The organism is Pseudomonas sp. FSL R10-2189 (assembly GCF_009600325.1).
Classification (GTDB): Bacteria; Pseudomonadota; Gammaproteobacteria; order Pseudomonadales; family Pseudomonadaceae; genus Aquipseudomonas; species Aquipseudomonas helleri.
Genome location: NZ_WIVZ01000001.1, coordinates 57672 through 115342, shown reverse-complemented (window position 1 = coordinate 115342; position 57671 = coordinate 57672). Strand labels below are relative to the sequence as shown.

Annotated in this window: 50 protein-coding genes and 4 tRNA genes (2 of these 54 cut by a window edge); 20 read left to right on the top strand and 34 right to left on the bottom strand. The window is 59.3% G+C overall.

The window, feature by feature from the left end:
• The 4 genes from GHO32_RS00520 to GHO32_RS00505 form a co-directional block, all read right to left on the bottom strand.
• Positions 1–292, bottom strand: partial view of a LysR substrate-binding domain-containing protein gene (locus GHO32_RS00520; RefSeq protein ID WP_178113821.1) — the start only. The gene continues 626 nt to the left of window position 1, outside the view; only the first 292 of its 918 coding nucleotides appear in the window; it begins with the start codon at positions 290–292; its stop codon lies off the left edge, out of view.
• 38 nt (positions 293–330) lie between these two features.
• Positions 331–1206, bottom strand: a complete 876-nt coding sequence (locus GHO32_RS00515) for an alpha/beta fold hydrolase (protein ID WP_153335279.1) — start codon at positions 1204–1206, stop codon at positions 331–333.
• A gap of 110 nt (positions 1207–1316) precedes the next feature.
• Entirely contained in the window at positions 1317–2690 is a 1374-nt protein-coding gene (locus GHO32_RS00510) for an ATP-binding protein (protein WP_153335305.1), read from the bottom strand.
• A gap of 19 nt (positions 2691–2709) precedes the next feature.
• A complete protein-coding gene (locus tag GHO32_RS00505; RefSeq protein WP_153335278.1) occupies positions 2710–3468 on the bottom strand; it encodes a response regulator in 759 nt (252 codons plus the stop codon).
• A 184-nt stretch (positions 3469–3652) separates the two neighbouring features.
• Between GHO32_RS00505 and GHO32_RS00500 the strand changes: the two genes are divergently transcribed.
• Positions 3653–5887, top strand: coding sequence for a TonB-dependent siderophore receptor (locus GHO32_RS00500; protein ID WP_153335304.1), 2235 nt, complete (start codon positions 3653–3655; stop codon positions 5885–5887).
• A 397-nt stretch (positions 5888–6284) separates the two neighbouring features.
• Complete coding sequence (locus GHO32_RS00495) at positions 6285–7448, top strand: type III PLP-dependent enzyme (RefSeq protein WP_153335277.1); 1164 nt, start codon at positions 6285–6287, stop codon at positions 7446–7448.
• 73 nt (positions 7449–7521) lie between these two features.
• Here GHO32_RS00495 and GHO32_RS00490 read toward each other — a convergent pair whose 3' ends face one another.
• Both GHO32_RS00490 and GHO32_RS00485 read right to left on the bottom strand, forming a co-directional pair.
• Positions 7522–8280: a tetratricopeptide repeat protein gene (locus tag GHO32_RS00490; RefSeq protein WP_153335276.1), complete on the bottom strand. Its 759-nt coding sequence runs from the start codon at positions 8278–8280 to the stop codon at positions 7522–7524.
• A gap of 3 nt (positions 8281–8283) precedes the next feature.
• Positions 8284–8964: a Fe2+-dependent dioxygenase gene (locus tag GHO32_RS00485; protein WP_153335275.1), complete on the bottom strand. Its 681-nt coding sequence runs from the start codon at positions 8962–8964 to the stop codon at positions 8284–8286.
• A gap of 217 nt (positions 8965–9181) precedes the next feature.
• Between GHO32_RS00485 and GHO32_RS00480 the strand changes: the two genes are divergently transcribed.
• The 4 genes from GHO32_RS00480 (at position 9182) to GHO32_RS00465 (ending at position 15870) form a co-directional block, all read left to right on the top strand.
• Positions 9182–11482 carry a TonB-dependent siderophore receptor gene (locus tag GHO32_RS00480; protein WP_153335274.1) on the top strand — a complete coding sequence of 767 codons (2301 nt, stop codon included), beginning with the start codon at positions 9182–9184 and terminating at the stop codon, positions 11480–11482.
• 139 nt (positions 11483–11621) lie between these two features.
• Positions 11622–14159 (top strand): PepSY domain-containing protein, encoded by a 2538-nt coding sequence (locus tag GHO32_RS00475; protein ID WP_368668313.1) that lies wholly within the window; start codon positions 11622–11624, stop codon positions 14157–14159.
• Positions 14160–14771: 612 nt separating this feature from the next.
• A complete protein-coding gene (locus GHO32_RS00470) occupies positions 14772–15167 on the top strand; it encodes an endonuclease domain-containing protein (RefSeq protein ID WP_153336932.1) in 396 nt (131 codons plus the stop codon).
• A gap of 433 nt (positions 15168–15600) precedes the next feature.
• The gene (locus GHO32_RS00465; RefSeq protein ID WP_123751314.1) at positions 15601–15870 is read left to right on the top strand and encodes a short-chain dehydrogenase; all 270 of its coding nucleotides are present in this window, start codon (positions 15601–15603) and stop codon (positions 15868–15870) included.
• A gap of 161 nt (positions 15871–16031) precedes the next feature.
• Here the strand turns inward: GHO32_RS00465 and GHO32_RS00460 are convergent, their stop codons facing one another.
• Genes GHO32_RS00460 through ptsP form a run of 3 tightly spaced genes read right to left on the bottom strand, consistent with a single transcriptional unit; the run spans position 16032 to position 21588 of the window.
• On the bottom strand, positions 16032–17768 hold the full coding sequence (locus tag GHO32_RS00460) for a PTS fructose-like transporter subunit IIB (RefSeq protein ID WP_153336931.1): 1737 nt from the start codon (positions 17766–17768) through the stop codon (positions 16032–16034).
• 11 nt (positions 17769–17779) lie between these two features.
• Complete coding sequence (pfkB, locus tag GHO32_RS00455) at positions 17780–18724, bottom strand: 1-phosphofructokinase (protein WP_153336930.1); 945 nt, start codon at positions 18722–18724, stop codon at positions 17780–17782.
• A complete protein-coding gene (gene ptsP, locus GHO32_RS00450; RefSeq protein ID WP_153337865.1) occupies positions 18724–21588 on the bottom strand; it encodes a phosphoenolpyruvate--protein phosphotransferase in 2865 nt (954 codons plus the stop codon). Before ptsP ends, pfkB begins: the two co-directional genes overlap by 1 nt.
• 341 nt (positions 21589–21929) lie before the next feature.
• On the opposite strand from ptsP, the gene cra reads away from it, so the two are divergent.
• Together cra and GHO32_RS00440 are read left to right on the top strand one after the other, a co-directional pair.
• The gene (gene cra / locus GHO32_RS00445; RefSeq protein ID WP_278942152.1) at positions 21930–22919 is read left to right on the top strand and encodes a catabolite repressor/activator; all 990 of its coding nucleotides are present in this window, start codon (positions 21930–21932) and stop codon (positions 22917–22919) included.
• 9 nt (positions 22920–22928) lie between these two features.
• A complete protein-coding gene (locus GHO32_RS00440) occupies positions 22929–23711 on the top strand; it encodes a TatD family hydrolase (protein WP_153334962.1) in 783 nt (260 codons plus the stop codon).
• 167 nt (positions 23712–23878) lie between these two features.
• Here GHO32_RS00440 and ampE read toward each other — a convergent pair whose 3' ends face one another.
• From ampE to GHO32_RS00425, 3 genes are all read right to left on the bottom strand, one after another.
• Positions 23879–24715 (bottom strand): regulatory signaling modulator protein AmpE, encoded by an 837-nt coding sequence (gene ampE / locus GHO32_RS00435; RefSeq protein WP_153334961.1) that lies wholly within the window; start codon positions 24713–24715, stop codon positions 23879–23881.
• Positions 24712–25275: a 1,6-anhydro-N-acetylmuramyl-L-alanine amidase AmpD gene (ampD, locus tag GHO32_RS00430; RefSeq protein ID WP_153334960.1), complete on the bottom strand. Its 564-nt coding sequence runs from the start codon at positions 25273–25275 to the stop codon at positions 24712–24714. Before ampD ends, ampE begins: the two co-directional genes overlap by 4 nt.
• An 81-nt stretch (positions 25276–25356) precedes the next feature.
• Positions 25357–26793 carry a DUF1631 family protein gene (locus GHO32_RS00425; RefSeq protein ID WP_371924580.1) on the bottom strand — a complete coding sequence of 479 codons (1437 nt, stop codon included), beginning with the start codon at positions 26791–26793 and terminating at the stop codon, positions 25357–25359.
• A 403-nt stretch (positions 26794–27196) separates the two neighbouring features.
• Between GHO32_RS00425 and nadC the strand changes: the two genes are divergently transcribed.
• Positions 27197–28045, top strand: a complete 849-nt coding sequence (nadC, locus tag GHO32_RS00420) for a carboxylating nicotinate-nucleotide diphosphorylase (RefSeq protein WP_048367315.1) — start codon at positions 27197–27199, stop codon at positions 28043–28045.
• A gap of 83 nt (positions 28046–28128) precedes the next feature.
• Here nadC and GHO32_RS00415 read toward each other — a convergent pair whose 3' ends face one another.
• The 3 genes from GHO32_RS00415 to GHO32_RS00405 form a co-directional block, all read right to left on the bottom strand.
• Positions 28129–28626 (bottom strand): methylated-DNA--[protein]-cysteine S-methyltransferase, encoded by a 498-nt coding sequence (locus tag GHO32_RS00415; RefSeq protein WP_153334958.1) that lies wholly within the window; start codon positions 28624–28626, stop codon positions 28129–28131.
• Positions 28623–30119: a DNA-3-methyladenine glycosylase 2 gene (locus tag GHO32_RS00410; RefSeq protein ID WP_153334957.1), complete on the bottom strand. Its 1497-nt coding sequence runs from the start codon at positions 30117–30119 to the stop codon at positions 28623–28625. The genes GHO32_RS00415 and GHO32_RS00410 overlap by 4 nt, the downstream gene beginning before the upstream one ends.
• Positions 30120–30203: 84 nt before the next feature.
• On the bottom strand, positions 30204–30614 hold the full coding sequence (locus GHO32_RS00405; protein WP_241486629.1) for a prepilin-type N-terminal cleavage/methylation domain-containing protein: 411 nt from the start codon (positions 30612–30614) through the stop codon (positions 30204–30206).
• A gap of 220 nt (positions 30615–30834) precedes the next feature.
• On the opposite strand from GHO32_RS00405, the gene GHO32_RS00400 reads away from it, so the two are divergent.
• From GHO32_RS00400 to GHO32_RS00375, 6 genes are all read left to right on the top strand, one after another.
• Positions 30835–32052 (top strand): type II secretion system F family protein, encoded by a 1218-nt coding sequence (locus tag GHO32_RS00400; RefSeq protein ID WP_153334955.1) that lies wholly within the window; start codon positions 30835–30837, stop codon positions 32050–32052.
• Positions 32049–32915: an A24 family peptidase gene (locus tag GHO32_RS00395; protein WP_153334954.1), complete on the top strand. Its 867-nt coding sequence runs from the start codon at positions 32049–32051 to the stop codon at positions 32913–32915. Before GHO32_RS00400 ends, GHO32_RS00395 begins: the two co-directional genes overlap by 4 nt.
• Before the next feature lies 1 nt (position 32916).
• Entirely contained in the window at positions 32917–33540 is a 624-nt protein-coding gene (gene coaE, locus GHO32_RS00390; protein ID WP_153334953.1) for a dephospho-CoA kinase, read from the top strand.
• The gene (yacG, locus tag GHO32_RS00385; RefSeq protein ID WP_048367331.1) at positions 33537–33743 is read left to right on the top strand and encodes a DNA gyrase inhibitor YacG; all 207 of its coding nucleotides are present in this window, start codon (positions 33537–33539) and stop codon (positions 33741–33743) included. Before coaE ends, yacG begins: the two co-directional genes overlap by 4 nt.
• An 80-nt stretch (positions 33744–33823) precedes the next feature.
• Complete coding sequence (locus tag GHO32_RS00380; RefSeq protein WP_048367338.1) at positions 33824–34453, top strand: DUF1780 domain-containing protein; 630 nt, start codon at positions 33824–33826, stop codon at positions 34451–34453.
• 283 nt (positions 34454–34736) lie between these two features.
• Positions 34737–36038 (top strand): NAD(P)/FAD-dependent oxidoreductase, encoded by a 1302-nt coding sequence (locus tag GHO32_RS00375; RefSeq protein ID WP_153334952.1) that lies wholly within the window; start codon positions 34737–34739, stop codon positions 36036–36038.
• Positions 36039–36096: 58 nt separating this feature from the next.
• Here the strand turns inward: GHO32_RS00375 and GHO32_RS00370 are convergent, their stop codons facing one another.
• Positions 36097–37494: a glutamate decarboxylase gene (locus GHO32_RS00370; RefSeq protein WP_153334951.1), complete on the bottom strand. Its 1398-nt coding sequence runs from the start codon at positions 37492–37494 to the stop codon at positions 36097–36099.
• Positions 37495–37667: 173 nt separating this feature from the next.
• Between GHO32_RS00370 and glsA the strand changes: the two genes are divergently transcribed.
• Together glsA and GHO32_RS00360 are read left to right on the top strand one after the other, a co-directional pair.
• Positions 37668–38612 (top strand): glutaminase A, encoded by a 945-nt coding sequence (gene glsA / locus GHO32_RS00365; protein ID WP_153334950.1) that lies wholly within the window; start codon positions 37668–37670, stop codon positions 38610–38612.
• A 24-nt stretch (positions 38613–38636) separates the two neighbouring features.
• Positions 38637–40166, top strand: coding sequence for an amino acid permease (locus tag GHO32_RS00360; protein ID WP_153334949.1), 1530 nt, complete (start codon positions 38637–38639; stop codon positions 40164–40166).
• Positions 40167–40385: 219 nt separating this feature from the next.
• Here GHO32_RS00360 and GHO32_RS00355 read toward each other — a convergent pair.
• The 7 genes from GHO32_RS00355 to rluD all read right to left on the bottom strand — a co-directional run bounded on the left by GHO32_RS00355 (position 40386) and on the right by rluD (position 45487).
• Positions 40386–40462 (bottom strand) — tRNA-Pro (locus GHO32_RS00355).
• A 93-nt stretch (positions 40463–40555) separates the two neighbouring features.
• Positions 40556–40631, bottom strand: a tRNA-Lys gene (locus GHO32_RS00350).
• A gap of 5 nt (positions 40632–40636) precedes the next feature.
• Positions 40637–40713, bottom strand: a tRNA-Pro gene (locus GHO32_RS00345).
• Positions 40714–40722: 9 nt separating this feature from the next.
• Positions 40723–40798 (bottom strand) — tRNA-Asn (locus GHO32_RS00340).
• Positions 40799–41105: 307 nt separating this feature from the next.
• Positions 41106–43673 carry an ATP-dependent chaperone ClpB gene (clpB, locus tag GHO32_RS00335; protein ID WP_123751296.1) on the bottom strand — a complete coding sequence of 856 codons (2568 nt, stop codon included), beginning with the start codon at positions 43671–43673 and terminating at the stop codon, positions 41106–41108.
• A gap of 120 nt (positions 43674–43793) precedes the next feature.
• The gene (gene pgeF, locus GHO32_RS00330) at positions 43794–44528 is read right to left on the bottom strand and encodes a peptidoglycan editing factor PgeF (RefSeq protein WP_153334948.1); all 735 of its coding nucleotides are present in this window, start codon (positions 44526–44528) and stop codon (positions 43794–43796) included.
• Positions 44525–45487 (bottom strand): 23S rRNA pseudouridine(1911/1915/1917) synthase RluD, encoded by a 963-nt coding sequence (gene rluD, locus GHO32_RS00325; RefSeq protein ID WP_048367800.1) that lies wholly within the window; start codon positions 45485–45487, stop codon positions 44525–44527. Before rluD ends, pgeF begins: the two co-directional genes overlap by 4 nt.
• Positions 45488–45635: 148 nt before the next feature.
• Between rluD and GHO32_RS00320 the strand changes: the two genes are divergently transcribed.
• The gene (locus GHO32_RS00320) at positions 45636–46649 is read left to right on the top strand and encodes an outer membrane protein assembly factor BamD (protein ID WP_153326862.1); all 1014 of its coding nucleotides are present in this window, start codon (positions 45636–45638) and stop codon (positions 46647–46649) included.
• 117 nt (positions 46650–46766) lie between these two features.
• Entirely contained in the window at positions 46767–46997 is a 231-nt protein-coding gene (locus GHO32_RS00315; protein WP_048367351.1) for a PP0621 family protein, read from the top strand.
• Between the two features lie 146 nt (positions 46998–47143).
• On the opposite strand, the gene thiO is transcribed toward GHO32_RS00315, so the two are convergent.
• From thiO to pilV, 5 genes are read right to left on the bottom strand one after another with little or no spacing between them, the layout of a single operon-like run.
• Complete coding sequence (gene thiO / locus GHO32_RS00310) at positions 47144–48244, bottom strand: glycine oxidase ThiO (protein ID WP_153334947.1); 1101 nt, start codon at positions 48242–48244, stop codon at positions 47144–47146.
• Positions 48245–48278: 34 nt separating this feature from the next.
• Complete coding sequence (locus tag GHO32_RS00305; RefSeq protein ID WP_153334946.1) at positions 48279–48680, bottom strand: type IV pilin protein; 402 nt, start codon at positions 48678–48680, stop codon at positions 48279–48281.
• A gap of 10 nt (positions 48681–48690) precedes the next feature.
• On the bottom strand, positions 48691–49203 hold the full coding sequence (locus GHO32_RS00300; RefSeq protein WP_256665413.1) for a PilX N-terminal domain-containing pilus assembly protein: 513 nt from the start codon (positions 49201–49203) through the stop codon (positions 48691–48693).
• Positions 49204–49240: 37 nt separating this feature from the next.
• Positions 49241–49936, bottom strand: a complete 696-nt coding sequence (locus tag GHO32_RS00295; RefSeq protein ID WP_153334944.1) for a PilW family protein — start codon at positions 49934–49936, stop codon at positions 49241–49243.
• Positions 49933–50373, bottom strand: a complete 441-nt coding sequence (gene pilV, locus GHO32_RS00290) for a type IV pilus modification protein PilV (protein ID WP_178113820.1) — start codon at positions 50371–50373, stop codon at positions 49933–49935. Before pilV ends, GHO32_RS00295 begins: the two co-directional genes overlap by 4 nt.
• Before the next feature lie 232 nt (positions 50374–50605).
• On the opposite strand from pilV, the gene GHO32_RS00285 reads away from it, so the two are divergent.
• On the top strand, positions 50606–51145 hold the full coding sequence (locus GHO32_RS00285) for a GspH/FimT family protein (protein WP_153334942.1): 540 nt from the start codon (positions 50606–50608) through the stop codon (positions 51143–51145).
• Here GHO32_RS00285 and ispH read toward each other — a convergent pair.
• From ispH to murJ, 6 genes are all read right to left on the bottom strand, one after another.
• Positions 51142–52089 carry a 4-hydroxy-3-methylbut-2-enyl diphosphate reductase gene (ispH, locus tag GHO32_RS00280; protein ID WP_153334941.1) on the bottom strand — a complete coding sequence of 316 codons (948 nt, stop codon included), beginning with the start codon at positions 52087–52089 and terminating at the stop codon, positions 51142–51144. The genes GHO32_RS00285 and ispH overlap by 4 nt on opposite strands.
• 65 nt (positions 52090–52154) lie before the next feature.
• Positions 52155–52592, bottom strand: coding sequence for an FKBP-type peptidyl-prolyl cis-trans isomerase (gene fkpB, locus GHO32_RS00275; protein ID WP_019411874.1), 438 nt, complete (start codon positions 52590–52592; stop codon positions 52155–52157).
• Positions 52585–53103: a signal peptidase II gene (gene lspA, locus GHO32_RS00270; protein ID WP_048367375.1), complete on the bottom strand. Its 519-nt coding sequence runs from the start codon at positions 53101–53103 to the stop codon at positions 52585–52587. Before lspA ends, fkpB begins: the two co-directional genes overlap by 8 nt.
• Positions 53096–55927 (bottom strand): isoleucine--tRNA ligase, encoded by a 2832-nt coding sequence (ileS, locus tag GHO32_RS00265; protein ID WP_153334940.1) that lies wholly within the window; start codon positions 55925–55927, stop codon positions 53096–53098. Before ileS ends, lspA begins: the two co-directional genes overlap by 8 nt.
• Positions 55924–56874, bottom strand: coding sequence for a bifunctional riboflavin kinase/FAD synthetase (gene ribF, locus GHO32_RS00260; protein WP_153334939.1), 951 nt, complete (start codon positions 56872–56874; stop codon positions 55924–55926). The genes ileS and ribF overlap by 4 nt, the downstream gene beginning before the upstream one ends.
• A 118-nt stretch (positions 56875–56992) precedes the next feature.
• A protein-coding gene (murJ, locus tag GHO32_RS00255) for a murein biosynthesis integral membrane protein MurJ (RefSeq protein ID WP_153334938.1) crosses the window boundary here: on the bottom strand, positions 56993–57671 show its final stretch. The gene runs 860 nt beyond the window's last position; 679 of the gene's 1539 nt are visible here — the last part of the coding sequence; its start codon lies beyond the right edge, outside the window — the gene reads right to left on this strand; its stop codon occupies positions 56993–56995.

Sequence of the window (57671 nt, the reverse complement as noted above, 5' to 3'; positions counted from 1 at the left end):
GGGGCTCTGTATGCGCTTCGGACAGTTCGTCCTGCAATTGCTGAACATCATCGAGGATGCGTACCGCCCAGCGCTGCACCCGCTCACCGTCGTCGGTCAGGGCGACACGTCGACTGGTGCGGTGCAGCAAGCGGCTGCCCAGGGTGGTTTCAAGGATCTGGATACGTTTGCTGACATAGGCCGGGGACAACCCCAGCTCTTCTGCCGCCGCGGCAAAGCCGCCTTTGCGCACGACCGTGAGGAACACCCGCAGGTCTTCAGGCAGCGGCGCAGTGTCTTTTTTGGGCGGCATGGTCATGAACGCGTGGCGACAAGAATGCAGAGAATAGCTCAGCGCAAAAAAGGCAGCACGTGCTCAAGCAGCAATTGGGGGACTTCTTCGCCAATGTAGTGCCCACACGGTAACGCCTGACCACGCACATCGGTTGCGACTTTCTGCCATTCGGCCAGCGGGTCGAAACAGCGACCGACCGTCCCTTGCGCGCCCCACAGCACCAGCACCGGCAGGTTCAGGTGCCGACCGGCGTCGATGTCTTCGCGGTCATGCTCAAGGTCAATGCTGGCGCTGGCGCGGTAGTCCTCGCAGATCCCCCGCGCCGTACCCGGCAATTGAATGCAGCGCACGTATTCGGCCAGCGCAGGCGCCGTAAACGGCTGCAAACCGGCGCTGCGACTGCCCATCACGCTCAACAGGTATTGCTCGGGGTCGGCTTCGATCAGACGCTCCGGCAGCGGCGCCGGGCGAATCAAAAAGAACCAGTGCCAGTAAGCCCGGGCAAAGGCTTCGTCGGTCTGCGCGTACATCGCCAGCGTCGGGGCGATGTCGAGCATCACCAAACGGCTGACGGCCTGCGGGTGATCCAGCGCCAGACGATGAGCCACGCGCGCGCCGCGATCATGGGCCAGCACCGAAAACTGCTCAAACCCCAGGCTGCGCATCAACGCCAGCGAATCGCGGGCCATTTCACGTTTGCTGTAGTTGCTGTGATCGGCCACCGCTTCGGGCTTTTCGCTGTCGCCGTAACCGCGCAAGTCGGCCGCGACCACCGTGAAGTGCTCCGCCAACTGCTCGGCGACTTTGTGCCAGATGACGTGCGTTTGCGGGTGGCCATGGATCAGCAACAAACCCGGCCCGCTGCCGCCAATACGGTAGGCAATGTGAACGCCATTGACCTGGCGCTGAGCTGTTTGAAATCCCGCGAACATGAGGCTGCTCCTTCTAATGGTCAGCCCATGCTAGGGCCCTCAAATTTTGCTGCAAGGGCCAAACCGTGGCGGCTCGGTTCATGAAGTGTGATACATCGCATCGCCCCCCCTCATTGAGCGGGCAAGAACACACAGGCGGTCAAACCGCCCCCTTCACGATTGCTCAGCGTCAGGCTGCCCTTGTGGCTGACGGCGATGCGCTTGGCGATACTCAAGCCCAAACCAAAACCGCCGGACTGATCGTTGCGCGAGTGATCGGCGCGCACGAACGGGTCGGTGATCGACTGCAACACCGCTGGCGCAATGCCCGGCCCGCGATCGTTGATGCGCAACGTTACGCCGCTAGACGAGCGCTCGACCTCAAGGGTGATGTCGCAGGCATAGGCTTGTGCGTTTACCAGCAAGTTCTGCAAGCAACGGTGCAACAGCACGCCGTTGGCGTAGATCATCCCGCCCCGACCGCTGACCGGCAACGGCTCGGCGGGGGTCGACAACTCTGCGCACAGGTTGCGCAACACACTGTCGACATCAATAAACTGGCACGTGTGCTGGTTGGCGCTCTGCAAATAGACGAGTACCTGGGTAATCATCTTGTCCATTTGATAGATGTTCTGCTTCAAGCGTTCACGCTGATCGAGATCGCTCAACCGCTCGATGCGCAAGCGCATGCGGGTCAATGGCGTGCGCAGGTCGTGGGACACCGCCGCAAGAAAAAAGCTCTGGTCATTGACCATCGCGACAATCTGTTTTTGCATGGCGTTGAAGGTCTGGGCGGCTTGGCGAACCTCCAGCGGCCCTTCAACCGCCAACGGCTTCTGATCCAGGTTATCGCCCAGCGCATTGGCGGCGTCACTCAGCCGTTTAAGCGGGCGCAGGCACAGCCGCACCGCCAGCCAGCACATGCCGATCACGCCGATAATGCGCACCACATAGACCCGCAGAATGTAGTCGGCAATCAAGGCCCACGCCGACTCACCGCTCCAGCCCTGCAACTCGTGCCCCTCGATGCTCAACCAATGACCGTCGGCCAGCGGCACCGCGAAGTCGATGTGCGCCGTGGCCGTTTGCAGGCCAAACAGGCTGCGCCAGACCAGCGGCTGCCCTTCGGCATCGGTGAGGTCGACCTCGATCATTTCAACCGTGGGCTCGTGCCCCAATTCATATGCCAGCGCCTGTTTCAATAGCAGCGCTGTGCGTCGGGCAGCACGGTCGTTTTCAGGTTGGATGTCGGGTTTCGCGGCCAGACACCTGACCGTGTAATTGGCCGGTGCTGTCTGCGGCTGACCCGGCAAACAACCGGGCTGGTCAATCAGTGGTGCGGTTCGGCTGGCCATTAGCCGGACCGGGGCTTCAAGCACCTGTGCATAACGCACGTCGAACCAGATGCTGCTCGACAACAATTGAATGGCCAGTGTGCCGCTGACAAGAATCAGCGTCAGTTGGCCAAACAGGGTTTTCGGCCACAGGCGCATCAACCCCTTCAGCAGCAGGTCGCGCACCGGGCTAAACCGCCGCTTCAGGGCTGGAGACACTCAACAGATAGCCTTCATTGCGCACGGTCACGATCTGCACGGGCCCGTCCTTGAAATGCTGGCGAAGGCGGCTGATGCACATGTCGATCGAGCGATCGTCGGGCGCGTATTCACGACCCATTGCACTCAGCGTTAATTGATCGCGGGACAGTACCTGCTCACGGGCCTGGAGCAAATCACGCAACACCCTGAAATCGGAGCGCGGCAAGGTAAGGATTTGACCATCCGCGGTGTGCAGCAGGCGCTTTACATCATCGAGGCGATAACCGGCGAACTCGCGATGGGTCGTGGCCGGGCGATCCACAACGGACTCGGCCCGTGTTTGTCGACGCATCACCGCCTTGATTCTGGCCACCAGCTCACGGGGCTCGAAAGGCTTGGTCAGGTAATCATCGGCGCCCACTTCCAGACCAATGATGCGATCCAGCGCTGAGCCTTTGGCCGACAGCATGATCACACTCAGGCCGGGGCGCGACTGCAACTGGCGACACAGGCTGAGGCCGTCTTCGCCCGGCAGCATGACGTCCAGCACCACCAGGTCGACCGCCTGGCGCTCCAGGTGTGCCCACATCTCCAGGCCATCGGCGGCGGCCAGCACCTGATCGCCGTTCTCACTCAGGTAGTCGCACAACAACTCGCGGATTTCATCATCGTCATCCACCACCAGCAGCGTCTTGGCGTCTGGAAGCGGTTTGGCGGCGGGCAAAATGTACCGTTCATTACATTCCATTACACATCCAGACATATCCGTAATAGTGCCTGACGGCGCGATGCCTAAAATGCTACCAAACATTATCTGCAAATACGAAGTATTACCAATGACAACGCAGGGCATGATGACGGACCTCTCAGCACGACCATTGATGTTAAGCACCCCTTCTCGCCTTTCAGCACACCGCAGCCCTGTCGCAATCATGGTCGCCATGGGCCTCAGTGCAATGCTCGGCATGGCCAGCCAACAGGTTGGCGCCGCGTCGCTGGAACTCGACACCCTCAATGTCCAGGGCACCCAGCCCTCCGCCGATGAAAGCACCGGCCAACTGGGTTACACCGTCAAGAGCACCACCAGTTCGACGGGCATGAAACTTACCCCGCGCCAAACTCCGCAGTCGGTCACCACCATCACTCAGGAACAAATGGCCGACCGCCAGATCACCAATATCGAGCAAGCGCTGGACAGCGCACCCGGCATCACCATGAGCAAGTCGGAAGTGGGCGGGCGCACCGAGTACCGGGCACGCGGCTATCCGATTACCAACTGGAAAACCGACGGTCTGCAGTTCCCGGGCGGCTCGGACTTCAGTGGCGCCGGCAACTCGCTGAACATGGACATGTACGAACGTATCGACATCGTTCGCGGTGCCAATGGCCTGTTGGGCGGCACCGGCGACCCGTCGGCCACCGTCAACCTGATGCGCAAACGTCCGGGCTTCGAGTTTGGCGGCCGTGCTTACGCCACCTATGGCAGCTGGGATAAACGGCGCCTGGGCGCTGACCTCAACGTGCCCTTGTCAGAAGATGGCCGCTTGCGCTCGCGCCTGGTCATGACCCAAGAAGACTCCAACTCTTTCCGCGACCATCAATCCGACCGTTCGCGGGCCGCACTGGCCAACTTTGAATTTGACCTGACCGACGCCACAACCCTGGGCGCTGGCTATCAATACGAGTACTACAAAAACGTCGGCGGCGGCTGGGGTGCGAACATCCCGATCTGGTATGGCGATGGCAGTAAAACCCACCTGCCGCGAAGCACCAACGTGGTGCCGAGCTGGAGTTTTGGCGAATACACAACCCGTACGGCGTTTGGCTCGCTGGAGCATCGTTTTGACAATGACTGGACGCTCAACGTCAAAGCCTCGCAAAGCACCACTGAAGCCTTGAATCACCGTGGGCTGGCCAAGGTCAACTCCAAAGGCGGCGGCGCATTCGGCGGCTACTGGAATCAGGATGGCACCGGCGCCGTACTCAACGGCCTGCACAGCTCCACCGACACCACCCAGCAATCGGCGCAAGTCGACGTGACCGGCCCTTTCAGCCTGTTTGGCCGTACCCATCAGGCCATGTTCGGCTACAACGACAGCCGCACCGTCGCCTGGTCGCCTCAGTACCGTTGCAACATGGTCAGCGATGACCGCACCAGCGCCAGCGCGTTGGGGTGCCAGTTCCGCGCCAACAACGGCTTCCCGATTACCGACTGGCACAACGGGGTGGACAGCGACTACCGGATCAACGCCTACAAGACCGGCCTGCACACCAAAACCACCACCCGCCTGCAAGGCATGTATGCGGCCACCCGCCTGAGCATTACCGACCCGTTGTCGGTGATCCTCGGCGCGCGCATCAGCGACTACAGCAGCACCACGTTGTCGACCAACGGTGCGCGCAGCAATCAACAGCAAAACGGTATCGTCACGCCTTACCTGGGCGCGGTGTATGACCTCAACGACACCTACTCGCTGTACGCCAGCTACACCGACATCTTCAGCCCGCAAAGCGAAGAGAACGCCAACGGCAACAAGATCGAGCCGATTCGCGGTCAGAGCTATGAAACCGGTATTAAAGGTGAATGGTTCGACGGCCAGGTCAATGCGCAAGCGGCCTACTTCCTGACCCGTCAGGAAAACAAGGCGGTGACCGATGGCGCCAATACCACGCCCACCGGTAACCAGGCGTACACCACGGGCACTGGCGTAGAAACCGAAGGTATCGACCTCGAAGTCTCCGGCGCATTGACGCCCAACTGGAATGTCTACGGTGGCTACACCTACCTGCACTTTCGCCGCCTCAACGCCGACGGTCAAAGTGACCCCTCGCACCTGTTCAAGGCGTCGACCACCTACCGTTTGTCAGGTGCTCTTGATCGCCTGACCGTAGGCACCGGCGTCACCGCGCAAACCAGCATTCGCGCCACGTCCACCCCGGCGGGCATTCCCACTAACGGTGTGAGCCGCGGCCCTACCGACGTGACCTGGGCGGGTTACGCCATCTGGAGCGCAATGGCCAAATACGACCTCACCGATGACACGGCCGTGACCCTGAATGCCAACAACCTCTTCGACAAAACCTACTACACCCGATACGGCTTTTATGCAGGCGCCATTTATGGTGATCCGCGCAGCCTGTCGTTGACCCTGAGTACTGCATTTTGAGGCCCGGCCAGATCCTTCCCCCCAGGTAAGCCACGCTTCAATGTGCAACTACCGAAGCCCGCCCTATGGCGGGCTTCGTCTATTGGGCAACGGGCAAAAAAGCCACGCTGGGAACATCACACCGTCATCAAGGTCGGTTACTTAAATAGCTCACTTTGGCGACCCGACGAAGGCTTATAAAAATGCGACATTTTTAGTTGATCTCAGCGCAGTCACGCCCTAAAGTTCGCGCCGAACATCCATGCTGGAAACGATCCATCCGGCTCAAGTACTGACGACGAGAGAGCAAGCTTTCGGCGGACATGCCTTGGGAAGTAGGCGAACCAAAGTGGGGATACGGAGGATGTTCATTTGCACCCATTGATTTATGACGTTTGCCACTTAGGAGTCCCTACGTATGTCGATTCAGGTCGAAGAATATTTCGCGCGCGAAACCTTCCAAAAAATGAAGGCGTTCGCTGACACCCAAGAAACCCCGTTTGTGGTGATCGACACCGCCATGATCGCTCAGGCCTATGACGACCTGCGCGCGGGTTTCGAATTCGCCAAGGTGTACTACGCGGTCAAGGCCAACCCGGCCGTTGAAATCATCAACCTGTTGCGCGACAAAGGCTCGAGCTTCGACATCGCTTCGATTTACGAGCTGGACAAAGTCATGGCCCAGGGCGTGACCCCGGATCGCATCAGCTACGGCAACACCATCAAAAAATCCAAAGACATTCGCTACTTCTACGAAAAAGGCGTGCGCCTGTTTTCGACCGACTCCGAAGCCGACCTGCGCAACATTGCCAAAGCCGCACCGGGTTCCAAAGTCTACGTGCGCATCCTCACTGAAGGCTCGACCACGGCTGACTGGCCGCTGTCGCGCAAGTTCGGCTGCCAGACCGACATGGCCATGGACCTGCTGATCCTGGCCCGCGACCTGGGCCTGGTGCCTTACGGTATTTCGTTCCACGTGGGTTCGCAGCAGCGCGACATCAGCGTGTGGGACGCGGCCATCGCCAAAGTCAAAGTGATCTTCGAGCGCCTCAAAGAAGAAGACGGCATCGTGCTCAAGCTGATCAACATGGGTGGCGGCTTCCCGGCCAACTACATCACCCGTACCAACAGCCTGGAAACCTACGCCGAAGAAATCATTCGCTTCCTGAAAGAAGACTTCGGTGACGACCTGCCAGAAATCATTCTGGAGCCGGGCCGTTCGTTGATCGCCAATGCCGGGATTCTGGTCAGTGAAGTGGTCCTGGTCGCCCGCAAGTCGCGCACCGCTGTTGAGCGTTGGGTGTACACCGATGTCGGCAAATTCTCTGGTTTGATCGAAACCATGGACGAAGCCATCAAGTTCCCGATCTGGACTGAAAAGAAAGGCGAAATGGAGGAAGTGGTCATCGCCGGTCCTACCTGCGACAGCGCCGACATCATGTACGAAAACTACAAGTACGGCCTGCCACTCAACCTGGCCATCGGTGATCGCCTGTACTGGTTGTCGACCGGTGCCTACACCACCAGCTACAGCGCCGTTGAGTTCAATGGCTTCCCGCCGCTGAAGTCGTTCTACCTGTAAGCCTTACAAAAAAACCTCCCCGGATTGGCCTCCGGGGAGGTTTTTTATGGCCTGAAGGTGCCGCCGATGGGTGTCACACCGCCTGCTGCAAGGTGTTGATTCGCGCTTGATACACCTCACCCATGGCCCGAATGGCCGGCTCTTTGGCCTCAAGCAACGCGACGCGGCTGACCCGCAAAAACTTCAGGTTGCCGATGGCCTGGGCACGCTCCAGCCAGACCAGAGCACCCTCTACATCACCGCGCTCGGCCAGCACGGCGGCGTGGCTGAACTGCCCGCGAAAATCACCGGCATGGGCGGAGCGTTCATACCATTGGCGCGCGGCCTGCGGGTCTGCCGGGCAATAACGACCGTCTTCAAGGTAGCGCCCCAGCAAGTTCATTGACTTGGCGTGCCCCAAGTGCGCGGCTTCGCGGTACAGCGCAAACGCTGCGTATTGGTCTTGCACCACACCGCGACCGGTCGCCAGCAAGTTGGCGTAGTTGTACAGCCCCCAATCAAGCCCGCCCTGAGCTGCCAAGCGGTAATGGCTGGCAGCCGCGCGCTCATCCAGTTCGCACCCCCAGCCATGTTCAAGGCAGCGCCCGAGCATGTTGCGCGCCATCAAGTGCCCGCCGTTGGCAGCAATGGCGAACCAGCGAAAGGCCAACGGCACGTCGCGCTCAATGCCCTGCCCTTCCAGCAGGATCTGGCCGAGCAGCGCTTGCCCTTCAAGGATGCCTTGCTTGGCGGCCATCAAAATGGCTTGTGCGGCACGGGCCGGGTTCTCGGCGAGCATGCTTTGCAGTTGCTCGCCGCTGAGCAGTTCTTCGCGGCGTAATTGAAAGCTCATGGCTTACACCTCAACCCAGCGGCGCAACAGGTTGTGGTAGGTGCCGGTGAGTTGAATCAGTGACGGGTGATCGGGTACATCGCGGCTCAATTGCTGAATGGCGTTGTCCATCTCGAACAGCAAGGTGCGCTGGCTGTCTTCACGGACCAGGCTTTGGGTCCAGAAAAACGAGGCAAAACGGGCGCCACGGGTCACCGCGTTGACCTTGTGCAAGCTGGTGCCGGGGTACAGCACCATATCCCCCGCCGGGAACTTGACCTGCTGTACACCGTAGGTGTCCTGGATCACCAGCTCCCCGCCGTCGTAGTCCTGCGGGTCACTGAAAAACAGGGTGGCCGACACGTCCGTGCGCACCCGCTCCGGGCTGCCCTTGGGCTGGCGCACCGCATTGTCGATATGAAAGTCGAAGCTGCCGCCACCGGTGTAGCAGTTGATCAGCGGCGGGAACACTTTGTGCGGCAAAGCCGCCGACATGAACAAAGGGTTTTGCCACAAGCGTTCGATCATCGCCGCGCCGATTTCCTTGGCCAGCGGGTGACCTTCGGGCAATTGCAGGTTGTGCTTGGCTTTGGCGGACTGATACCCGGCGGTGATTTTGCCGTCGGCCCACTCTGTGGCCATCAGCGCCTCACGGATGCGCTGGACTTCTTCACGGGAGAACAAGCCGGGAATGTGCAGCAGCATGGCGCGATACCTGAACAAGAGAAGGGTGCCAATGGTATTGATTCTTATTGCTCGTGTAAAACTTTGTTAAAAATCGGGAGACGAATAGCCTTGCAAAACCCGTAACGGCAAATTGTAAAGAATGTAAATTTAGCGCGAATAGTAATCCCTCTCAATTGTTAGGAGGAATTGTTTGCACTATATTCCGCCCTCAAATTCCGGGGGGAGGGATCTTCACATGTCGCGCCAACGTATAAAAATACCTGCCAATTCACCGCGTTTACTGGCTTCGGCCATCGGTGTAGCGCTCACGGCAACCTCTGCTAACCAGATGGCCCAGGCCGCTGAAAGCACCGAAAAGCCAGTGCAGGGCAACAGTATTTCTTTGGGTGCAACCACCGTGACCGGTGAGCAGACCCAGCAGTCGTACCAGACAGAAAAAGCCAGCTCCCAGAAGTACACCGCGCCGCTGGTCGACACGCCGCGCTCGGTCACCGTCATCCCGCAGCAAGTGCTGCAAGACACCGCCGCCACCTCGCTGCAAGACGCCCTGCGCACCGTACCGGGTGTGACATTCGGCGCAGGCGAAGGCGGCAACCCGCAAGGCGACCGTCCTTTTATTCGTGGTTTTGACGCCCAGGGCGATACCTACCTGGATGGCGTGCGTGACGCAGGCGGGCAAACCCGCGAAATTTTCGATATCGAATCCATCGAAGTCAGCAAAGGCCCGAACTCGTCGTTCGGTGGCCGCGGCTCGGCGGGCGGTAGCTTGAACCTGGTGAGCAAGACCCCAAAACTGGGCGACTTCCTCAACGGTGGCTTCACCTACGGCTCGGACCAGACCCGCCGCTACACCGTCGACATCAACCGTCAGTTCCTCGACACCGCCGCGTTCCGTCTGAACCTGATGAGCCACGAGCAAAACGTCGCAGGCCGTGATTCGGTCAACTACGACCGCTGGGGCATCGCCCCCTCGCTGACCTTCGGCCTGGGCACCGACACCCGTCTGAACCTCAGCTACTACCACCTCAAAAGCGACGATCTGCCAGATTCGGGCATTCCTTACGGCTACGGCAGCGCGTCTAAAACCGCCGCGCACGTACACGACAAACCGGACGACGGCGGCAACAGCAACAACTTCTACGGCCTCAAAGACCGCGACTTCCGCAAGACCCGTGTCGATATCAGCACCATCACGTTCGAACACGACTTCAACGATTCGATGACCGTGAAGAACACCTTCCGTCACGGCAACACCGGCCAGGACTACATCCTGACCCAGCCGGACGACAGCCAGCACAACGTGAACCAGTACGGTACCGTTTGGCGCCGCGCCAACACCCGTGTGTCGACCACCCAGACCACCACCAACCAGACTGACCTGTACGGAAACTTCAACCTGGCGGGCTTCAAGAACACCTACTCCACCGGTGTTGAGTTCACTCGCGAAGAAACCCGCGCCAGCGGCTACACCGTGACGCCGAACAGCAACCCTAATTGCACCCCGGACAAAGTCGGCAACAGCGGCGGCCAGTGCACCTCGCTGTCCAACCCGAACCCGAGTGACGAGTGGACCGGCACCGAAGCGCGCAACTACTACGGCACCAACACCGTGGGCGTGACCAAAGCCGCCTACGTGTTTGACACCATCGAACTCGACCCGCAATGGCTGCTCAACGCCGGCCTGCGTTACGACCAGTTTGATACCACCGCGAACACCAACGCCGCGACGGGCCGTACCAAAGCCAAAAACGACAGCAACTTCTTCAACTGGCAGACCGGCCTTGTCTGGAAACCCCTGGATAACGGCAGCGTTTACCTGTCCTATGCCACGTCGGCCACACCGCCAGGCGGCATCGTTGGTGAAGGCGTCGAAGGTAATGGCCTGGTCACGCCGGGCAGCATCATCACCAGCGACCTGAAGCCTGAAGAAACCGTTAACTACGAACTGGGCACCAAGTGGGATGTGTTCCAGGACCGTCTGTCCCTGACCGCTGCGGTGTTCCGTACCGAGAAGAAAAACACCCGTGTCCTGACCGACTCGTACACCTATGAAAACGCCGGTAAATCCCGTGTAGACGGTATCGAGCTGTCGGCCAGCGGCAAAATCACAGACAAGTGGCAAGTGTTTGCAGGCTACAGCTACCTGAAAAGCGAGCTGGTTGATCCGGGCATGAAAGCCAACCGTAACGGCAGCGTGAACACGGCTGCAGTGTCGGACAAAGGCAACGAAATGCCGAACACGCCGAAAAACAGCTTCAGCCTGTGGACCACCTATGAAGTCATGCCGAAGCTGACCATTGGCGGCGGTGCGTTCTATGTCGACGCGGTCTATGGCGACACGGCGAACACCGTTTATGTGCCGTCCTACACTCGCTACGATGCGATGGCCAGCTACAAGCTGACCAAAAACATCGACCTGCAACTGAACGTGCAAAACCTGACGGACAAAACGTACTACGACAAAGCGTATGCGGCACACTTCGCCAATCAGGCGGCAGGCCGTACAGCCTTGTTGACTACCAGCTTCCACTTCTAAGCGCGCAAGCCACTGTGGGCCAGCCCACAGCGACAACCAGTGCCCCGACCCAACCATGGCCGGGGCATTTGCGTGTAAACAACGCGGTCACGGCATAATGCGCGGTGACGCAATTCATTGAGCGAGCAAGGCGGCCGTCGTGTTTAAGAAAACCCTGTTCCAGCTGCACTGGTTTTTTGGAATAACCGCAGGGCTGGTCCTGGCCCTGATGGGCATCACAGGCGCGACCGTGTCGTTTCAGGACGAGATACTGGACTGGCTCAATCCGACCGTGCTCAAGGTCCAGAAGCTCGACGGCGGCGTGCTGCCGCCTGCCGAACTGGTGCATAAAGTCGAGGCCACCGAAGGCAAACAAGTGGCCATGATTTGGGGCGGCATTGACACCGACAGCGCCTCGCGTATCTTTTTCACCCCGCCGCCGGGCGAACGCCGTGGCCAGGTGCGCTATGTCGACCCGTACACCGGCGACTACCAGGGCGAGGTCTCGGGCCTCGGCTTTTTCAACCTGATGCTGCAACTGCACCGTTTTCTGGCCATCGGTGATACCGGCCGCCAGATCACCGGGGCCTGCACCCTGATGTTGCTGTTCTTCTGCCTGTCGGGCTTGTACCTGCGCTGGCCGCGCAAGGCATTGAACTGGCGCGCCTGGTTGACCCTGGACTGGGCGAAAAAAGGCCGCAGTTTCAATTGGGACCTGCATGCGGTGGCCGGCACCTGGTGCTTGATCTTTTACCTGTTGGCCGCCCTGACCGGCTTGTCCTGGTCCTACGAGTGGTACAACAAAGGCCTGCAAAAACTCTTCTCCGACAGCCCCCACAGCGAACAACGCAAAGGCGGGCGCGGCGGGCCGCCGAATGCCGGTGGCGCACCGCTGGTGGCTGATTATGAAGCGATGTGGGCCAGTATCCAGAAAGCCGCCGGGCCTGACCTGAGCCAGTTCAACATCCGCATGCCCCCTGCTGGCGGCATGCCTGCGACGGTCTATTACCTGTTGAAAACCTCGCCCCATGAGCGAGCCCTCAACCAGATCACCCTCGACCCGGCCACCGGCGTGGTGAAGCGCGTCGATCGCTATGACGAAAAAAGCTACAAGGCGCAATTGCTGACCAGCATCTACGCCCTGCACACCGGCAGCTACTGGGGTATTACCGGGCGCGTGCTGGTCACCGTGGCGTCCCTGACCATGCCGCTGTTCTTTATTACCGGCTGGTTGCTGTACCTGGACCGTCGGCGCAAAAAGCGTCAGGTCAAACAGGCGCGTCAGGGCTTTAGCGACACCCAGAGCGATGCGCCGTCCTGGCTGATCGGCTTTGCCAGCCAAAGCGGTTTTGCCGAACAACTGGCCTGGCAGACTGCCGGGCAATTGCAGGCGGCAGGCTTGCCGGTGCGCGTCCAGCCATTGGCCGCCGTCAGCGAAGAAGACTTACAGCAGGCCAGCAATGCCTTGTTTGTTGTCAGCACTTTTGGCGATGGCGAAGCCCCGGACAGCGCGCGCGGCTTTGAACGCAAAATCCTCGGCCAACCGCTGAGCCTCAGCGCCCTCAAGTACTCGGTGCTGGCCTTGGGTGATCGCCAGTACCCGCACTTCTGCGGCTTTGCCACCCGTATCCAGCAATGGCTGGCAGAGCGTGGCGCGCAGTCGTTGTTCAGCCCGGTGCAGGTCGACAGTGGCGACCCCGAAGCCCTGCACCACTGGCAAGTGCACCTCAGCCAACTCACAGGCGCTGTGCCCGGCGCCAACTGGCAAGCGCCGAGCTACAACAACTGGACCCTTGAGCAACGGCAACTGCTTAACCCTGACAGCAGCGGTTCCGGGGTTTACCTGCTGGGCCTCAGCGCGCCTGACGCCAGCTTCACCTGGCAGGCAGGAGATCTGGTTGAGGTGATGCCAAGGCAATCGACGTGGGCGGTTGAACACCTGCTCGATGGGTTGGGCTTGTCGGCAAACACACCGGTGCATCTGGATGGCCTGCAAGAAACCCTCGCTCAAGCGTTGGCCAGCCGCCAATTGCCAGAGAATCGCGGGCACTTGGTCGGCCTCCACGCCCAGGCGCTGGTCGACGCCCTGATCCCGTTGAACATGCGCGAATACTCGATTGCCTCCATCCCCCAGGACGGCGTGCTGCAACTGATCGTGCGCCAGGAGCGCCACCCCGATGGCAGCCTGGGCCTGGGCTCAGGTTGGCTGACCGAACATGCACCACTGGGCGCTGCAATCAGCCTGCGGCTGCGGCGCAACAGCGGCTTCCACCTGCCTGCCGAACCTTGCCCGTTGATCCTGCTGGGTAACGGCACCGGGCTTGCCGGGCTGCGCAGTTTGCTCAAGGCCCGAATCGCCCAAGGCCAGCAGCCAAACTGGTTGTTGTTTGGCGAACGCAATGCGGCGCACGACTTCTACTGCCGCGACGAACTGCAAGGTTGGTTGGCCAGTGGTGAGTTGGCCCGACTGGACCTGGCCTTCTCACGAGACCAGGCGCACAAGGTGTATGTGCAAGACCGGCTGCGCGAGGCTGCCGATGAACTGCGTCGCTGGCTGGCAGACGGTGCGGCGATTTACATCTGCGGCAGCCTGAACGGCATGGCAGCGGGCGTGGATCAAACGCTGATCGACCTGCTCGGGGCTGATGCGGTGCAACAGCTGATCGAGCAAGGGCGTTATCGCCGGGATGTTTATTGATCAAAAATACCGCCCTGATAAAAGTCAGGGCGGTGTTTATGTGCCGAAATATTTTTATTTATTGCCTGATATTTTTGAAGATAAACACTGCGGCCTGGAACAATCGTTAGTATTCCTACACGCTTGGGTACAACTGTAGCCAGGGTGCTGTTTATTATTGGCGTCAATCAAGATGCACGTATCAGAAGTTCCTCCTTCAACTCGGCCATTGGCATTATTATCAACACCGATAAACAAACATAACGCCGAGCCGCCGCCAATCGGTAACATGTCACACCGCACCCCGCCCAGCAGCGCCGGGCCGCCATTGCACAGCGCGGCGCCATAAGCGGGGGCTACAATGCCAAGCAGAATAAATAAAGTGCTGGCTATATAGTTGATGACCGATCTTTTTATATTGCCTCTTCTCATAACTAGTCCCTTTGGCTAATACAAGCCTGAAATATTTCTGTTTTATAAGACTAGATTAAGAATCAAAAAATATTGTGTTCACACTTAATAAAGGAACTTTCTTACAGCTAGCTCTGTAATATCCACACTCAGTGGGCGGCAGTGAAGATTTAAACAACTACGCTGAACTTGGCACATCAACTTTTCACAGGAAAGTGAAACATGCTGCCACGCCTCACCCATGAGCAACGCCAGTTCGCCCGGCGTTTACGCGTCGAGCAAACCGACTGCGAGTTACGCCTTTGGCAAAAAATACGCGCCAGACAACTGCTGAATCTAAAATTCCGCCGCCAGCATCCTTGCCCGCCCTTTGTATTGGACTTCTATTGTGTTGAGTTGAAACTGGCCATAGAACTCGATGGCGGCCAGCATTTTGATGCGCAGTCGCTGGCCTACGACCGGCGTAGAACCGCTTACCTGCAAGGTCTGGGGATCACCGTGTTGAGGTTTGATAACCGGCAGGTGCCTGAACAAATGAATGAGGTAATGGAAGAGGTGTATCGCGTGGCCGGGCGAATGTTAAAAGCGCCCTCACCCCAGCCCTCTCCCTCCGGGTGAGGGAGCTGACCGGGTTGTTTCTGGATTCAATGGCACTACTTTCAGACTGTAAACATGCTCAAGCAACCCCCAATCGGTTCCTTCTCCCTCCGGGAGAGGGCTAGGGTGAGGGGCTTTTGCTCTCACGATTATTCGGGATGTTTCGCACAGCTTTGCCAATTGCTGCGTTTGCCGTACGGCGCCTATAGTCATCGCTCGCCCAAAAGGCGACCGGGTTTGGCGATCTGGGATGCTCAAGAATAATGCGTAATTGCTATATACGGCTGAGCGTGTATTTTGCTCGCTGTGCTTTATGGCTGCTGTGCGTGGGAGATCTTCGGATCTGCCGGGTTTTCTTGGGCTATACCGGTTCGCCAACCCGCGTACAGCGGCCACCTGTTTTTGTTTGGCGACGAAAGCGGATGGTTAAACTCTATGTCCAAGAGATTTACCCATGACTAACTCAACATACATCCCGCTTACCGCCATCGATTGCACCATCCCCGCCTTGCTGATCGACCGCAACGCCCCGCTTGACGTCTTGCACGCCAATGCCACCGCCCGCGTACTGGCGGTGACTCAACTGATGGAAACTTTCTCCAGTCGCGACGTGCAAGATGCCGACGCCATCGACCTCAAACAGCTCGCCACCACCGCCATGATCCTGCTGCGCGATGGCTGCGATCTGCTCAATGTCCTGGGCTGGCGTTTACAACCGAAATAAGCGAAATGGCTGGCCCTCCCCCCAAGCCACTCCCAGAGGGAAAGGGGGCTGACCGAGTCGTTTTCGACATCAGCGCCAAGGCCAGCAGACCGCAGCCAATCAACAGCAACCCCCAATCGGCTCCCTCTGCCTCGGGAGAGGGCTGGGGTGAGGGGCTTGCTTCACGCCTTGGCCGTTTCCAGCGCCATGTCCACGGGCTCCGGGCGTTTGATCAGGGCGTAGACCACTGCGGTCACCAGGCTACCGGCCACGATCGCCAGCAAATACAGCAAGGCATGGTTGATGGCATTCGGGATCAACAGCACGAACAACCCGCCGTGCGGCGCCATCAGTTTGCAGCCGAAGTACATCGACAACGCACCCGTCAGCGCACCGCCCACAACGCTGGCCGGGATCACCCGCAGCGGATCTTTGGCCGCAAACGGGATCGCGCCTTCCGAGATAAAGCACAACCCCAGCACCATCGCCGCCTTGCCCGCTTCGCGTTCGGTCTGGGCGAATTTGCGGCGTGCAATCAGGGTCGCGATGCCCAAACCAATCGGCGGCACCATGCCCGCTGCCATGGTCGCCGCCATCGGTGCATAACTTTGCGAGGCCAGCAAACCGACCGAAAACGCATACGCCGCCTTGTTGATCGGCCCACCCAGGTCGACACACATCATGCCGCCCAGCAACACGCCCAACAGGATCGCGTTGGTGGTGCCCATGCTGTCGAGGAAATGCGTCAGGCCTTCGAGCATGCCGGCCACCGGCTTGCCGACCACGTAGATCATCACCAGCCCGGTGAACAAGCTGGCAAACAACGGGATGATCAAAATCGGCTTCAGCGCTTCAAGGCTTTGCGGCAACCGCGCATAACGGCTGATCGCCTTGGCGCAGTAACCGGCAATAAAACCGGCAATGATCCCGCCAATAAAACCAGCCCCCAAGGTGCTCGCCAACAAGCCGCCAATCATCCCCGGCGCCAGGCCTGGACGGTCGGCAATCGAGTAGGCGATGTAACCCGCCAGCAACGGCACCATCAATTTAAAGGCCGCATCCCCGCCGATTTGCATCAGCGCCGCAGCCAGGGTGCCCGGCTCTTTATAAGCGGTAATGCCAAACACAAAGGACAACGCGATCAGCAAGCCGCCCGCCACCACCATCGGCAGCATGAACGACACACCGGTCAGCAGGTGTTTGTAAACGCCGGTTTTCTCTTGCTTGGCCGGTGCCGCACCGCCCGTTGCCGCGCTCTCTTGCCGACCTTCGGCCAGGGCTTTTTTCAGCGTGGCTTCGGCCTGCTTAAGCGCAATGCCGGTGCCGCAACGGTAGATTTTCTTGCCCGCAAAGCGCTCAGTCGGGACTTCAATATCAGCCGCCAACAGCACCACGTCCGCGTCGCTGATGGCCTGGGCACTCAACGGGTTGCGGGCGCCAACCGAGCCTTGGGTCTCGACCTGCAAGTCGTAGCCCAAGCGCTTGGCCGCCTGTTGCAAGGCTTCTGCCGCCATAAAGGTGTGCGCCACGCCCGTCGGGCAGGCGGTCACGGCAACAATTTTAGGCGCGTGGGCCTGCTCGGTAACCTCAGCCTCAACGCTGGGGGCGGTGTACACCTGGGCTTCGTTGACGCCACGCAGCAACACGGCTTCAACATCTTGCAGGGCCTGGGCCGGGCTGCTCTGGAAAACCCGTTTGCCAATAAAACGCTGCATGTCCAACGGCGTGCTGCTGACCACCAGCACCCACTCGGCTTCGTCGATGGTCGCCTTGGACAATTGACGTTCCGGATGCTTGGGATCATGCACTTCTACGCTGGTGCTCCAGCCCTGACGCTGCGCGGCGGCATCGAGCAAGCGGGCACACAGCACGCTGGTCACCATACCGTTGGGGCAGCCCGTCACAATGGCTAATTTCATGTGTATCCCTCTTATTCTTGTGCCAGGGCGCGGACGTTGACGCCGCTTTCGAGCGTCACTAACTGCAGCGCATCGCTGATTCCAAAACCGATCTGGGTGACCGCCAGCGCCGCAATCGCGGTTGCGCTGCGCAGGGTCTGTTCCGGGCTGTGGCCGCTGATCAGGCCGTGGACCATGCCCGCCAGCAGCGAATCACCCGCCCCGACCGTACTTGCCACGCGCACTTTGGGTGGCAGCGCTTGCAAGGGTTGAGTCCCGCGGCTGAACCAGTTCACGCCGTCCGCCCCGTGAGAAATCACCACATGGGAAATCCCCAGGGTCTGTAACTCGGTGGCAGCTGCGACTTGCGATGCCACGCTGCTGACCGGGTGGCCCAGCGCTTCACTGAGTTCTTCGGCATTCGGTTTGACCAGCCACGGGCCTGCACGCAAGCCTTCTTTCAAGGCTTCACCGCTGGTGTCCAGAATCACTTTGCAGCCCAAGGCTTTGAGGCGCAGCACCAATTCACGCAACCACTGCGCGCTGACGCCACGTGGCAAGCTGCCCGCCACTACCACCGCATCATGGCTGGCGGCAATGTGGTCGAGTTTGTCGAGCAAGGCGTGTTGCGCCAGATCGTTCACGTGCGGGCCGGGGCCATTGATGTCAGTGACGCGGCCATCGTCTTCGGCAAGCTTGATGTTGCTGCGGGTTTCGCCCGGCACGCGGATAAAGGCGTCGGCAAAACCACGGCGCGCAAACAACGCATTGAAGGCTTGCTGATTGTCTTCGCCCAGAAACCCGCTGACGGTCAGCGAGTGGCCCAGGTCAGCCAGCACTTGCGCCACGTTGAGCCCCTTGCCCGCCGCATGGCTGAGCAAGGCCTGGCTGCGATTGACTTCACCGGGTTCCAGGTGCGGCACGCGCACGGTCAAGTCCAGCGCCGGGTTAAGGGTGATGGTGAGAATTCTGGCCATTACAGGGCCTCTACCAATGCGCGGACTTCGTCCGGGCTGCCGACGCTCAGGGCCTGTTCGGCCAGTGTTTTAAGACGTTCCATGTTCAACTCACGTACTCGTGCTTTAACTTCAGGGATGCTGCGGGCCGAGACGCTGAGTTCATCCACACCCATGCCCACCAGCACCGGCACCGCCAATGGGTCGGCCGCCAATTCACCGCACACACCCACCCATTTGCCGTGGGCATGGGCGGCGCGAACGGTGATGTCGATCAGTTGCAGCACTGCCGGGTGCAAGCCGTCGGCTTGTGCCGACAAGGTCGGGTGACCACGGTCGATGGCCAGCGTGTATTGCGTCAGGTCGTTGGTGCCGACACTGAAAAAGTCGACTTCCTTGGCCAGTACCGGCGCCAGCAAGGCGGCAGAAGGCACTTCGACCATGATCCCCAACTGCAAGTCAGCCACCGGGATTTCCAGACGCAGACGCTCAGTCATGTCCCGCGCCGCACGCCATTCAGCCACGCTGCCGACCATCGGGAACATGATGCGCAACGGGCGGTTGTCAGCCGAACGCAACAGCGCGCGCAATTGGCTTTCCATGATCTGTGGGCGCTGCAAGGTCAGACGAATGCCGCGCACCCCCAGAAACGGGTTTTCTTCTTTCTCGATAGGCCAGTATGGCAGGGGTTTGTCGCCACCCACGTCCAACGTGCGCACCACCAAAGGTCGCCCATGCAGGTCGTCCAGCACACGGCGGTACTCGGCTTCCTGGGTCGCTTCATCCGGCGCCTGGGGGTGGGCCATGAAAATCAGTTCGGTGCGCAACAGGCCGATGCCTTCGGCGCCCTGCTCAACCGCGGCGGCCACGCCTTTGCTCTCACCAATGTTGGCGAATACTTCAACGGCGTGCCCGTCTAGCGTGACGGCCGGTTGATGGCGTAACTCCGAAGCGGCCAGCAAGCGCTGCTCACGGCTGTCACGTTCATCGAGGGCGCGTTGCAGGGCTTCCGCATCGGGGGCCACGTGCAAGCGGCCGCGCTGACCGTCAATCAACAATTGCGTGCCCGGCGCCAGCAACAACACGGCGTCACCGGCCCCCACCAGGGCAGGAATGCCCAAGGCACGCGCCACGATGGCGCTGTGGGCGGTCGCCCCGCCGCGTGCGGTCAAAATGCCCGCCACCCGCGCCGGGTCGAGGCGCGCCACGTCAGAAGGCCCGACTTCGTCCATCACCAACACGTAGGGTTGATCGGGTTCGGCCAGGGTTTCGACGCCACACAACTGCGCCAGCACGCGGCGACCAATGTCGCGCAAGTCCGCCGCACGCTCAGCCAGCAGAGCGTCCTGCAAGGACTCCTGCTGACGGGCCGCCGCTTCGATCACCGCCATCCAGGCGGCTTCAGCGCTTTCGCCCTGCTTGAGCCGCGAACCGACTTCATCGGTCAGTTCCGGGTCGTCGAGCATTTCCTGGTGGGTGATGAAAATCTCGCAAATGGCCTTGGACTGGCTGCGCTGGATCAGCGTTTCGATGTCCTGGCGCACCGCACCGATAGCACCGTGCAGACGCTCACGCTCAACCGCAGACGACTCGCCGCGCAGCGGGTAATCAAAGGTTTGCAGCACCTGAATGTGCGCCGGGCCGATGGCAATGCCCGGCGATGCCGCCACGGCATGGATCACGCTGCCGGCAGCCGGGGCCAGCACCACTTCAGCCATCTCGGCCAACACCGGCGCGTGTTCGGCTTGAAGTGCCAGTGGCTCGACTTCCTCGCCAAGGCCCTCTTCAACCGCCGCCAAAATGGCCGGCAAGGCGTCATTGGCGATGGTCGGTTCTGCGATAAATTCCAGCACCTGGCCACGACGGGCGCCGAGGCTGAGCAATTTGCTCAAGCTCTTGGCAGACACGGCGCTGCCCTCTTGGCCATCGAGGATGCGCACACGAATGTCGCCCTCAAAGCCCTTGGCCAATTGCGCGAGCACTTTGGCCGGGCGCGCATGCAAACCGTGGGCATTGGCCAGAGTGATGCGTGCACTCGGCCAATCGGCTGGCAACTCGCCGCCCAGGGCTTCGAGCACCGCACGACGACTGGTGGCGCGGCCCAACTCTTGGCCACGCCCTTCAATCAATAAGGCGCACAGACGCTCAAGCAGGGCCTGATGCGCTTCGCCCAAACTGGCCAGGCAGAACAGGCCGCTGAGCGGCTGGCCAAGGTAGCGAATGGGTTTGTCTGGGGTCACAAACGCCAGCCCCGGGCGTTTGACCGTTTGTTCGCTGTGCAGCCACCACAGGCCATCGCCCAGCGGCAGCGCTTCTGCCTGTTGCAGGACGGCGGCAAAACCATTGCTCACGCAATCGGCCTGGCGCAGTAAACGCGCACCGCGCCAAACCAGTTCTTCGAAGTCGTCGGCAGATACGCCAAGGCCGATCATCTGCGCGTCCAGCGCCAATTCTTGCGGGGCACCCTGGAGCAACTTGAGCAGCGCCTCTGGTGTGCTGGCACGGCGCAGGGCTTCACCCAGATCAGTTTCACCCAGCGCCCGGGTCAGCAGTTGCAACAGCCGCAAGTGTTCATCGGACTTGGCCGCAATCCCGATCGCCAAGTACACAATCTGCCCGTCGCCCCAGTCCACACCCTGTGGAAATTGCAATAAACGCACGCCGGTGGTGTGCACCAGGTCGCGGGTTTCAGGGGTGCCATGGGGGATCGCAATACCTTGCCCCAAAAAGGTTGAGCCTTGAGCCTCACGCGCCTGCAAGCCATTCAGATAACCTTCGGCCACCAAACCATCGGCGACCAGTTTATCGGCGAGTAAGTGCAGCGCCGCAGACTTGTCCACAGCCGTTTGGCCCATGGAAATCTGCTCTATGGTGAGCTCGAGCATGCGTTCTCCTTTTCCGACGCTCAATGGCGCACGGTATTGTTTTGAATTATGTCAGCTTAGGTCGCTCTCCCCGGAGTGTGTCAGCAGATGTGTGGCAAGCACCCTGCTGTCGTAGGAAAACACCCTAAATCACGTAGGCTGAATCGTTTAATCAAGAAAGAACGGCACGTTACTGCATAATCGCTCGCGCTTGAAGCCCAACCTGTCGGTTTGATCGATGTCAACCGAGCGATGTTGCAAAAAAATACAGTGACCACAAGGCAGACGATGATCGACTGCCGTAATCGGTTAGGATTGACCACAATGTCGACACGTACTACAAAAAATAAGGAATTTTCGGCGTGAAGCTCAGTGATATTGCACACCTGGCAGGGGTTTCGGTGACTACCGCCAGCTATGTCATCAATGGCAAGGCCGAGCAGCAGCGCATCAGCAGCAGCACGGTCGAGCGCGTACGCGCAGTCGTCGAGGCGCATGGGTTTACTCCCAACCCGCAAGCCGCAGGCCTGCGTAGCCGACACACGCGCACACTGGGTTTTATTCTTCCGGACCTCGAAAACCCGAGTTATGCACGCATCGCCAAGCAACTGGAGCAAGGCGCCCGTGCGCGTGGCTATCAATTGCTGATCGCCAGCTCCGATGACGCCCCCGACAGCGAGCGGCAGTTGCTCAAGCTGTTCCGTGCCCGCCGTTGCGACGCTTTGTTTGTGGCCAGTTGCCTGCCACCTGAAGATGACAGCTACCGCCAACTGCAAGACCTCGGCATGCCGATCATTGCGATTGACCGGACCCTCGACCCGGCGCGCTTCTGCTCTGTGATCAGCGATGACTGCGAAGCCAGCCTGCAACTGACCCGCAGCCTGCTCAAACCCCTGCCGCAACAAATCGCCCTGATCGGCGCACGTCCCGAACTGAGCATCAGCCAGGCGCGGGCGGCGGGCTTCAAGCAGGCTCTGGAAGGCTTTGAAGGTGAAATCCTGATCGAGCATGGCGCAGCCTTCAGCCGCGACTGCGGCCGGCGCATCATCGATGAGTTGCTGGAGCGTTTGGGGCATTTTCCTGAGGCGCTGGTTACAACCTCCTACGTGCTGCTGCAAGGCATGTTCGATGCCTTACTGGACCACCCTGATCAAACGCCGCCGCTGCGCTTGGCCACGTTTGGTGACACGCAGTTGCTGGACTTCCTGCCGTTGCCGGTCAATGCCATGGGCCAACAGCACCCGCTGATCGCTGAAAAAGCCCTGGAGCTGGCCTTGGCAGCCATTGAAGATCGGCGCTACGAGCCGGGCATCCGGGCCATTGCGCGTACTTTTAAACAGCGCATTCAGTAGGTTGGCTGCATGCACCTGATCGACACCCACACCCACCTCGACTTCCCGGACTTTGACCCCGACCGCACGTCTTTACTGGCGCGCAGCCGGGCGTTGGGGGTCAGGCAAATGGTGGTGTTGGGGGTGTATCAGGACAATTGGCAGCGCCTGTGGGACTGGGTCCAAACCGACCCTCAGCTCTACGCCGCCTTTGGCTTGCATCCGGTGTACCTGGAGCAGCACCGGCCCGAGCATGTGCGCGAGCTTGGGCAATGGCTGGAGCGTCTGGCCGGGCACCCGCAGTTGTGTGCGGTCGGTGAGATCGGCCTCGACTACTTTTTGCCGGAGCTGGATCGCGACGCTCAGCAGGCGTTGTTTGAAGCGCAGTTCACGCTGGCGGCAGACGCCTCACTCCCGGCCTTGCTGCACGTGCGCCGCAGCCATGCGCCGGTGATTGCGACCTTGAAGCGTTTTCGGCTTAAGCGCGGCGGGATCATTCATGCGTTTGCAGGCAGCCGGGAAGAAGCCCGCGAATACATCAAGCTGGGGTTCAAATTGGGCTTGGGCGGCGCCGCGACCTGGCCGCAGGCAGTGCGCCTGCGCAAAGTCATCGCCGACTTGCCGCTGGAATCCATCGTGCTGGAAACCGACTCGCCGGACATGGCGCCGGTCATGTACCCCAACCAACGCAACAGCCCGGAGCACTTGCCGGCTATTTGTGAAGCGCTGGCGGGGATCATGGGGATCAGTGCCGAGGTGTTGGCCGAGGCCAGCACGGCGAATGCGTGTGAGGTGTTTGGCTGGGACGATTGAGTTGCCTGCCCCCCTCACCCCAGCCCTCTCCCGGAGGAGAGGGAGCCGATTGGGGGATGCGCAAGCTTTTCTGCGGCCTGAAAGTACTGCGCTGAACTCTATAACGCCTCGGTGAAGCTCCCTCTCCCCCGGGAGAGGGTTGGGGTGAGGGCAGAGTTGGCCACGGTTTACAGCAGCAACGTCCACACCGCAAAACCGGTGTACCACAGCACCGCCGCCCGCAGCAGCAAGGCCCACAGCGCGTCGAGGCTGGCGACGCCTTCCGGGCCGACTTGCGGCGCCGGGATTTCAGCAGCGGCACAACCGGCTTTGTTGATCAGTTGTTCTGCGCTGATGTCCCAGCTCAGCAGTTCGTGCAACATCACCCGGGTGACCGCGGCAAAGTTGCCCACCAACGCAAAACTCGCCGCCAGCAAACGCACCGGCAACCAGTCAAAGGCATGCCGCAGTTGCTGGGCACGCTCAACCAGCTCAGGGTTTTTACTGTGCTCCGCCGCCAGCGCCAGCAAGCGATAGCTCAAGGCCGCCACCGGGCCCAGCAGGAAGTACCAAAAAATCACCGCAAAAAAGCTCTGATACGCCTGCCACAGCAAATGGCTCTGGACTTTCTCAAGCAGTTGCTCGCCGCTGTCTGCACGCACGCCAATGTCGCGCTCGGCCACATGCGCACTGGCCTGCAGATCTCCGCGCCGCCAGGCATCACGAACCGGCCCCAGCCCCGCGAGCAGGTCACCCCGGCCCAGGCTGTAAATCAGCACCAACAGGTGCACCGGCAACACCAGCAAGCCATACGCCACCGGCTCCAGCACCCACAACAGCAGGCCCAGGACCAGCACCGGGAACAGAATCAGAATGGCCAGCACCCACCACGGTTTGTTCGCCAGTTTGGGGCTGGCCTCCAGTTTGTGCAGTTCGCGCAACCAGCCGCTATCACACTGCAAACGCTGGCGCAGCGCCGAGAACTTCTCGACCAGAATCGCCAGCAGTAACACCACAAAACTCATTGCTTATCTCCTGTGTGCCGCAACGCGTCACGAAAGCGCATCCATTCAAAAGCCGGGCCCGGGTCGGTTTTGCGCCCCGGTGCGATATCACTGTGCCCGCATATGCGCTGCGCCGTGATCGCCGGGTAGGCGGCTTGCAATTGCCGGGTCAAGGCTAGCAGTGACTCGTACTGCGCGTCGGTGAATGGCAGGTCATCGGTGCCTTCCAGCTCGATGCCCAAAGAAAAATCATTGCAGCCCTCACGCCCGTCGAAACATGAAATACCTGCGTGCCAGGCGCGATCAAGACACGAGACAAACTGAGTGATTTTGCCGTCACGTTCAATCAGAAAATGCGCACTGACCGTGAGCTTCTGGATGCTTTCAAAGTAGGGATGTTCAGTGAAGTCGAGTTGATTCTGGAAAAACTCCTGCACTTTCCCCGTACCGAACTGACCCGGCGGCAAGCTGATGTTGTGGATAACCAGCAGGGAGATCTCGCCCTCAGGGCGCGCATTGAAGTTGGGTGACGGGCAATGGCGCACGCCTTTGCACCAACCGCTTGCGGGGTCCAGCTGCATACAGGCTCCTCAACGACGCTAAACAAAGGCTCAGTATGCCGCGATGAACGCGGCGATGGGGAGCAATCTGCCTGCCTTGGATCAATGAGCGCTGTATTGGCCCAGGCGACCAATCATCGATGCCAGGGCACGGTCGAACAACGGGCGGTCGTCCAGCAACGAAATCGTCCCGCTGCGCAGTTGGCCGATCAAGTCGTTGCGGCTTTTTTCCACCACTTTCACACCACTGCGATTGACAAAAATGTGCCGCCCTTCAGGCTCCATAATCGCAATCAGTTTGCAGCGCTGGCGGCAGGTCGAGTTGGTTTGCAGTTCGATCCAGGTACCAATACGTAGCTGGCTGACCAGCAGCAAACCCAAGTGATCCTGCTCATCCAGCGCTGACAGCGGGCTTGCCTCCACCGGGCGCGACTTGCGTGCCTGCAATTGCTCGCGGGCACGGGTGCGGTGCTCAAGCTGCTCGACCAGCCCGCGTTCGGCGTGAGTAAAGCGCAAGAAGTCATGCAGCAACTCTTCCAGCAACTCGGGCGTGTCAACGCAGGGGCAACGCGCCAGTTGCTTCAACAGCTGTTCGATTTCGCGGTACAGCGGCTCGTTGCGCACGCCCACGCTGTCATCCCAGCCAACCGCCGCATCGGCCATCACGTTCAACAGGCTGCGGGCCGGATGGCTGTCGCTGCTGAAGAAGTGCGGATCGAGCTGAGCGATCTTGAGCATGGGCTCTTGCAACTGGCCCATGAGCTTTTTCAACGGCGGCGCGAGGTTGCGGTCCCTGCTTATATAGTCAAACAGCTTGCCGACCAACTGGTTCACGTCTTCGCCCGCCACTACCGATTCGTGCTGGTGCCCGGCCTTACTTGAGCTACAGCAAGCGATCCCGGTCGAGATCTCGGGCAGCACGCCCGTAGCCACCAGCAACTGGTTGGCATCGGCGTAGAGGCGCGAGGTCTGGCTGAGCAAGTACTTTTCGAAGAGTTGCAACATGATCAGTTTGACCTTGAGGTTAACGCCCTGATCGCGTTCTGCCTGCAAGAAGTACTCGCAGAGCATGGCCGGCCCCAACGGGTTGGTGTGCTCATTGAGCGTCACCCAGCTCAAGGTGTTAAGGCGCGTGGTCAAGTGGCACAGGTCGAGCTGATCCCGGGCCAGCACTTGAGTGACCATGGCATTGATCGCTTGATCACGTTCGCTGTCGATAATGACCAATGAAAAGGCGCTCTGTGTCGGCACAGGGTCCTGCAAGGCGCTTTCGCTGGTATCTGGCTGGGTCAGTTTGAGGAAGGCGAAAAACAGTCGTTCAAGAAAGCCGCGTTCGATGTTTTTACGCTTGAGCCGCACGTCGCGCATGGCTTCAAAATACAGGCTTTGCTCGGCGTCACTGCGGGCCTTGTCGGCCATTGCAAACAGGGTTTCATCGGCATTGTCGAACAGCACTTGCAGCTCGTATTTCAGTTGCTGTGCGGCCTTGTCATGCACCTGCAAAAGGATCACAGGCAGGCGGGTAAGCGGCGAATGCATCGCCAACTCCGTAGAGGTCCTGTAGCCAGGCCCCACTTTCCCGTCATTTTGCATCCTGCCCTCCAGTAATGGTTTCTTCGCTGCCCCGTGAAATGCACGTGACTCATGGGTCACGCCTGACGCTCACGGACAGTTACCGGCAAGTGTTTGCACACTCGCTGGCAGGTCGAAATCAGAACATCACTTAGTGCGTCAAAGCTATGACGCCAAATAGAAGGCGGATTATCGGTAAAAGAACTCGCTTGTACCAGTCACACTCGGCATTTCAGTGAACGAGCGGGCAAATTAATCCTGAAACTGCCAAAAGCCGCACAGTTAGGCGTGTTATTCCTGCGCTGCATGCGCCTTGGGTTCCGCAGCGGCATAGTCATATAATCGACGCACTTTGTTTGTGGAGCGCGTTATGCCGAATTTACATCTGGCCGACCTCACTGCCGAAATCGAAGCCAACGTGCGTCGTGCGTTAGCCGAAGACCTGGGCAGCGGCGACATCACTGCACGCCTGATCCCGGCCGAACGCCTGGCCAAAGCAACAATCATTACCCGTGAAGCAGCCGTGATCAGTGGCACCGCCTGGGTCGACACTGTGTTCCGCCAGCTTGACCCGCGCGTGGCCGTGCACTGGCAAGTGGTCGACGGCGAGCGCGTGAGCCCCAACCAAGTGTTGTTTCACCTCGAAGGCCCTGCCCGCTCGTTGCTCAGCGGTGAACGCAGCGCCCTGAACTTTCTGCAAATGTTGTCGGGCGTAGCGACCCATGCGCAGTCGTTGGCCGATAAAGTCGCTGACACTCAAGTCAAGCTGCTCGACACCCGCAAAACCTTGCCGGGCCTGCGTCTGGCGCAAAAGTACGCAGTGACCTGTGGCGGCTGCCATAACCATCGTATTGGTTTGTACGACGCCTTCCTGATCAAGGAAAACCACATCGCGGCCTGTGGCGGCATTGCCGAAGCCATCAACGCAGCGCACAAAATCGCGCCCGGCAAGCCGGTAGAAATCGAAGTCGAAAGCCTGAGTGAGCTCAAGGAAGCGCTGGCGGCGGGTGCCGACATCATCATGCTCGACGAACTGAGCCTGGACGACATGCGCGAAGCCGTGCGCATTAATGCGGGCCAGGCCAAACTTGAAGCCAGCGGCGGGATCAACGACGCCACCCTGCGCCCGATTGCCGAAACCGGCGTGGACTACATCTCGATCGGTGCCATGACCAAAGATGTCAAAGCGGTGGACCTGTCGATGCGTTTGAGCATCTAACCATCCTCTCCTGTAGGAGCGAGCTTGCCTCGCGATCTTTTAAACATTCAAAAGATCGCGAGGCAAGCTCGCTCCTACAGTCATTACGCCAGCGAGAACCCTTGGCTGCGTTCTTCATGCTCAAGCAACCACTGCTTGGCCGCCAGTCCGCCGCCAAAACCGGTCAGGGTGCCGTTGCTGCCGATCACCCGATGGCACGGGATGATGATCGGAATCGGGTTACGCCCATTGGCAGCACCCACCGCCCGTGAGGCTTTGGGTCGCTGGATCTGCCGGGAAATCTGCCCGTAGCTGGTGGTCTTGGCGTACGCAATGGTGGTCAAGGCTTGCCACACCGACTGTTGAAACGCCGTGCCCTGCGGCTTGAGGGACAGGTCGAAGGTCAAGCGCTCACCCGCGAAATACTCGTCCAGCTGGCGACGCACTTCGGCCAGTTTGTGCGGCGCATGCTCCCAGCCGTCCAGCGGCGTGTGCGGGCGGCGGTCCAATTCAAAGCGAACTTCGCGAAGTCCTTCAGCGTCCGCCACCAAAAACAGCGGGCCAATCGGTGAAGGTATTTGGTCGTAATACACTTGGGTCATGTTGGCTCCTTGCGCGCCGCAGCCGAATCGGTGGCTGCACGCCATAAATACATCACTGAGTAAGCGCGCCATGGACGCCAGCTTTCGGCCAGGGTTTGCAACGCTTTGGTGCTTACCGGGTCGCCCAGCGGGTTGGCCTCGCGGCGCAGGATCAAGTCAGCCGCCGGGAACGCATCGGGGTGTTTAAGCACGCGCATGGCGATGTAATGCGCAGTCCATTCGCCAATGCCCGGCAGTTGCACCCAGCGGTTGATAAAGTGCTGCAGCGGTTGTTCGAGGGCAAAATCGACTCGCCCGTCAAGCAAGGCGCGGGCAATGCCTTGAATGGTGTTGATGCGGGCCTGGGTAATGCCCATTTGGTCCATGTCGGCGTCCGCCAATTGCTCGGGGCCGGGGAACAGCCGGTTCAAATCCGCCCCAGCAACCGGCTCAATCGCAATGCCGTAGCGCTGCACGATGCGACTGGCGAGTGTGCGCGCCGCAGCCACGCTGACTTGCTGCCCCAACACCGCGCGTACCGCCACTTCAAAACCATCCCAACCGCCCGGCAAACGCAAGCCGGGGTAGCGCTCGATGACCGGCGCCAGCAGCGGGCTGGCACTCAAGGTCCGGGCGATAGCCAGCGGGTCGGCGTCGAGGTCAAACATCCGGCGAATCCGCGTGACCACGCTGAGCATCTGGCTCGGCGGCACATTCAGTAGCTCCAGTTGCAACGCATGCTGTTCGCCGGGCCAGGCGCTGACCCGCAGCCAGCCCGGCGCCGCCGGATCGCCCATTACTCGCTGATAACTCTGTGCATCCACTAACTCGATACCCGGTAAAGCCCGGGTCTGCAAAAAGCCCAACAACGCCTGAAAATCGTACGGCGGGCGAAAGCCCAAGCGCAGCACCAAGGCCTTGTCTGCACGGGGTTTAGGGCTACGCCTGAACGCCCTGGGCTCGGCATGGTTGGCTTCGGCAAACGCGGCATTGAAACGGCGCAGGCTACGAAAACCCGACGCCATGGCCACTTCGGTAATCGACAGGTCGGTTTCGGTCAGCAGTTGTTTGGCGAACAGCAGCCGCTGGGTGGCATGCACCGCCATGGGCGGCGCGCCCAAATGCTGGACGAACAAACGGCGCAATTGACGGGCGCCAATGTGCATGCGCTCGGCCAGCGTCTCCAGCGAGTGGTCGGCCAAGTAGCCTTCATTAATGAGCTTGAGCGCCCGCGCCACCAAATGCTCGCCATGCAGCCACAACTGGTTACCCGGCGCCAGCTCCGGCCGACAGCGCAAGCACGGGCGAAAACCTTGGGCCTGGGCGGCGGCAGCGCTGGGGTAATACACCACATTCTCGGCTTTGGGCGGCCGCGCCGGGCACACCGGGCGGCAATAGATGCGCGTGCTGAGAACCGCGGTAAAAAATACCCCGTCAAACCTCGCATCGCGGCTTAAACGGGCGATTTCACAGGCGGCGGTGCTGGGTGCGGGAAGGCTGTCTTGTGTGTTCATGAGCCGCAGAATAGCACCGGGTTTTTAGCGGTTCTCGCCATTTTCGGACGTCAATGTCCGGGCTGCCCCCCACAGGATTACCCGTTATTTGCACGCCCCCTTCTCCAGGCATGTACCGCTTTGGCTCCACACCAGTGTGCCGCCCGAGCTGCTCAGCGATGGGGTCATGACGCTGGTCCAGCCACCCGCTGCCTCGGTGCCGGTCATGGTGATCACGCCGTCAATCACGGTCATGCCCGCCGCCAGGTTGTCCGTCGGATCGGCCGGACCAGGAATGCCATGGCTGCCGGCATCGCAAACACTCAAGTCATTGCTCTCGCTGTAGCACAGGGCCACTGCCGTCTTGTACGTGTTGCTGATGGTGTTCAGTTCGGCGAAGCGGGCCTTCATGGTGTGCTCGTGGTAAGCCGGTAACGCGAACGAGGCGATCAAGCCGATGATCGCAACCACGATCATCATTTCGATCAGGGTGATGCCGAGTTGTTGTTGTTTCACAAAAAATCTCCAAACGTGGGACGCGGCCCAGCGGCCAAACGCCATAACCGTGCCAAGCCTGCAAAAAAGTGCGCACAGGCTATCAAGGTTAGCGGGCGGATGCTCCCTCACTGCATGGCAGACACCTTTGGACACGCTCCAGTGAGTCGCTCAGCGCCCGGCGCATCTAGCCTTCAGACTCACAGCCCAACAGGGCGAGCCGCTCTTCAAGGATGAATGCATGGCAACACAGCCAGTTAAAACCGGGGTGTACCGTTGGGAAGGCACGGACCTCAAGGGCGCACCTGTGAGCGGCGAAACCAGCGCCCAAAGCCTGGCCATGATCCGCGTTCAGCTACGCCGCCAAGGTATTACCGCAGGTAAAATCCGCCGTCATAGTGACCGCGAGCCGCGCAGGGGCAAATCGATCACTGCGCTGGATATCTCTCTGTTTACCCGCCAACTGGCCACGTTGATCAAAGCGGGCATCCCGCTGCTGCAGGCCCTTGAGGTCATCGCCAAAGGCTTCGAGCACATGACCATGCGCCAATTGGTCGGCGAGCTGAAGCAGGACATCAGCGCGGGCATCAACCTGGCCACGGCGCTGCGCAAAAAACCGGCGCATTTCGATGCGCTGTTTTGCAATCTTGTCGACGCGGGCGAGCAGGCCGGTGCTCTGGATGTCGTGCTGCAACGGGTGGCGTCCTACAAAGAAAAAACCGAAGCCCTGAAAAAGAAGATCAAAAAGGCCATGACCTACCCCATCGCCGTGGTGCTGGTGGCACTGGTGGTCAGCGCCATTTTGTTGATAAAGGTGGTACCGCAGTTTCAAGGCGTGTTCAGTTCTTTTGATGCCCAATTGCCCGCCTTCACCCTGGCGGTGATCGCTTTGTCCGAAATGCTGACGCAACACGGCGCTTGGATGTTTGGCGGTGGCTGCCTGATTTTTTTCGCGCTTGGCCATCGCTATAAACGCTCTGAAGCCCTGCGCCAGCGGGTTGATCGATGGCTGCTGAAACTGCCGGTCATCGGCAGCTTGCTGCGATTGTCTGCCATCGCCCGCTTTGCCCGCACCTTGGCCACCACCCTGGCGGCCGGTGTTCCGCTGCTCGAGGCGTTGCGCGCCGTCGCTGGCGCCACGGGCAATCACGTGTACAAAGAGGCGGTGCTCAGGCTCCAGCAGCACGTGGCAACCGGTAGCCAGATTCATGTGGCCATGGGCGCGACGGGTGTGTTTCCGGGCATGGCGATTCAGATGACAGCAATTGGCGAAGAATCCGGCACATTGGATGACATGCTTAATCACGTCGCCACCTATTATGAGAACGAGGTCGACAGTGTGGTCGACAACCTGACAACGTTGATGGAGCCGCTGATCATGACGGTTCTGGGCGTTTTGGTGGGCGGGCTGGTGATCGCCATGTATTTACCGATTTTCAAACTGGGCCATGTCATTTGAGCACGATCGATGTTTCCACCCTCTCTCCCGGCGCCTTTATCGCCTGCGCCCTGGTGCTTGGCCTGCTGGTGGGCAGTTTTATCAATGTGCTGGCGTGGCGGCTGCCCAAGATGCTTGAGCAGGACTGGCAGGCGCAGGCCCGCGAACTGCTTGGCCTGCCCGCCCCGGCCAAAGGCCCTGTGTATAACTTGATGCTGCCACGCTCGCATTGCCCGCACTGCCAGCACACTTTGCGCGCCTGGGAGAACATTCCGCTGCTGAGTTACCTGATGCTGCGCGGCAAGTGCTCGCAGTGCAAAACCGTTATCAGCCCGCGTTACCCCCTCACCGAGCTGACCTGCGCAGTGTTGTCGGGCGTGGTCGCATGGCACTTCGGGCTGAGCCCGCAGGCTGGTTGGATGCTGCTATTGACCTGGGGCCTGCTGGGTATTTGCCTGATCGATCTCAAGCATCAAATTGTCCCGGACGTGCTGGTGTTGCCCCTGCTGTGGCTGGGTTTGCTGCTTAATACCTTCGATACCTTTACCAGCCTGACCCAAGCCGTTTGGGGCGCAGCGCTGGGGTATCTGAGCCTGTGGTCGATTTTTTGGCTGTTCAAGCTGCTCACCGGCAAGGACGGCATGGGCTATGGCGATTTCAAGTTGCTGGCACTGTTCGGGGCCTGGGGCGGCATGGCGATTCTGCCGCTGACGATTGTGCTGTCATCGCTGCTGGGCGCGATGGTGGGGCTGGTGCTGCTGGCTTTGCGCCGGGCGCAGACCTCAACGCCCATCCCGTTTGCACCGTATCTGGCAATTGCTGGCTGGATTGCATTGCTCTGGGGTGGTCAAATGGCCGACTTCTATTGGCAGCTTTCGGTTTGAAATGAATACCCCCTCTTCCAAACCCTGGATTCTCGGCCTCACCGGCGGTATCGGCAGCGGCAAAAGTGCCGCCGCCGAGCACTTTGCCTCGTTGGGCGTGCACGTAGTAGACGCCGATCATGCGGCGCGCTGGGTGGTCGAACCCGGGCGCCCGGCACTGGCCGAAATCGCTAAACACTTTGGCGATGACGTGCTGCAGGCCGATGGGCAGCTCAATCGCAGCGAGCTGCGCAGCCTGATCTTCAGCGACCCGCAGGAGCGCCAGTGGCTCGAAGCCCTGCTGCACCCGCTGGTGCGTGAAGAGATCGCACAAAACCTGGCCCAGGCTCAATCGCCCTACGCCATTTTAGTGTCGCCGCTGTTGATCGAAGCCGGGCAACACAAGACCACCCAACGCGTACTGGTGATCGACGCCCCGCAAGCCCTGCAAATTCAGCGCACGTTGTTGCGCGACAACACCAGCGAAGAGCAAGTGCAGGCTATCCTCAAGGCCCAGGCGAGCCGCGAAGAGCGCCTGCGCCATGCTGATGACGTGCTGGTCAACGACACTGACCTCAACGCACTCAAGTCCGAAGTTGAGCGCTTGCATCACTTTTATTTAACTCTGCATGGAGGCCAACCATGACCAAACCCCCAATGACCGTAGACTGCCCGACGTGTGGCGTCGCAGTGCAATGGACAACCACCAATGCCTTCCGGCCGTTCTGCTCGGACCGTTGCAAACTCATTGACCTGGGCGCCTGGGCCAGCGAAGAACACAAGATCCCGGTGGCCCCGGACGCTGAAGACGAGTTGTTTTCAGAAGACTTGCCAACACGTCTGCATTAATCGTGAAGCCTGCGGGGGTGCAATTGAACGTTCCACCCCCACACTTTCAGTTACACCTGTTTCAAGGCTAAGCTGCGTGCATGGACGACTCTGATTACTTGCGCCTGCTTACGAGTCAGGCCGAACAAGCCAATGCTTTTTTATCCAATGCCCGCAAATGGGAGCGTGAGCGTTGGGTATGCCAACGGCTGCTTCAGGGCTTGAATATTGCCTACCACACCGAGGACTTCACTCAAGCCAGCCAGGAACCGCCCGACGTGTTATTTGGTGAGGCGCGTTTTGAGGTGTTTTTTGTGCTCGATGAAGGCCGCCGTCTCAACGATGAATGGCGCGAAGAACTCCAGCGCCGTCGCAGCGCTTACTCCTTGAGCCAACTGGTGCGCCGCGAAGCGCGGCCCAAGCGGATCCCGGCCAGCAAGTTGCTGCAACGTCTGGGGCCTACGCTGCACAAAAAAGCCAAGAATTACCAAGAGCGCGACATCGACTTGGGCCAATTGGACATCGTCGCTTTTTCCAGCCTCAAACGTGAGGTGCTGGACCTGAACAGTCATTTCCCGCCGCCCACCGAGTATTTGCGCCAGGGCTGGCGCTCGCTTTCACTGGTGGGGCCGACCTTTGCCCGAGTATTGTTCGCCCAACCGGATGCGCCAGATTTTTTGCGCAATAACTTGGGCCGCAGCATCATTTTCGACGTCGGAATCAGCTTGTGAGCCCAAAGCGGTTAATTGAAAACACCCTCGTTCGTCTACACGACAAACTGAGAGTCGAGCCGTTGGGCTGCAACCGTTATGCTGGCTTTGATCCTGATGGCGCTAATGCTGTAGCTTTGTCACACCCTGCAACGTCTATCTGACGGGGCACTCTTTATGCCTGGTCCCAGAACCCAGATGACCCGTTGCACACCGAATTCCAGTTTGTCCGGCGCTTTGAGCTGCTTTGCGCTCGCCCGGATAACCCGCGCACCGATTTTTTTAAGCCTTGTGAGTGATACCTATGACCCATCGTATTGTTATCGTCGGCGGCGGCGCTGGCGGTCTGGAGTTGGCGACCCGCCTGGGCAAGAGCCTGGGCAAGCGCGGCAAAGCCAGCGTCACGCTGGTGGATGCCAACCTGACCCATATCTGGAAACCGCTGCTGCATGAAGTCGCTGCCGGCTCGCTGAACTCATCAGAAGACGAACTCAACTATGTGGCCCAAGCCAAATGGAATCACTTCGAATTCCAGCTGGGGCGCATGAGCGGGTTGGACCGTGAGCTGAAAAAGATCTCATTGTCGGCGACCCTCGACGAAAACGGGCAAGAGCTGGTGCCTGCGCGCGAGTTGAGCTACGACACGCTGGTGATTGCCGTGGGCAGCACCACCAACGATTTCGGCACCAAGGGCGCGGCTGAACACTGCCTCTTTCTGGATACCCGCAAGCAGGCCGAGCGCTTCCATCAGCAATTGCTCAACCATTACCTGCGCGCCCACGCCGGACAAACAGACGCGGTCGAAACCATCAGCGTGGCCATCGTTGGCGCCGGTGCGACCGGGGTCGAACTGGCCGCCGAACTGCATAACGCGGCGCACGAACTGGCGGCATACGGCCTGGACCGCATCAAGCCAGAAAACATGCACATCACCCTGATCGAAGCCGGGCCACGGGTGTTGCCTGCATTGCCTGAGCGCATTGGCGGGCCTGTGCATAAAACCCTGGAGAAACTTGGGGTCAAGGTGCTGACCAACTCGGCCGTCAGCGAAGTGACCGCAGACAGTCTGGTGACCGCCGATGGGCAAGTGATTCCTGCGAGCCTGAAAGTCTGGGCAGCCGGTATTCGCGCGCCGGGCTTTCTCAAGGATCTGGCGGGGCTTGAGACCAATCGCATCAACCAATTGGTGGTGCTGCCTACCCTGCAAACCACTCGCGACGAGAGCATTTTCGCCTTTGGTGATTGCGCGGCCTGCCCGCAACCGGGCACCGACAAAATGGTGCCACCGCGCGCACAAGCGGCTCACCAGCAGGCTTCGTTGCTGGCCAAATCGTTGAAGCTGCGCCTGGAAGGTAAAACGCAATTGCCGGACTACCACTACCGCGATTACGGCTCGTTGATCTCGCTGTCGAGTTTTTCGGCAGTGGGTAACTTGATGGGCAGCCTGATGGGCACGGTGATGCTGGAAGGCTGGTTGGCGCGGATGTTCTACATTTCGCTGTACCGCATGCACCAGATGGCGCTGTATGGCACGTTCCGTACGTTGATGCTGATGCTGGGCAGCAGAATCGGACGCGGCACCGAGCCGCGCCTGAAACTGCATTAACCGTAGCCGCTGACCAGGCACGAGGCGCGGCCTCATGCCTGGGTAGCGACCACAGGTTTCAACGCCCTGCGTGGTTCCCCGCTTCCGCCTCACGGCCTTTAAAGCCGTGGGGTTTGTGGTCTTCAAAAAACTTCACGTTGCGCGCAAAGTCTTCCAGCAGCAATTTGGCCATGTCGATCGACAGGCCTTGTCTGACCAGAATCCGCTGCACCACGACGTCTTCAACATTCGCCGGCAGGCTGTATGCGGGCACCAGCCAGCCACGAATGCGCAAACGGTCAGCCAGGTCATACAGGGTGTAATTGGTGTCGGCGCCCGGCTTTAAACGCCAGGTCAGCGCCGGGATCCCGAGCTTGGGGTCACCACTAAAGAGCATTTCAAACGGCCCGATCTTGACCAGTTCACGCGCCAAATACTGCGCCGTGGCATAGCATTCCGAGTGAATTCGCTCGTAGCCCTCACGCCCCAAACGCAAGAAGTTGTAGTACTGGGAAATAATCTGCCCGGCCGGGCGCGAGAAGTTCAGGGCGAAGGTCGGCATGTCGCCGCCCAGGTAGTTCACGTGGAAGATCAGCCCTTCTGGCAGGTCTTGCGCATCGCGCCAGACCACCCAGCCCGCCCCCAATGGCGCCAGGCCGAATTTGTGGCCGGAGGTGCTGATGGATTTGACCCGGGCAACACGGAAATCCCACAGCACTTCAGGTGCACAGAACGGGGCCAAAAATGCACCGCTGGCGCCGTCGACGTGAATATCAACGCTCAGGCCGGTGCGTTTTTCCAGCTCGTCGAGGGCGTCTGACAGTGGCTGGACCGTCTCGTACAGGCCGGTAAAGGTTTGACCGAACGTCGGCACCAACACGATGGTGTTCTCATCGACCCGGCCGTCGAGGTCTTCCGGGGTCATGAACCAGTGGCCTTCGGACATCGGCACTTCGCGGATTTCTACATCCCAATAGCGGGCGAATTTATGCCAGCACACCTGCACCGGGCCGCAGACCATGTTCGGGTTAGCCGTCGATTTACCAGCGGCTTTACGCGCGGCACGCCAGCGCCACAGCGCAGCCAGGCCGCCGAGCATGCAGGCTTCGCTGGAACCCACGGTGGAGGTGCCCAAGGTGTTCGCCGCATCAGGGGAATGCCATAAGTCGGCCAGCATATGGATGCAGCGGCTCTCAAGCTCCGCCGATTGCGGGTACTCGTCTTTGTCGATCATGTTTTTGTCGATCGACAGATCCATCAGCCGGTGGACTTCGTCTTCTGCCCAGGTCTGGCAGAAGGTCGCGAGGTTCTGTCGGGAGTTGCCGTCCAGATACAACTCGTCGTGGACCAACTGGAAAACCTCGCTTGCGACCTGCTCCGACTCCGGGAAGCGCTTGATCGCAGCGGCATGATCCAGAGTCGATGAACCAAAAATAGGGTCAGTCGCAGAGTGACGCTTGACGCGGTGCAGTGCCATGAAAACTCTCCTTGAGTAATAAGCAACACAACTGAACCTACCGCTTGCCACCGGCTCAGCATCGACCCATGCAGCTTAGCCAAGCATTTGGAGTTTGCTGTCCGATTTACGATCAACGCTTTTTTTCCGATCTATAGTCTTCGTTCCTGTACTGAACTCACGGAGCGAGCGTAATGAAGCGAAAAGTCACGACTGCCGACGCCACCGTCACACAGGCCCTGGAGGAAGCCTTGAAACGCTTCGCCAGCAACCACCACGGCAAAAACGCCAGTTACATCCCCTATCTGGCGTCTGTCCCTTCGCAGTTGTTCGGCATCAGCATCATGTTCTGCGACGGCACCCATACCGAGGTCGGAGACACCGATTACGAGTTCGCCATCGAGTCGATTTCCAAAGTCTTCACCCTCGCCCATGTGCTCGACGAATACAGCCCGCAAACGTTGCGCAGCAAGATTGGCTGTGACCCGACCGGCGAGCCTTTCAACTCGGTGGTCGCCCTGGAATTGCACAAAGGCCGACCGCTCAACCCGTTTGTCAACGCCGGCGCCATGGCCACCGTCAGCTTGATCAAGGCCGAAAACCCGCAAGTGCGCTGGGAGAAAATCCAGGCCACTTACAACGCCTTTGCCGGGCGCGCGTTAAGCGTCAACGAAGAGGTGTACAAGTCCGAAGCCGCCAGCAATCAGCACAATCGCGGCATCGCCTGGCTGCTGCAAAGTTACGGCTACATGTACGCCGATCCGATGGAAGTCTGCGCCGTGTATACCCGCCAATGTTCGGTGTCGATCACCTGCCAGGACCTGGTCACGATGGGCGTGACCCTGGCCAACGGCGGGGTCAATCCGCTCACCGGAAAACGCGTGGTGGAGGCCAAAAACGTAGCGCCTATTCTGTCCGAAATGACCTTAAATGGCCTTTATGACACCACTGGAGACTGGTATTACAAAGTCGGTTTACCCGGCAAAAGCGGTGTGGGCGGCGGGATTCTGGCCGTTGTACCCGGGGTGTGCGCCATCGCCGCCTTTGCCCCGCCACTGGATGTAGCAGGCAACAGCGTTCGCGGCCAATTGGCCGCTGAATATCTCAGCCGCACGCTCAACCTGAGCTTGCTGCACTGATCAGGAAGATTAAGGGAGGCGCAAATGGCTACGACCAGCAAAGCAAAAACTTACATGTCATGGCTCACCATCTGTTTCATGATGGTGGCCGCTGTTGCCAGTATCCGTTCACTACCGACCATGGCCGTTTATGGCCTGGGCTCGATTTTTCTGTATGTGATTCCGGCCCTGTTGTTCTTCATCCCCGTGTCACTGGTGGCCTCGGAACTGGGCACCGGCTGGAACGGCGGGATTTACGGCTGGGTGAGGCAGGCGTACGGCGATCGCCCGGGCTTTTTCATCATGTGGTTCATGTGGGTACAGGTGGTGGTGTGGTACCCCATCGTGCTCGGATTTGCGGCCAGTACCATGGCTTACTTGATTAACCCGGACCTGGCCAAAAGCGGGGTGTTCACGGCGGCGGTGATCATCGTGTTGTATTGGCTATCAACGTTTGTCGCGCTCAACGGGCTGGGAGCGCTGTCCAAGCTGACGTCCTGGTTCATGCTGCTGGGCACCGCCCTGCCTGCTGCCGTGCTGGTATTGCTGGGCGTGGCCTGGCTGGTCCTGGGGCACAAGTCTGCCGCGCCATTAACCCTGGATGCACTGATCCCGGCCATTTTCGACACGTCCACCACGGTTAAGGCGGGCCCGCATAACCTGCACTCGGACTTGTGGCGCGAGTTCACCGGGGTGATTACCGGCCTGGTGTTAATTGTGAGTAACTTTTTGGCGTTTGCCGGTATCGAAATGAACGCCATCCACGCCCGCGAATTGCGCAATCCGCAAAAAGAAATGCCACGCGCGATCTTTTTGGCGTTCTTTATGATCCTGCTGGTGTTCATCCCGCCGACCGTGGCGATTTCGCTGGTGGTACCGGCTGACTCAACCAGCCTCACGGCCGGTGTGATTCAGGCCTATGCCGCCTTCTTTGCAGGCTTCAACATGCCGTGGGCGACGCCGATCATGGCGATTTTGCTGATTATCGGTGCGTTGGGCGGGGTATTGGCCTGGACGGCGGGGCCTTCGACGGGCCTGTTGTTTGTGGGTAAGGCTGGGATGCTCCCGCCTGTACTGCAAGAGGTGAACAAAAAAGGCGTGCAAAAAAATATCTTGTACCTGCAGGCCGTGATCGTCACGTTGCTCTCAACGATTTATATCTTTATCGACAACGTGTCTGATGCGTTCTGGATGATTAGTGCGATGGCGGCGCTGATGTACCTGATTATTTATGTGTTTATGTTCCTGTCCGCCATGAAGCTGCGTAAAACCCAGCCCAACGTTAAACGCGGCTATGTCCTTAAAGGGCTGCATGGCTGGTGTTATTTGGGGTTGTTCTCGACGTGTGTGGCGCTGGTGTTCGGCTTTATCCCGCCGAATAACTTCAGCAGCATGCCGTTTTTCGAGTACGCAGGGGTCTTGTTGATCGGGCTGGTGATTGCTGGCGTGCCGCCGTTCATCTTCTATGCGGTGCGTAAGCCGTCATGGCAGATGGTGCCAAAAGCCGAAGCCGATCAATATTCAGCGGCCTTGCAAGATCTGCAGGACGCCGACGCCAAGGCCGCGAAGGCGTGATGGGCCTGTAGTCGCTGCCGAAGGCTGCGATGTACCGCATCGCGGTCCCGCTTAAAACCGAAGGCCCTTCGGGCCTTATCGCAGCCTGCGGCAGCGACTACAAGGGCTAGGTTTTCTACAGGCATAAAAAAAGCGTCCCGAAGGACGCTTTTTTTATGGCCTCTGATGCGATTGGCATCAGTGCCTGATTTTTCACACCCATTACTGCCGGGCAGAAAATGGTCGGGGTAAGGGGATTCGAACTCCTGACATCCTGCTCCCAAAGCAGGCGCGCTACCGGACTGCGCTATACCCCGGTAAAAAAAAGGCACCTTCAAGAGGCGCCTTCTGCGATCAGCGCTTTTGGCCTCTGATCTTAAGATCTAGCTCCAGCGAACTGGAGCCAAAAATGGTGGGTCGTGTGGGATTCGAACCTACGACCAATTGGTTAAAAGCCAACTGCTCTACCAACTGAGCTAACGACCCAAAAATGGTCGGGGTAAGGGGATTCGAACTCCTGACATCCTGCTCCCAAAGCAGGCGCGCTACCGGACTGCGCTATACCCCGGCTTGAAACTGGCTCCACGACCTGGACTCGAACCAGGGACCCAATGATTAACAGTCATTTGCTCTACCAACTGAGCTATCGCGGAACTATTTGTTTCAATTTACAACGTTACTGCTTTACATCTTTGCAGCTCTCTTTGACTTCATCGCATCGCTGCGTTGGCGTCTCTGAGGCGGGCCATTTTACAACCTTTCAAACCCTTGTCAACCCTTTTTTTTCCTTAGAAGACAATGATTTAGGTCTTCTAATGGGCTTCTCGGTTTGGGCCAAGTTGCCGTTGCGGGTGACTTACTGCGGGGCGCATCTTACAAGCGTTTTCCTTACAGATCAACACCCTAAGTAAAAAAAGGCCTCACTCAGTGAGGCCTTCCTTAAAACACGGGCCTTGAGCCTTATGCGAAGACGATTTCGTCGTCTTTCACACTGGCCACTACCGTGGTGCCTGGCAAGAACTGACCCGAAAGAATCAGTTGTGCCAGCGGGTTTTCGATCCAGCGCTGGATCGCACGTTTGAGTGGCCGTGCGCCATACACTGGGTCGTAACCTACAGCGATCAACTTGTCCAAGGCATCCTGGTTCAGTTCCAGCGTCAGGTCACGCTCAGCCAGACGGCTGCGCAGACGACCCAGCTGGATCTCGGCAATGCCCGCGATCTGATCACGTGCCAGAGGCTCGAAGATCACCACTTCGTCGATCCGGTTCACAAACTCCGGACGGAAGTGCGTACTCACCGCATCCATCACCGCAGCGCGTTGCGCTTCACGATCACCGACCAGTTCCTGGATCTGTGCAGAGCCCAGGTTGGAGGTCATCACGATCACCGTGTTGCGGAAATCCACCGTACGGCCATGGCTGTCAGTCAGGCGACCGTCTTCAAGCACTTGCAGCAGCACGTTGAACACATCCGGGTGCGCCTTCTCGACTTCATCCAGCAGCACCACCGAGTAAGGCTTGCGCCGTACTGCTTCGGTCAGGTAACCGCCTTCTTCGTAACCCACATACCCTGGTGGCGCACCGATCAGTCGGGCCACGGAATGTTTCTCCATGAACTCGGACATGTCGATCCGTACCATTGCCTCTTCAGTATCAAAGAGGAACTCGGCCAGCGCCTTGCACAACTCGGTTTTACCGACACCGGTTGGGCCCAGGAACATGAACGAGCCGCTTGGACGGTTCGGGTCACTCAAGCCAGCCCGCGAACGACGTACCGCGTTCGCCACGGCCACCACGGCCTCGTCCTGACCAATCACGCGCTCATGCAACAGGTTTTCCATGTTCATGAGTTTTTCGCGTTCGCCTTCGAGCATTTTTGACACGGGGATACCGGTCCACTTCGAGACGACTTCAGCGATTTCTTCTTCGGTCACTTTGCTGCGCAACAACTGGTTCTCAGTCTGGTTGCTGTGCTCGTCGACCATCTGCAGGCTGCGTTCCAGGTCGGGAATGATCCCGTACTGCAACTCGGCCATGCGGTTAAGGTTGCCACCGCGGCGTGCCACTTCCAGCTCTTGGCGAGCCTGCTCGATTTTCTGCTGGATCTGGGCAGAGCCCTGTACTTCGGCTTTTTCCGAGGTCCAGATTTCTTCCAGGTCAGAATACTCACGCTCATGGCGCTCGATTTCTTCCTGCAGTTTCTCGAGACGTTTTTTCGCCGCCTCATCTTCTTCTTTCTTCAGCGCCTGGGCTTCAACCTTCAGTTGAATCAAGCGGCGCTCAAGACGGTCCAGCACTTCGGGCTTGGAGTCGATCTCCATGCGAATGCGGCTGGCCGCTTCGTCCATCAGGTCGATCGCCTTGTCAGGCAACTGCCGATCAGTGATGTAGCGATGGCTGAGTTTGACCGCCGCAATGATCGCACCGTCGGTGATCGCCACCTTGTGGTGCACTTCATAGCGCTCTTTCAGCCCCCGCAGAATCGCGATGGTGTCTTCTTCACTGGGCTCATCGACCAGTACTTTCTGGAAGCGACGCTCAAGCGCTGCGTCCTTCTCTATATATTGGCGGTACTCGTTGAGCGTGGTCGCACCGACGCAATGCAGCTCGCCACGGGCCAACGCTGGCTTGAGCATGTTGCCCGCATCCATGGCGCCCTCGCCTTTACCGGCACCGACCATGACGTGCAGTTCGTCGATAAACAGAATGACTTGCCCTTCCTGTTTCGACAGCTCGTTGAGCACTGCTTTCAGACGCTCTTCGAACTCGCCACGGAACTTGGCACCGGCAATCAGTGCACCGATGTCCAGCGACAGCAGGCGTTTGCCTTTAAGACCATCCGGCACTTCGCCATTGATGATCCGCTGCGCCAAACCTTCAGCAATTGCGGTTTTACCGACGCCAGGCTCACCGATCAGTACCGGGTTGTTTTTGGTCCGGCGTTGCAAGACCTGAATGGTGCGACGGATCTCATCGTCACGGCCAATCACCGGGTCGAGCTTGCCGTCTTCCGCACGCTTGGTCAGGTCGATGGTGTATTTATCCAGCGCCTGACGCGACTCTTCAGCGTTTGGATCGTTGACCGCTTCGCCGCCACGCAGGTTGTTGATGGCGTTTTCCAGGGCTTTTTTGGTTACGCCCTGGCTCAGCAACAATTTACCCAACTTGTTGTTGTCGTCCATCGCGGCCAGCACGACCAGCTCGCTGGTGATGTACTGATCGCCTTTTTGCTGCGCCAGACGATCTGCCTGATTCAACAGACGCGCCAAGTCCTGCGACATATTCACGTCGCCGGTTGGATTCTGAATTTTTGGCAGTTGGTCGAGCTCTTTGGTCAGCTCTTTACGCAGGCTGTTTACATCAAAACCGACTTGCATCAGCAGCGGCTTGATCGAACCGCCCTGCTGTTCCAACAAAGCTTGCATCAAGTGCACAGGCTCAATAGCCGGATGGTCATGACCAACGGCCAATGACTGGGCATCGGACAACGCCAATTGCAACTTGCTGGTTAATCTATCTATACGCATTCGTCACCTTCCTTATGAGCAGGCCGGAGGGATGGAAACTCCTGAATGAAGAAACCTGCCAGATACCTTAGTAGATGCGGGCGGTTTCGAGAGTTTCAAGCGTATAGAAAATGATGTACGTCAACTGGCAGGCGTTTCGATCCAGACCAGCGAGGCGAAACGACCGGTGCGAGAGCTGCGCCGGTAGGAGAAAAAACGTGGGTCGGTGACGGTGCAGAAACCGCCGCCATACACCGCCGTAATGCCGCAGCGGGCCAGACGCAAGCGCGCCAGCTCATAAATGTCGGCCATGTAGCGGCCTTCATTGATGCTCGGAACAAAAGCCGCAGCGGCGTCGGGCAGGTCTTTTATAAAGACCTCGCGCACTTCGCCGCCGACTTCAAAGGCCTTGGGGCCGATGGCCGGGCCGAGCCAGACCAGTATGTCCTGAGGCTCAACATTGAGGCTTTGCGCCGCTGCTTCAAGCACACCGGCCGCCAGCCCGCGCCAACCGGCATGGGCCGCAGCTACGCGAGTGCCTGCGCGATCACAGAACAAGGCAGGCAAACAGTCAGCCGTCATTACCGTACAGGCAATGCCGGGGGTGGCTGTCCAGCTAGCATCGGCCTCTGCGATCTGGCCGGGGGTGGCAGGCGCAACGACAACCCCGTGAACCTGGCTAAGCCAGGCGGGCTGTACGTCAAAAATATGGGTCAAGCGATGGCGGTTATGTGCAACGGCGACGGGGTCGTCGCCCACATGGTCGCCCAGATTGAAGCTGTCGAACGGCGCCACACTGACGCCGCCCGCACGGGTGGTCACACAGGCCCTGACGCCTGCCGGCGCGGGCCAGTCAGGAATCAGGAAGGTGTTCATCCGATAAAAGCCTCACGGTCTTGCTTAAGCAGGGTCAGCAACCAGGTAAAGTCGTCCGGCAATGGCGATTCCCAGCTCATGCGTACACCGCTCGTCGGATGATCCAACTCGAGGAAACGCGCATGCAGGGCCTGACGCGGGAAGTTTTTAAGCGATTCGACCATGTTCACATTCGCTGCCGGCGGGATACGGAAGCGACCGCCGTAGGCAGGGTCTCCGACCAACGGGAAGTTAATGTGTGCCATGTGTACACGAATCTGGTGCGTGCGACCGGTTTCGAGCTTGACCCGCACATGGGTGTGGGAACGGAAACGCTCAAGCACACGGTAATGACTCACCGCCTGCTTGCCGCCTTCCATCACCGCCATGCGCTGGCGTTGCTGGCCGTGACGGCCGATGGGCGCGTTGATCTTGCCCCCGGCGGTGACGACACCGATCACGATGCACTCATAAATACGGCTGACACTGCGGCTCTGCAACTGTGCAACCAGTTGTGTCTGCGCCTGGATAGTCTTGGCGACCACCATCAGACCGGTGGTGTCTTTGTCGAGGCGATGCACGATCCCCGCACGCGGCACATTCACAATGTCCGGCACGTGGTGCAGCAAGGCGTTGAGCAACGTACCGTCGGCGTGGCCGGCAGCCGGATGCACCACCAGGCCCGCAGGCTTGTTGATCACCAGAATGTCATCGTCTTCGTAAACGATATCCAGAGGGATGTCTTGGGCGACCCATTCACCCTGTGCTTCCTGCTCGGCAGTCAGCTCCAGGATGGCACCCCCGTGGACGATATCACGAGGGCGTATGACGGCTCCGTCCACTGTTAGGCGGCCGTCTTTGATCCAGGCGGAAAGGCGCGAGCGCGAGTGCTCAGCGAATAATTGTGCGGCGACTTGATCGAGGCGTTGGCCACCCAGTTCGGACGGCACCTCTTCGCGAAGTTGAATTTTCTCGGACATGCTCATCAGGACCGCGCCAAGCCTTTGGTTTCGGCTGCGCGCTTGTGGTTAAATACGGCGTCTTTTGCCCCGAGGCTTTTCACGGGGCGCTCATCATAACAGGACGGACCCGCCCAAGACAGCGGCCGTCATAGGGACGCAAGCCGCCATGCAAGTGAAACACCTGCTGCTGATCGCCATCCTCGCACTGACCGCCGCTTGCTCGTCGACAAAAGAAGTCGTTGACGAAAACTTGAGCGAAGTCGAGTTGTACCAGCAGGCGCAGGCCGACCTGGACAACAACAGCTATACCAGTGCCACCGCCAAGCTGAAGGCTTTAGAGTCGCGCTACCCGTTCGGCCGTTATGCCGACCAGGCACAGCTCGAACTGATCTACGCCTACTATAAAAACTCCGAACCGGAAGCGGCCAAGTCCGCCGCCGAGCGTTTTATCCGCCTGCATCCGCAGCATCCAAACGTCGACTACGCCTACTACCTCAAGGGCCTGACCTCGTTTGACCAGGACGTTGGCCTGCTGGCGCGCTTCCTGCCGCTGGACATGACCAAGCGTGACCCTGGCGCTGCACGCGACTCATACAACGAGTTCGCCCAGCTCACCAGCCGTTTCCCGAACAGCCGTTATGCTCCTGACGCCAAGCAACGCATGATTTACCTGCGTAACCTGCTGGCGGCATACGAAATCCACGTGGCCGACTACTACCTGACCCGTCAGGCCTATGTCGCCGCTGCCAACCGTGGCCGTTATGTGGTTGAGAACTTCCAGGAAACCCCTTCGGTCGGTGACGGCCTGGCGGTGATGGTTGAGTCTTACCAGCGCATGCACCTCGACCAACTGGCTGCCACCAGCCTTGAAGTGCTCAAGGACAACTACCCGAACCACCCAAGCCTGGTGAACGGTGAGTTTGTGCCGCAGGTTTCCGAAGCGGACAACCGGTCATGGCTTAGCAAGGCCACTCTGGGCCTGATCGAGTCGTCGACACCGCTGCCACCGGGTGAAACCCGCGCCAACCTCGACATCCAGAAGCAATACCAGGATGCCAAGGACGCGATTCCCTCGGAGCTCAAAGCCAAAGACGCTGATGGCAACATCATCGAAGACCCGGAAGACACCAGCAAAAGCCGCTCGTGGTTCAGCTACATGACCTTTGGTCTGTTCGACTGAATGTTCGGCAATAAAAAAGAGCCTTTCGAGGCTCTTTTTTTTGTCTATGATTTGCCGCTGTGCGCCCGCCAAGTCCTTGGCTAAACTGGCTGACCTTTTCTCGAATAGCGGATAACCATGCTTCGTTTACTGATCTGGGCTGCTCTGATTGCGGCTGGCGTGTGGTTCTGGCGCAAATACAAAGCCAGCCTCCAGGCGCCTAAAAAACCGGCCGATCCTGGCGCACAACCGATGGTGCGCTGCGCCCACTGCGGCGTGCACCTGCCCCGCGATCGCGCCCTGAGCAAGCAGCAGCAATGGTTCTGCTCGCAAGAGCACCTGCAGCAAGGACCACAAGCCCCCCGCTAAAGCCAAAAGCTCGCTCCAACGGTGGTCACACCCTTGTAGGAGCGAGCTTGCCTCGCGATCTTTTGATCTTGGTTTTACGACTGCTGCGCAGCCGGACGTAGCCTCGCAAGGCTCGTCAACTGCTACGGGGTGGTGTGCTGCGATCTTTAAATCCGCCCGGTCGGCGCATACGGCGTCGGGTCGATAATCGGCTCACGGCCCAGCAACAGGTCGGCAAACAACTGACACGACGCTGGCGCCAGCACCAGGCCGTTACGGTAGTGCCCGCAGTTAAGCCACAACCCGTCAAACCCAGACACCCGGCCAATGTACGGGATGCCTTCGGGCGAGCCCGGTCGCAGACCAGCCCAATGCCCCACCAACTCGGCGTCCGCCAGCGCAGGAATCAGTTCAACAGCCGAAGCCTTTAGACTTTCTAGCGCTACGTCAGTTGGCGTTTTATCAAAGCCTTCGTGTTCCAGCGTACTGCCAATCAAGATATGCCCATCCCGGCGCGGGATCGCATAACGGCCTTTGGCCAAAACCATGCTCGACAGCAGATCTGGCGCGCACTTGTACAAGATCATCTGCCCTTTTACCGGCTCCACGGGCAGCTCCAGACCCAAAAGGCCCAGCAACTCGCCGCTCCAGGCACCCGCCGACAACACCACCTGGTCGCCGCGAATTTCACCCTTCGCGGTGTTCACACCGGCAATGGTGCTGCCCTCACGGATAAACCCCTGAACTTCACAATGCTCATGGATCGTCACATTCGCCATGGCGTGCAGCGCCGCTTTCAGTGATTTCACCAGCCGCGGGTTACGCACGTTCGCCACGTCCGCCATGTAAATTGCCTGCGAGTAGCCACCGCCCAGCACGGGCACGGCCTGTTCAACTGCCGGAATCTCAACGGCACTTAAAGGACGACCTTCACGCTGCGCCCACGCCAGCGCTTGCTCTTCGTCTTCAAGGTCCAGCCAGTACAAACCGGTGGTGTGGACTTCTGGATCAACACCGGTGGTGGTAAACAGCCTGTCGGCCAGTTGTGGATAAAAGTCTTGCGACCAATGCGCCAACGCCGTGACAGCCGGGTTGTAGCGCCAAGGGTACAGGGGCGAGACAATCCCGCCGCCCGCCCATGAAGACTCTTGCCCGACGCCACTGCGATCCAGCAAAACCACGTGTTCAACCTCCGCCGCCAGGTTAAACGCCGTCAGAAGCCCGATCACGCCACCGCCTACAATCACCACTCGTTGCTGCTTAGCCATCTATCCACTCAGCTCAAAAAATGCACATTAATCGTCAGCGCCCCCAACACTGTTGCCTTGTCAGGTCCGGGGCGGCGTTTGTATTGGCTGCCAGGCCCACGTGGTTCAACGTGTAGTCACCACAGGCGTCTCCCGCCATGGGCGAGTCTGCTCGACGTGTCGCCGTCAACAGGTAGGTGTGATCGGCGAGCTCATAGGTCATCAGGTAGTGCTGATTACCCGGGCTGACATTTTCCGCCCCACTGTATAAACCTTTTTTCGTATAAAAACGCTCAAGACTTTGGGATTGCTCTGACAACAGCAATACAAGTTGAGCGCGATAGCCGCGCTTCACTGACTCGCTGTAAAGCGGATACGCGAACGCGCCAAGGATGCCGATGATCGCGACCACGATCATAAGCTCCATCAAAGTGAACCCTGCTCCATACCGATTCATACCGTTGCCCTTACTGGATTTGCCGCCACATGATTCGTCGAAACTGCTGACGTACGGGCTCGCCCGCCTCGCTGTCTGTTGGCTGATAACGCGCATAAACGCTCTCCAGCACCGTACGCGAGGGGCCGCGCACACCCACGGCGGTCACACGGTAAAAGTGCGCGGAAGCAATACCCGGCAAGTGCGCAGGCGTCACGCCCACACCCAGGCTTTGAATACCGAACACGCCATCAGGCGCCTTGAGCCACAGCACACCGGACTGCGGATCCAGGCCGGGCAAAACCTGGGTGCGGGCCGACAAAGGCGGCACGCATTGAGCCGGCGCGCTACATACCAGCGGCTCACGCCACTGCGTCTGCACCTGCGCCTCACCCATGCGCAGCCCCGTTTCAGCGGCCTGCAGTGACTGATTGGCAAACCACACGCTGCCAGCCATTTTTTCTTGCTGCACGGCGCTATGTAAGGAGGTAAGCCCCAGCACACTGAGCAACAGCAACAATGTCAGGCTTACCAAGAGGACCATGCCCGTCTGTTTACGCGGGTAATAACGCATAAGCCCCCTAACCCAGCCGATTACGCAGGGCCACCACCAAGTGATAAGACTGGTCCTTTACCCGTGCCTTGGGATCGCGCAGTGTCAGGGCGATTTTCAGGCTGCGGATACTGGCCAAATTACTGGGGCTTTGTTCATAGCGCTGAACCGATGGCCCCGCTGCCGAACTGGCGACACCAAACGTCACCTCAAACGCCGCCACGTTATCCAGAAGCACCGCTTTACTGGGGCCGGTCTTGAGCTGCCCGTTCTCAAACCAGTAAACAACGTTTCGTAATGCAAAGGCGGTTTCACCGGGCGCCAACGATCCAGGCTGCCCGGCATAGGCCTGTGCATAACGTTTACAGTCCGACACCACTGTCCAGTCTGGCCGGGTGCCTTGCAGGCCGACATCGCCACTGACGAACCGCCACGACCTGGAACCCGCAGCTCCCTGCCATGAAACAGGCGTCTGGAACACCGCAGGCGCATTGATGATGCTGTCTGCCGACAGACAGCCGAACATGCCAATCATGCGAATTTCCTGCGCGATTTTGCTCAGTACAAAACGGGCGTCTTCCTGGGCGATGGCGGCGGCATACTGCGCAAGGTAAGTCTCACGGGCACTTAAAAAAACCTGGGTAGCCCCCGACACCAGCAGCACGCCCAGCGCCAGGGCGATCAGCAGCTCTATCAGGCCAAACCCGGCATTGCGGCGCATCATGAGGCGCCCACCGCGAACCCGGATACGATCTGGCTGGTCAGGCTGAATGTTTGCAGTTGGCCCCCGGCACGCGCGTCGTCCCATTCCAGAGTGATGGCCACCTGACGCTCACTGATCGCAATGCTGCCCTTGGCACTTGTCCCGCCGAATTGGCGAACATTGCGTTTGAAGTCACTCAAATCCTGGCCCAGCACACTGTGCAGCCCCACTCCGGCAGACGACCCGGCGTAATCTGCAGCAGGGTTTGCGCGAATACGATCCAGCATGTCGTAGGCAATAAAACTGGCCTGGGTGGTCATTAACGCGCTGTCGGTGTGTTTCAGCGCATTCAGCTGTACGGCGGCAGCCCCCAGCAGCCCGCTGGCCAAAATAACCGTCGCCACCAGCACCTCAATCAAGGTGACTCCACTTTGCCGGCGTTTACCCGATCGATTCATGTACGCCACCCTGGCCTTCACTCGCCGACACATCCTGTGTCGACCTGCCAAAAGCCTAGCCCTGCACACGGGCCATGTTTGTAGGATCTGGCTGGTAAAGCACCGTGACTAATCGTCGATTTAGGTCAGCTACCTAACCCTGATAACGCTTTAAACATGCTGAAATCGATGTGTGAGCAGCACCCGTCATAGCTGAGCTATACCAATACAAGCGCAAGGAATGCGCGAAGGCATGTCCAGGGAGGACAACGTGTACCAACACGGAATGAGCATGATCCACCTGTTGTTCACGCTGGCGATTGTCGCGATTACCGCGCAATTCGCCGGCCCGGCCTACGGCGTTCTGGTTGAACAGCAACGCCGTCAGGTCGCGGCCGAACAATTGGCCAGCGGTTTGCGCAATGCGCGCACCGAGGCGCTGGTCCGCCACAACTATGTAGTGGTGCACGCGCTGGAAGACGATTGGAGCAAAGGCTGGAGGATTATTCTGGATAAGAGCGGCCGGGGGCACCTGGATGAGAGCAACCCGGTACTTGCCCACAGGCAAGGCAACGCGCAAATACCGATTGCCGGTAATACGCCGGTAAAACATTACGTGCGGTTCAACCCGCTGGGCGAACCGTTATTAAGTGGCGGGGCATTTCAGGCGGGGACGTTGCATATTTGCCAGGCCGACACCGCTCTGAGCCACTACCAGGTGGTACTCGCCAAGAGCGGTCGCATCAGCCTGCGCAGCGATCAAGCGACGCAGGCATTGTGCGCCATGGCTTAAATCAGGGAGCGAACGCGCAGTTCTTTAGGCATCGAGAAGGTGATGTTCTCTTCGCGGCCAGCCAGTTCGTCTGCCCCCGTTGCACCCCAGGCATGCAACTGCTGAATCACACCGCGCACCAGCACCTCAGGCGCCGACGCCCCTGCGGTAATACCAATGTGCTGCATACCGTCAAACCAGCTTTTTTGCAGGTCTTCGGCGCCATCGATCAGGTAAGCCGGGGTGGCCATGCGTTCAGCCAGCTCGCGCAAGCGGTTGGAGTTGGAGCTGTTCGGGCTACCCACCACCAAGACCACGTCGCACTCGTCGGCCAGTTGCTTGACCGCATCCTGACGGTTTTGCGTGGCGTAGCAGATGTCGTCCTTGCGCGGGCCGCCAATGGCCGGGAAACGCGAGCGCAGCGCGTCGATCACACGGCTGGTATCGTCCATCGACAAGGTGGTCTGGGTCACAAACGCGAGTTTTTCGGGGTTGTTGACGTGCAGGTTGGCGACATCTTTTTCGTCTTCAACCAGATAAATCGCGCCGCCATTGCTCGCGTCGTACTGCCCCATGGTGCCTTCCACTTCCGGGTGCCCGGCGTGGCCGATCAAAATGCACTCACGGCCATCGCGGCTGTAGCGTGCCACTTCGATGTGCACCTTGGTCACCAGCGGGCAGGTGGCGTCGAACACTTTAAGGCCACGGCCTGCCGCTTCGGTGCGCACGGCCTGGGAAACACCGTGGGCACTGAAAATCACGATGACGTCATCCGGCACCTGGTCCAGCTCTTCAACAAAGATCGCGCCACGGGAGCGCAGGTCTTCGACGACAAATTTGTTGTGCACCACTTCGTGGCGAACATAAATAGGCGGACCGAAGACTTCGAGAGCGCGATTGACGATTTCAATCGCTCGGTCCACCCCAGCGCAGAAGCCACGGGGGTTGGCGAGTTTGATGTGCATGCTGAGCCTCGTGGGTCGCGCAGAAAAATAATGCCAATCAAGCCCGGCACACGCCGGGCTCTGAATTACAGCGCTTTAACGTCTTTGATTTCCACGTCGAATGTCAGGGTCTTGCCTGACAACGGGTGGTTGAAATCGATGGTCACTTGCTCGTCGTCAAAGGCTTTGACCACACCCGGCAGCTCGGTGTTGGCCGCGTCATTGAAGATCACCAGCAAACCTTCAGACAGGTCCATGTCCTTGAACTGCGAACGTGGAATGATCTGTACGTTTTGCGGGTTAGGCTGGCCGAACGCGTTTTCCGGGAGGATCTCCAGGGTGCGTTTGTCGCCGGCCTTGAAGCCGAACAAGGCGGCTTCAAAACCTGGCAACAGGCTGCCATCACCGACCTTGAAGGTCGCCGGGGACTTGTCGAATGTACTGTCGACGGTGTCGCCATTCTCCAGGCGCAATGCGAAATGCAGCGTGACTTCCGTGTTCTGGCCAATACGTTGCTCAGTCATGAGCCGGTTCTCCAGACTTTTTACTTTTGAACATATCCAGTGCCAGCATCACCGCGCCCACGCAAATCGCACTGTCGGCGAAGTTGAAGGCCGGGAAATACCAGCGGTTTTGCCAATGCACCAGAATGAAATCGACCACATGACCGTACACAATCCGGTCATACAGGTTGCCCAACGCGCCGCCCAAAATCAGCGCCAGCGCAATCGCCAACCAGGTGTCATTGCGCCCAAGGCGCTTGAGCCAGACGATAAGCACGGCGCTGACCACAATGGCGATCAGGGCAAACAGCCAACGTTGCCAGCCAGCACTGTCGGCCAAAAAGCTGAAGGCCGCGCCGGTGTTGTAAGCCAGCGTCCAGCTGAACAGGTCCGGGATGACCACGATTTGCTGGTACATCTGCAAGGCGTTGTCGAAATAGACCTTGCTGGTCAGGTCAATGACCAGGACCAGCACAGTCAACCAGAGCCAGCCCAGGCGCCCGAAGCGCCCGGCAGTGCTGGTGTTAGGCATAGTGACGTACCTCGCCGGTGCCGCTGATGTTGTCAACGCAACGGCCGCAGATTTCCGGATGCTCCGGGTTCACGCCCACGTCTTCACGGCAATGCCAGCAGCGCGCGCACTTGGCGTGTGCCGACTTGACCACCTTGAGCTTGAGGCCCGGTACTTCGGTGACCACAGCGTCAGCCGGTGCCAGCGCAAAAGGCGCAACACTGGCGGTGGAGGTGATCAGCACGAAGCGCAGTTCGTTGCTCAGCTTGGACAGATCAGCGGCCAGTTCAGCTTCGGCGAACAAAGTCACTTCTGCCTGCAAGTTGCCGCCAATGGCCTTGGCTGCGCGCAGGTTTTCCATTTCCTTGTTGACCGCCACCTTGACCGCCATGATCCGCTCCCAGTAGTCGCGGTCCAGCTCGGTGCCTTCCGGCAGTTCGCTCAGGCCGTCATACCAAGTGTTGAGCATGACCGATTCGTTGCGCTCGCCCGGCAGGTATTGCCACAGTTCGTCGGCGGTGAAAGCCAGGATCGGAGCGATCCAGCGCACCAGCGCTTCAGAGATGTGGAACAGCGCGGTCTGGCACGAACGGCGGGCCTTGCTGTTGGCGCCCGTGGTGTACTGGCGGTCCTTGATGATGTCGAGGTAGAAACCACCGAGTTCCTGTACGCAGAAGTTGTGCACTTTGGAATACACGTTCCAGAAACGGTATTCGCCGTAGTGCAGCTCCAGTTCACGTTGCAGCAACAGGGCGCGGTCTACTGCCCAACGGTCCAGCGCGAGCATTTCATCAGCAGGCAGCAGGTCGGTGGCCGGGTTGAAGCCGGTCAGGTTGGAAAGCAGGAAGCGCGCGGTGTTACGGATACGCCGGTAGGCATCCGCACTGCGTTGCAGGATCTGGTCAGACACTGCGATTTCGCCCGAATAGTCGGTCGAGGCCACCCACAGACGCATGATGTCAGCGCCCAAGGTGTCGTTGACCTTCTGCGGTGCAATCACGTTGCCCAGCGACTTGGACATTTTGCGGCCCGCTTCGTCCACGGTGAAACCGTGAGTCAGCAGTTCGCGGTACGGTGCGTGGTTGTCGATGGCGCAGCCGGTCAGCAACGACGAGTGGAACCAGCCACGGTGCTGGTCGGAACCCTCAAGGTACAGATCGGCACGCGGGCCGGTCTCGTGGCCCATCGGGTGCGAACCGCGCAGCACGTGCCAATGGGTAGTACCCGAATCGAACCATACGTCCAGCGTGTCGCTGATTTTGTCGTACAGCGGCGCTTCGTCGCCCAACAGCTCGGCCGGGTCCAGTTTGAACCAGGCTTCGATGCCTTCGACTTCAACGCGCTTGGCCACTTCTTCCATCATTTCGACGGTACGTGGGTGCAGTTCACCGCTTTCCTTGTTCAGGAAAAACGGGATCGGCACGCCCCAGTTGCGTTGACGCGAGATGCACCAGTCTGGACGGTTGGCGATCATCGAATGCAGGCGCGCCTGGCCCCAGGCCGGTACGAACTGGGTGTCTTCGATGGCTTGCAGTGCGCGGGTACGCAGGGTCTCGCCCGCTACTGGCTCTTTGTCCATACCGATAAACCACTGCGCGGTTGCGCGGTAGATCAGCGGGGTTTTGTGACGCCAGCAGTGCATGTAGCTGTGGCTGATGGTTTCGGTGAACATCAACGCGTCGACTTCGGTCAGCTTGTCGATGATGTTCTGGTTGGCTTTCCAGATGAACTGGCCACCGAAGAACTCCAGCGACGGCACGTACACGCCATTGCTTTGAACCGGGTTGATGATGTCGTCGTTGACCATGCCATAGGCTTTGCAGGTCACGAAGTCGTCTACGCCGTAAGCCGGTGCGGAGTGAACCACGCCGGTGCCAGCGCCCAGTTCAACGTACTCAGCCAGGTAAACCGGCGACAGACGGTCGTAGAACGGGTGACGGAAGTTGATCAGTTCCAGTGCCGACCCGGTGGTGGTGGCGATCACAGAACCTTGCAGGTTGTAACGCGCCAGGCTCGATTCAACCAGCTCTTCAGCGAGCACCAACAGTTTGTCGCCCACGTCGACCAGCGCGTAGGTGAACTCCGGGTGCACGTTCAGCGCCTGGTTGGCCGGGATGGTCCACGGGGTGGTGGTCCAGATCACGATCGCAGCCGGCTTGCTCAAGGTTGCCAGGCCAAAGGCCTCGGCCAGCTTGGCGTCATCGGCAACCGGGAAGGCAACGTCGATGGCCGACGACTTTTTGTCCTGGTATTCGACTTCTGCTTCAGCCAGGGCCGAGCCGCAATCGAAGCACCAGTTCACCGGCTTCAGACCTTTGAAGACGAAACCGCCTTTGACGATTTCGGCCAAGGCACGGATTTCACCGGCCTCGTTTTTGAAGTCCATGGTTTTGTACGGGTTGGCGAAGTCACCCAGCACACCCAGACGGATGAACTCGGACTTCTGGCCTTCGATCTGCTCGGTCGCGTAGGCACGGCACAGCTCGCGGGTTTTATCCGCGGACAGGTTTTTACCGTGAGTCACTTCAACCTTGTGCTCAATAGGCAGACCGTGACAGTCCCAGCCCGGTACATACGGCGCATCGAAACCGGCGAGGGTTTTCGAACGCACGATCATGTCTTTCAGAATCTTGTTCAGCGCATGACCGATGTGAATCGTACCGTTGGCGTACGGAGGACCGTCATGAAGTACGAACTTCGGACGATCCTTACTAATCTCGCGCAACTTCCCGTACAGGCCAATGCTGTCCCAGCGCTGCAAAATTTGCGGTTCGCGCTGTGGCAGGCCGGCCTTCATTGGGAAGGCTGTGTCCGGAAGGTTTAACGTGGATTTGTAGTCGGTCATTTCAGGCTCTTTTTAAGCGGTTGACCCAGCCAAAAGGCTCGGGCGGCGGCGACGTCCGCATTGATCGCCGTCTTGAGCGCCTCCAGGGAGGCAAAACGCTGCTCATCACGCAGCTTGTGGTGGAATGCCACGGTCAATCGCTGGCCATACAAATCGCCAGCGAAATCCAATAGATGTACTTCAAGATGGGCGTTGCCATCCCCTGCTACGGTAGGTCTGACGCCGATATTCGCGACGCCGGGCCAAGTTTTGCCGTCGATCTCGACGCTCACCAGGTACACCCCGGTCAACGGAACACGACGACGCTTGAGCTGGATATTGGCGGTTGGCGTGCCCAATTGGCGCGCCAGCTTTTGCCCGTGCAATACCGTACCGGCAATCTGGAACGGGCGGCCCAGCAAGCGCTCTGCCTGAGCGAAATCGCCCTTGGCCAGCGCATCACGCACCTGGGTGCTGCTGATGCGCACGCCGTCCAGCTCAACGGTTTGCGCGGCTTCGACGGTAAAGTTCTGCATGACACCTGCTTGTTGCAGGAAGTCAAAATCACCGATCCGGTCGCAACCAAAGCGGAAGTCGTCACCGACCTCAAGGTGCTGCACACCCAGGCCATCGACCAGGATCGTGTCGACAAACTCGGCCGCGCTGAGCTTGCACAGGCGTTGATTGAACGCCAGGCACAGCACCCGATCAACCCCGGCGTCAGCCAACAGCTGCAATTTGTCGCGCAGGCGGGCCAGACGCGCCGGAGCGGTTTCAGGGGCAAAGAATTCGCGCGGCTGGGGTTCAAAAATCACCACGCAGCTGGGCACGCCCAACTCCAGTGCACGTTCACGCAGCCGCTCCAGGATAGCCTGGTGACCACGGTGTACACCGTCAAAGTTGCCAATAGTGGCGACACAGCCCCGATCTTGGGGCCGCAGATTGTGAAGGCCTCGAACCAGCTGCATAACGCGCTTCTTGCTCATAAAGTGGCCGATTATAACCACACCCAGCCCGTGACGACAGGCGACAGCGCAAGGCAAATCAGGTCAAACCGACAAAATAGACGTTTGACTGCGATTTTCCTTACATCAGAGACTTGCGGGCGAAATCCTTCAAACGCAAGCCCAACAGCAACAACATACCGAAATAAGCCAGAATGCCCGCCGCCACCAAGCCCCCAAGACGCATAAAACGCTCGAGCATATGGCCTTGATCCCAGGCCGGCATGACGTGCATCAAGCCCATCAGCACCGCCGACATCACCGCTACCGCCAACACCAGCTTGAACAGGTACAGCGACCAGCCCGGCTGGGCGATAAACAGTTTTTGCTTGCGCAACTGCCAGAACAGCAGCCCGGCGTTAATGCACGCGCCCACGCTAATGGCCAAGGCAAGCCCGGCGTGCTGCAGCGGTACGATAAACACCAGGTTGAGCAATTGCGTAACGACCAAGGTGAACACGGCAATTTTTACCGGGGTGCGGATGTTTTGTTGCGCATAAAAACCGGGCGCCAGCACCTTGATCAGGATCAGCCCGAGTAAACCGACCGAATACGCCATCAGAGCGCGCTGGGTCATGGCCGCATCCAGAGCACTGAACTCACCGTATTGAAACAGCGAGACGGTCAGCGGTTCCGCCAGGATCGCCAAGGCCAGTGCACACGGCAACACCAGCAAAAAGCACAGGCGCAGCCCCCAGTCGAGAATCCGCGAGTACTCCTGACGGTCTTTATTGGCGTAGGTTTTGGACAGCGTTGGCAGC

Coding starts and splice junctions, on each gene's coding strand:
- GHO32_RS00375 (WP_153334952.1), top strand. CDS start 34,737: ATGACCCATCGTATTGTTATCGTCGGCGGCGGCGCTGGCGGTCTGGAG.
- GHO32_RS00320 (WP_153326862.1), top strand. CDS start 45,636: ATGCAAGTGAAACACCTGCTGCTGATCGCCATCCTCGCACTGACCGCC.
- lspA (WP_048367375.1), bottom strand. CDS start 53,103: ATGCCTAACACCAGCACTGCCGGGCGCTTCGGGCGCCTGGGCTGGCTC.
- GHO32_RS00415 (WP_153334958.1), bottom strand. CDS start 28,626: ATGACCCAAGTGTATTACGACCAAATACCTTCACCGATTGGCCCGCTG.
- ribF (WP_153334939.1), bottom strand. CDS start 56,874: ATGCAGCTGGTTCGAGGCCTTCACAATCTGCGGCCCCAAGATCGGGGC.
- GHO32_RS00295 (WP_153334944.1), bottom strand. CDS start 49,936: ATGATGCGCCGCAATGCCGGGTTTGGCCTGATAGAGCTGCTGATCGCC.
- GHO32_RS00315 (WP_048367351.1), top strand. CDS start 46,767: ATGCTTCGTTTACTGATCTGGGCTGCTCTGATTGCGGCTGGCGTGTGG.
- ileS (WP_153334940.1), bottom strand. CDS start 55,927: ATGACCGACTACAAATCCACGTTAAACCTTCCGGACACAGCCTTCCCA.
- GHO32_RS00425 (WP_371924580.1), bottom strand. CDS start 26,793: ATGCATTCGCCGCTTACCCGCCTGCCTGTGATCCTTTTGCAGGTGCAT.
- GHO32_RS00515 (WP_153335279.1), bottom strand. CDS start 1,206: ATGTTCGCGGGATTTCAAACAGCTCAGCGCCAGGTCAATGGCGTTCAC.
- glsA (WP_153334950.1), top strand. CDS start 37,668: ATGAAGCGAAAAGTCACGACTGCCGACGCCACCGTCACACAGGCCCTG.
- ispH (WP_153334941.1), bottom strand. CDS start 52,089: ATGCACATCAAACTCGCCAACCCCCGTGGCTTCTGCGCTGGGGTGGAC.
- GHO32_RS00485 (WP_153335275.1), bottom strand. CDS start 8,964: ATGCTGCTGCACATTCCCGGCTTGTTCTCCCGTGAAGAAGTCCAGCGC.
- nadC (WP_048367315.1), top strand. CDS start 27,197: ATGCCGAATTTACATCTGGCCGACCTCACTGCCGAAATCGAAGCCAAC.
- GHO32_RS00505 (WP_153335278.1), bottom strand. CDS start 3,468: ATGGAATGTAATGAACGGTACATTTTGCCCGCCGCCAAACCGCTTCCA.
- GHO32_RS00380 (WP_048367338.1), top strand. CDS start 33,824: ATGGACGACTCTGATTACTTGCGCCTGCTTACGAGTCAGGCCGAACAA.
- clpB (WP_123751296.1), bottom strand. CDS start 43,673: ATGCGTATAGATAGATTAACCAGCAAGTTGCAATTGGCGTTGTCCGAT.
- GHO32_RS00460 (WP_153336931.1), bottom strand. CDS start 17,768: ATGAAATTAGCCATTGTGACGGGCTGCCCCAACGGTATGGTGACCAGC.
- pgeF (WP_153334948.1), bottom strand. CDS start 44,528: ATGAACACCTTCCTGATTCCTGACTGGCCCGCGCCGGCAGGCGTCAGG.
- GHO32_RS00300 (WP_256665413.1), bottom strand. CDS start 49,203: ATGGTCCTCTTGGTAAGCCTGACATTGTTGCTGTTGCTCAGTGTGCTG.
- thiO (WP_153334947.1), bottom strand. CDS start 48,244: ATGGCTAAGCAGCAACGAGTGGTGATTGTAGGCGGTGGCGTGATCGGG.
- GHO32_RS00440 (WP_153334962.1), top strand. CDS start 22,929: ATGCACCTGATCGACACCCACACCCACCTCGACTTCCCGGACTTTGAC.
- ptsP (WP_153337865.1), bottom strand. CDS start 21,588: ATGCTCGAGCTCACCATAGAGCAGATTTCCATGGGCCAAACGGCTGTG.
- coaE (WP_153334953.1), top strand. CDS start 32,917: ATGAATACCCCCTCTTCCAAACCCTGGATTCTCGGCCTCACCGGCGGT.
- pfkB (WP_153336930.1), bottom strand. CDS start 18,724: ATGGCCAGAATTCTCACCATCACCCTTAACCCGGCGCTGGACTTGACC.
- GHO32_RS00410 (WP_153334957.1), bottom strand. CDS start 30,119: ATGAACACACAAGACAGCCTTCCCGCACCCAGCACCGCCGCCTGTGAA.
- GHO32_RS00370 (WP_153334951.1), bottom strand. CDS start 37,494: ATGGCACTGCACCGCGTCAAGCGTCACTCTGCGACTGACCCTATTTTT.
- ampD (WP_153334960.1), bottom strand. CDS start 25,275: ATGCAGCTGGACCCCGCAAGCGGTTGGTGCAAAGGCGTGCGCCATTGC.
- GHO32_RS00305 (WP_153334946.1), bottom strand. CDS start 48,680: ATGAATCGGTATGGAGCAGGGTTCACTTTGATGGAGCTTATGATCGTG.
- GHO32_RS00500 (WP_153335304.1), top strand. CDS start 3,653: ATGGTCGCCATGGGCCTCAGTGCAATGCTCGGCATGGCCAGCCAACAG.
- GHO32_RS00465 (WP_123751314.1), top strand. CDS start 15,601: ATGACTAACTCAACATACATCCCGCTTACCGCCATCGATTGCACCATC.
- GHO32_RS00360 (WP_153334949.1), top strand. CDS start 38,637: ATGGCTACGACCAGCAAAGCAAAAACTTACATGTCATGGCTCACCATC.
- rluD (WP_048367800.1), bottom strand. CDS start 45,487: ATGTCCGAGAAAATTCAACTTCGCGAAGAGGTGCCGTCCGAACTGGGT.
- yacG (WP_048367331.1), top strand. CDS start 33,537: ATGACCAAACCCCCAATGACCGTAGACTGCCCGACGTGTGGCGTCGCA.
- GHO32_RS00470 (WP_153336932.1), top strand. CDS start 14,772: ATGCTGCCACGCCTCACCCATGAGCAACGCCAGTTCGCCCGGCGTTTA.
- GHO32_RS00400 (WP_153334955.1), top strand. CDS start 30,835: ATGGCAACACAGCCAGTTAAAACCGGGGTGTACCGTTGGGAAGGCACG.
- GHO32_RS00495 (WP_153335277.1), top strand. CDS start 6,285: ATGTCGATTCAGGTCGAAGAATATTTCGCGCGCGAAACCTTCCAAAAA.
- ampE (WP_153334961.1), bottom strand. CDS start 24,715: ATGAGTTTTGTGGTGTTACTGCTGGCGATTCTGGTCGAGAAGTTCTCG.
- pilV (WP_178113820.1), bottom strand. CDS start 50,373: ATGAATCGATCGGGTAAACGCCGGCAAAGTGGAGTCACCTTGATTGAG.
- fkpB (WP_019411874.1), bottom strand. CDS start 52,592: ATGACTGAGCAACGTATTGGCCAGAACACGGAAGTCACGCTGCATTTC.
- GHO32_RS00480 (WP_153335274.1), top strand. CDS start 9,182: ATGTCGCGCCAACGTATAAAAATACCTGCCAATTCACCGCGTTTACTG.
- GHO32_RS00490 (WP_153335276.1), bottom strand. CDS start 8,280: ATGAGCTTTCAATTACGCCGCGAAGAACTGCTCAGCGGCGAGCAACTG.
- GHO32_RS00285 (WP_153334942.1), top strand. CDS start 50,606: ATGTCCAGGGAGGACAACGTGTACCAACACGGAATGAGCATGATCCAC.